Origin of the sequence: Algibacter amylolyticus, from assembly GCF_014202225.1 — a bacterium.
Classification (GTDB): Bacteria; Bacteroidota; Bacteroidia; order Flavobacteriales; family Flavobacteriaceae; genus Algibacter_B; species Algibacter_B amylolyticus.
This window is the reverse complement of sequence record NZ_JACHGE010000011.1, coordinates 69,336-110,088: the sequence shown is the minus strand read 5'-3', so window position 1 is coordinate 110,088 and position 40,753 is coordinate 69,336. Positions and strand designations below refer to the sequence as shown.

Below are 40,753 nucleotides of genomic sequence, written 5' to 3'. Positions count from 1 at the left end.
ATAAACTATTAAAACAATGTTTTGCTATCGCAAAATCTGGTAATCCTTATGATGAAACATATGTTTCTGTATTAACTAGATAGTTGATAAAATAGGTGGTAAAAAAAGCTCAAAGAATCACAATTTTGAATCTCTGAGCCTAAATTAATAATGTCTCAAATTAATGAAGAAAAGAGTTGTTTTTTACCTCAGTTCTTTGTTAGCCATAGTTATTTTATTTTCTTCTCTGAATTCCTTCCAAATGTCAAGTAGCACAATTATTAAAATTATCGCAGCAAAATTTATTATAAATTCAAAATCCGTAGAATCTGTATTAATTGACATATTGAAACTTGATTTAATTATTCCAAAATCGAAACTCAACATATTATTTTTAATTCCGACAAGAAACTCAATTCCTGAGCTGTAACTAAGTCCATTTCCACTAATATCGAATTGAATTATTTGTAATATTTGATTTATAACGGATAAAATAATTCCAGCTTTTTTTGTGCGTTCACATAATAGTCTTTTTCCAGCGTATATTGAGAAGATAAATAAGGCTAGACCAGAAAGGAAAATCAAAAGAATTGCTCCGCTTAATTCTCCTGTATTTAACATCAAATAAGCCATTAAACCGATTCCTGTAATACCTCCAATTAGTTGAATCCAACTTATTATTTTTAAAGTCAAATTTGTGCTTTTGATTCGTAATCTCATTTTTTTCTAATTATAGCTAACTCGTTATATACTAACTTTCACTACTCATATCCCGCAAATAAGTCAGGATATAATAGCTTTTTTGTCGCTATTATCCCGTAAATATAATTAATTTTTATGTAAGAAAAGTCTAAATATATTGTTATGCCAAGTCATTCGGATTAAAGCCACTAAACACAGTAAATATATATTAAATAAAACACATGTTTTAACTCTATATATTTGTTGTAATTGATGTTTTATAATTAAAAGAAATAGGATTCCTTAAAGTTGGTTAGCTATACGGAGCAGGTTGGCCGATAAGCTATATTACATAAGACGAATTATTTACAATTTGTCCTTAAATTCGGTATCTTTAAAACTATCAATATTTTCGAAATCTTCATGAGTATACGTTGATAGATTGGTGGACTGATAAAAAGGACAGTGCGCTGTAACACTAGCAAATAAAAAGGGAATGCAAATAAGAATAATTACTATTGCAAGTAAACCTTTTATTTCTGTAAAATAAAGCACGCTTAATAAAATTAATACAACCAAAAATCTTACGATTCTGTCGAAGTTGCTCATATTCCTTTTTAATTTTATCTTCATGAATAAATTTTGAATAAAATTAGAAAAAAAATACTACAATGGTTATTATTAATTTAAAAATTCGTTGTACGGTACTTCAGCAATTCCATAAAAAAACCAACCATAATTTAGGTGTCATTATGGTTGGTGTTTGTAAATTGTAAAAACTAAAATGACTCTTCTAAACCTTAGCCACTTTTTTGTCTGCTAGTTCTCTTGTCAGCCAGCCACTTTTGTTTGCAGTAGCAATAGCGTAGGGTGTAATCCAGAACAAGCCAAAGGTGTATAAAATGCTGTATGAATAAGCCCAAAACGCCTCGAACGATCTGTATCTATGCGCAAAGAACAATACCGGAAATGTAGCAAGTACTAAAATAGTTACTAGTGTAGAGCCTAAAAATAATAACGGGTGTACAAGTACAAAGTATAACATGAAAAATAAAAACGGAAAGCTCATTAAAATTTTAGAAAACTGACTAATAAATAATAAACGTGTTCCGAATTTAGAATCTGGTCTAAAATTAGTAAACACATATTTAGCCATTTCTAAATTTTCGCGCACATTACTGCGTCCCCATCTAATAAACATTTTATATAAACCTGCATATTCCTCTGGCACATTGGTGTAAGCAATAGCGTTTTTTTGAAACAGCACATGTTTACCTTGTTTTAATATCATGTTGGTCATGGCACGATCTTCACCAATATCCGATGGTGTACCCATAAACGTTTGGTTAATCCATTGTGGTAAACAGTTATGCACTGCTGTACTGCGGTAAGCTGCTAAAGCACCAGGTGTACAAAGCACCGAGTTTAAATTACTTTCGGCAGATCTTACAAACTCGAAACTTAATACAAAACTAACATCTAGCATTTTAGGTAGCGTTGCCTTTTTATTGTTTAAAACACGAATGTTTCCTGCTACGGCACCACACTGTTCGTTATGTATAAACGGACTTACTAAAAGTTTAATAGTGTCGGTATTTACAATAGAGTCGCTATCTACGGTAACATAAATATCGCCTGTTCCTACATTAAAACCACGGTAAAGGGCGTGTCGTTTTCCTTGGTTATGTGGTTGTTTGTATATTTCTAAACGGTCTCCTAATTTTTCTTTAGCATTTTGTATCCATGTCCAAGTATCGTCTTTACTACCATCGTCAATGGCAATAAGTTGTAGTTTTTCTTCTGGGTAATCACTTTTAGCTAAACTCATTAAAGTATCATAAACCTGTTTACCTTCGTTATAAGCTGGCACAATAACCGTACATGTTGGCAAGTCGGTATCTGGAACAGCTTCAATAGGTTTATATTTAAAAAAGTTATAAACCATGTATAAAAATAGTAACACTTTGTACGTCATAAAACTAAACGCTACAACTCCAAAAGCATAACCAATTGTGGTACTAAATTTATTGGCGTTAAATTGCTCGAAATCGTTATGGAATACCCAGAAAAAAGAAAGCCCTAAAGCCATGAATAAAAAAGTGCTTAGGGAAACAAAATTGTTTTCGGAGTTTTCGGGAGTTAATTGATAACGAAAAAAAGTTTTAGTAGAATGGATTGATTTTTTGATAATGAAATTAATTTTACGAAGGTAAACTTGTATGTCCATAAATCTCTAAGGGTTTTTGTTTGATTTTTTGTTATACCAGATTTACGTAGGAAAATTTGGTTTAGATGTCCTGTAAATGTTAATTAAAGCTTAACATTTTTATTAATAACAAGACCATAAATAGGTAATAGGCCTATGGCCTGAGGTTTATGTAAGTATTGGATAAGTATTAGGAATTAAATAGTTTTTTATTCCTTGATAATAATACCATTTTCAAGTTCTGTTTTATCGGGTGTTTCAAACCAAGTTTCCATAAAGTCGAAATTTTCTTGGGTTACCTCAAACTCAAAAGTGTTGCCTTTTTCAGTATTGCGTTGCATGACCCGTTTTTGGCGAATGGCTTTTGGTATATCTAAAAAGTGAAGTTTTATTTGGTAGCCATTGGCCTTTACAAAACGTCTAAATTTCTCTCGATGTTCAAATTTTGATAGGCCTAAATCTAGAATGGCATCTGTTTTAGCGTCTTCCAATTGCTCTACTACATTTAAAATCATTTTTTCGGCTCTTTCAATGCGTTCTAAAAACCATTCTAAACCATCCTCTGGCTTTTTATCTTCAAGAAATAGCGTTTTATTCCAGGCATCAATAGAAAATAAAATACCCTTTGTTTTTTCTTTTAATGCCTTGGCGTAGGTTGTTTTGCCAGCGCCTGTATTTCCTACTATTAAATGTATCATGTAGCCTATAATATAACATCTAAATTAATAAATATAAAGCAATTTCAAAATTTGGAAAAATATAAGGTATTGGTGTTACTTATTATTTAAATACAGGAAAAACCCTTATAAAAATGGGGTGTAATCCTTGTGTGTTATCAGGCTATTTCCTCTTTTAAGCCCTTGTTTTTAAAACTAAATTTGGTTTTATCAATTAAACACACTCATGAAAAATTACGATAAAGTAAAAGAAGTTTTTAAAACTATACAAGCGCAGGTTATAGATTCTCCTAACGTAACAGGTATAGAAATAGCATCTTTAAAAAAGGACGGTGTGTATACCAGCGATTTATGTATTAGGGTTTTAGTGAATTCTAAAAACGTAACTAATAAAGATTTAAACATCCCCGAATCTGTAGACGGTATAGCAATTAGCGTAACATATAAAACCATTTTCCCTCAATAATTAATTAAAAATGTAAAACTATGTAGAATTAAAACCCCATTAAAATGAAAGCATTAAATGACATTATTAAGGAAAAGCAATCTGCCGAAGCTGCTTTATTTAAATTAAAAGGCGTTACTGGAGTCGATGTAGGCTATAAGTACACAGATGGTAAACGTACCGATGAAATTACCATTAGGGTACATGTAAAACAAAAAAAGAAAACGGTTGCTTCAAAAGATAAAATTCCAACAACAATAAACGGTATTAAAACCGATGTTATTGAAATGGAAGTTTTCCCTCAGGTGTTCTCTCAAAAACTAGAAAACATTTCTTTACAAGCCGATACCACTACGTATGCCACGGTACAAGGCGGAATTAGCATCGGGCCAGAACGTGCTATTTCTGGATATATATTTACAGGAACTTTAGGGTGTATTGCTAAAGATAATGTTACAAACAACCCCGTGCTATTAAGTAATTATCATGTTATGTGTGTTGATAATACATGGAGTGTTGGCGATTTTATGTGCCAACCAAGTCGTGTAGATACAGGTTCGCCAGGAACCGATAGAGTAGGAGCCTTAGAACGTGCCGTTTTAAGCGGACATGTAGATGGTGCTATTTCCACATTAAGTGGCAGACCGCACGACTGTTCTATTGTAGATATAGGTGATGTGAAAGGAACGGCATCGGCTGTTTTAAATTCGGCAGTAAGAAAACGAGGTAGAACAACACTATTTACCGAAGGTTTTGTTGATGCTATAAATGCCACCGTAAATGTTAACTACGGAGACACCATTGGTGTTAAAACCTTAACCGATCAAATTGGTATAAGACCCGATGAAAATGTAAACCCCAAATTTAGTGCTAAAGGCGATTCGGGTTCTGTGGTTGTAGATGCCGATAATAAGGTAATAGGGTTGCTTTTTGCAGGTAATGATGCCGGCTACACTTACATTAATCCTATTTCGCATGTTTTAAGCGAGTTGAATATTTCTTTATGTATTAAATCTAAAAGTGTTTTAAAAGATTTTAAAGATATTAATAAGGAAACTAAAGAAATTAAACTTGAAAAGCTTGAAAAAACTGAAAAATTAGAAAAGCTAGAGAAAAAGGAAAACAAGGAAATTAAAAAGGAAAAGCTTGAAAAGATTGAAAAGGTAGAAAGTAAAGAGTTTAAAAAAGAAATTAAAAAAGAGTTCTATAAGGAATTGCCAGATAATAAAGGCATTATGCCAGATAAAGTAGATAAGCCTATTACAGATAAGCTAGATAAACCTTTTGATGGTGGTAATAAGCTAAGAGAGATTTCGGATAACTATAAACCAGGTTTAGGTAACTTTAATACTGGTGGAAATACAATTGAAGATCGCTTGTCGCAAATAGAACAAAGTTTATCTGCATTAACTGCTTTTATTGGTTCAGATTTACGGCCAGATTTATCATCGGGCGCTTTAACTAATGAACAGGATATTGCAGCGATGCAAGAAAAAATGAATAAGGATATTGCTGACAGTATGATGTAATACGGCAAATAATTTTTGAGTTAGTCACTTTTAATAAAACCTTAGAAACAAATATTAAAAGCAAAGTAGCTATTTGTTTTTAAGGTTTTTAATTAATTACCAATTATGAATGTAATATTAAGTCATCCACAAGATAGCGATGCCATTTGGCTTTATTTGGAGCTTAAAAAAAGCCATGTTGAGATAGAATTGGTGAGTCCGGAAGAGTTGCTAATGGCCGAAGAATGGACACAGCATATTAATAATGATGAAGACCAGTTTTATATTAAAACAAAAAAAGGGCTAGAAATAACCAATAGCAACCTCAATTTTCTATTTAATAGAACACAAATGGCTATTGCACCTATTTGGGATAAAGCCAACGAGGCCGAACGCCAGTACGTACAATCTGAAATGAATGCCTTAATGATGAGTTGGTTAGCCCAGGTTAGTAAAAAAGGACGTATTTATAACCCAGGAAAAGGCTATAGTTTAAGTGGTGTGTTTTGGTCTAAACAGCAATGGGCTAATGCTGCCTATAAAGCAGGATTTAATTCTGCATCTTCAGAGGCTATGGCACTAACAGAACCTGTGCTTGTAGTTGGTAAAAAGGTAATTACAAATTGCCGTAATAAAACCTTGATTGAACATTGTATAAAACTCTCTATGCTTGCCCAAACACCATTGTTAGAAATTTATATAAATAAACAGGATGAAACCCAATTTGTAAGTGCCAATACCTATCCAGAACTTAGTAAGTATGGCGCTAAATTAATTGCTATTTTAAAACACATTATTTATGAAAACTAAAATGGTATTATTATGTGGTATACCTAGTGAAAGCCCAATCTCAAAAGTTAAAGATGCTTTAATGGAAACAGATGCTCAGGTTGTTGTTTTTAATCAAAGACATTTTGAAAACACCGAAATTGATTGGAAGTTTGTTAATGGTGTGCCTAGAGGGAAATTGTATATGTCGAACTGTAGCTATGATTTATCGAGTTTTAAGAGTGTGTATTCTCGGTTTATGAGCGAAAATAACCTACCAGAAATGGAGGGCAAAGATGAAAAAACTAAGGCTAAATGTAAAATGCTACACGAATCTTTATTTGAATGGTTGGAAGTTGCAAATGCTAAGGTTGTTAATAGGCACAGCAACATGTATAGTAATAGTAGTAAACCGTACCAAGCACAAATAATTAAGCGCTACGGATTAAAAACGCCTCCAACTTTAATTACCAATAACCCAAAAGCTGTTTTGGATTTTAATGCTACTCATAAATCTATAATTTATAAATCAATTAGTGGCATACGTTCCATTGTAAAAGAGTTCGATCCTACTGATACCGAAAGGTTAAATAAAATAAAATATTGCCCGGTTCAATTTCAAGCACGCTTATCTGGTTTCGATGTTCGGGTGCATGTTATAGGAAAAGAGGTTATAGCCACTAAAATACTAACCACAGGTGTCGATTATCGTTATGCTAGAAAGGATGGTGGCGAAACCGAATTGGAGCCTTTCGAAATTTCAGACGCTATAAAAAAAGCATGTGTAAACGTTAGTGCTGCACTTAAATTAGATTTTAGCGGTATCGATTTAAGATTTACAGATAATGGCGATGTGTATTGTTTTGAGGTAAATCCAATGCCGGGGTATTCCTATTACGAAAGCAATACAGGGCAAAAAATATCTAAAGTTTTAGCTGAATATTTGGTGGCGTAATTAATGCTGTTTAAAGTAAATATAAGCTATTGGTTTGCAATTAAGTTGTCCACTATGGTTTGTATTCTACCGCGTTGAATAGGCTTAATTATATAATCTGAGATTTCACTTATTTTATTCGCTCTTTCAAGATCGGCGTTATCTACTGAAGATGAAACCATATAGATTGTAATCTTCTTTCCTAAATTAGGTTTAATCTTTATGTATTCTTCCATAAATTGGAAACCATCCATAATTGGCATATTAATATCTAATAAAATAATATCAGGGAGTTCATCTTCTTTATTAAGATTCTCAATCATGAAATTTAAAGCCTCTTCACCATCAGAGAAGGCCATGACACTATTGTCCAGATCAAGAGATTTTATTGTTTTTTTAATGGTGTATTGATAAATATCATCATCATCTACAATACAAAAATTTAAAGTTTTAGTCATTCTTATTCATTAAAATTAATATTGAATGTAGAGCCTTCATTAACTACACTTTCAACCGATATTGTTCCTCCCAAAGATTCTACCTGTACTTTTGTCATAAATAAACCTACACCTTTAGCTTCCGGATGCCTATGGAATACTTTATTTAAACCAAAAACTTTATGGCCATGTCTTTCTAAATTGATACCTAAGCCATTATCTTTAAACTTGAGTTTTTCAATGCCGTCTTCAACTACAGATTGAATAAAAATTTCTGGAGATCTATCTTTGGATTTATACTTTATAGCATTGCTTACTAAATTAAGAAAAATACTTTCTAAATATACTTTATTATATTTAATATTTGGTTTTTTTGAAAAATCACTAACTATTTTAGTGTCGGTTTTTAAAATTTGACCAGACAAAATCTCTTTTGTTTTGTTTAAAACATCGTTAAATGATAAAGACTCCATATGTTTGGAGCTTCCATCTTTAGTTTTTAAAGCTTCAATTAATGTGTTAAGTGTAAGTGTAAGATGGTTAATAACAATCTCGAACTTATCAAATAAAATAGTCCTTTCTTCTTCTGTTTCAGCAGATTTGTAAAAATCCAATAAAGAATTTAAATTGCTTACAGGAGCACGTAAATTATGTGAGGTAATGTGTGCAAAATCTGCTAATTGAACGTTTTGCGAAGTAAGCTTATTAGCTAGTAGCTCTAAACTTTTATTAGCTTCTAAAATTTTATTCTCTGCTTTTTTCTGAAATGTAATGTCTCTAATAGCGGCCGAAACAAGAAGACCTTCCTCGGTTTTAAGCGGACTTAAACTAATTTGAATAGGGATTTCTTTTCCTTTTTTATTAATACCGAAAAGTTCCTTGCCTTCACCCATTTTTCTGGTTTTTGGTCTTTCAAAAAAGGTTTTACGATGCTTGGTATGATGATTATATCTTTGTGGTATAAGTAATTCTACGGGTTTATTTATCAACTCTTCGGCTTGGTAACCAAATAATTTTTCGGCTTGTTTGTTAATTAACTGGATTTTTCCAAGTTCATTAACAATTACCATAGAATCTGGCGCAGATTCTAGCAGTCCTTTAAACTTAATTTCTGCCATTCTTTGCTCGGTTACATCTTGGCAGGTACCAATTATTTCAATAACATTGCCAGCTTTGTCTGTAACAAGTACGCCTAATAGCTGGATTGTTTTGGTTTTACCACTAGTTGTTTTTATGCGATGCAAAAGGTCGTAAAAAAACTTATCGTTTAAAGATTTTGCAACCGATATGTTAACGAGTTCCCTATCATCTGGATGTACAAAACTAAAATACGTATCGTAAGTTAATTTTTTCTTCGGGTTTACCTCAAATATATTATAAAGGTTACTAGACCATGTAACATCGTTGGTAATAAGGTTCCACTGCCAATTTCCCATCATGGTAATTTTTTCGGCAGAATTTAAAACCTGATTTTTTCTTAAAAGGTCGGCTTCAATGTTTTTTTGATTGGTAATGTTTTTTATGATTCTAATAAAACCAATGTTTTTTCCACTTTCGCTAATTAAAGGTGTTAGTGTAGAATGTGAAATGAATGTGGTGCCATCTTTTTTAACTATGGTGCATTCGCGAGCATCGTATCCATTATATTCAGCTAATAATTTATAAGGATCGAAATCTGAATCCTTGATGTTGTATTTTAAAGCAATGTCTTTTTTGAAATTTTTAACTTCTTTCTCAACTAGAAAAGAATTGACTGTTTTTAATCCAATCATTTCTGATGCAGTATATCCTAGTAAGATTTCGGCACCTTCATTAAATTGGTATATTATCCCTTCCTTATTTGTAGCTATAACAGCTATAATTTCAGAATTTAAATTAGCTTTCATTAATCTAGTTTGGTTAAGTTTTTTGGGTTGCTAAATGCTAGTTGTAACTGTAAATAAGGTGGAACTTATTAAGTTTTAGATTCGCTATTTGCTAAAGATAATTAAAATAATGTTGTAATAAAAGGCTACAAAGGTTAATCCTCTTCTGGGAAAGCAACGTGCTGATATGCTCCTAAATCTGGAGACCCCGTTCTGTTTGTGTTTAAAATATCTACAGGAACTTGGGCAGAAAAAGCGGCTAAACCTTCTCCATTGGCTGCAGAATCTTCTCCAATCATTAATTGGTTTAAGTCTGTATCCTTAAAGTCTGGCTCTTTATTAAAAATGTTTCCTTCGTATTTTAAAGTGTCATCAAAATTGTAATTATCCCCTGTATAATTGTTATTCGTATCATTAAAACGAATTAAACAATTGGTGAATTTAAAATTGAACACTACATTATCATCTTCAATTTCATCTAAAAGAATTTCCGGATTATCATTTCCGTAGATAATACAGTTATTAAAATTAGCTTCGGTTAAATCTGCAATGGTTGCATTATTGTCTTCATCTAAAACAAAATTGTTTAATAAAACAGCAGGGAATTGTCTAAAACCATTGTTCCAGTAATTTACTAAAGTAGAGTGGGTGAAGTTGTATTTTCCGCCTAAAGTTCCAGCAAAAGAAGATAAACCAGAATTATTTATAACTAGGTTTTCGGCAGAAATTGACGTGTTTCTTCCTAAAATTCCAAAGCTACTAGAGTTGTAAATTTGAGAGTTTGTTATAGTTAGTTTATCTTTTGTTTCGTTAGGGTTACCATCAGATAGAATACCTATGGTTGAGTTTTTAATAGTAGCATAATTAATAGTATTGTTAATACTACCATCTAATAACCAAATAGTGCCCCATTGTCCTGTTGTTTCGGAAAAATTAGGTTCTAAGCGATCGCCTTCAAAAATCACTTCGTTTTCCAAAAGGTCTTGATCGTTACTAAAAGTGCCATTTACATTTATAGAGGCTTCGTTAGGTACGATGATACCCGAATTATCATGAAAGTGAACGCGTGCTCCAGCATTTATTGTTAAGGTTTCGTTTGGAGGAACCGTTGCAAAACCATAAATAACATAGGGTTTTTCATTTGTAAATGTAAGCTCATCGGATAATAATTCGCGACCTTGTAAATCGGTTACTATCAATTCGCCTGCTATATTTAAAGTAAGCGTATCAATTACTTTCGTGGTGTTATCGCGGTCTGGAAAGATAAAAACAGCGTCTTGAACTAAGGTTACCAATTCTACGGTTTGCTGGTTGTTACCAGTATCAAATTCAATAGCATCGGTATATAAAAATTGATTGGCAGTAGCAGCTTGATTTTCAATATCAACCGTGGTTTCTATAAAAATAAACAAACTGTCTTTGGCTAAAACTTCTACATTTTCAAATACTTTTCCTTCGGAACCTGATGTTCCATTATTTTCGCCTAACATCCCGTCTATACTTAATCTGTATAAGGAATTAAAGCCCTCTTTTAAGCTTATATTAGGAATAACAATATCGTTATCACTCTTATTGTATACTTTTAAATTATAGGTGCTAGAGCCAATATTTGTAAAAATAGTGTCTAAGTAAACGGTGTCCTTAGAAAATTGTAAACTTCCTGTGCTTGGAGCGAATTCAAAGTCTTTACGACAAGAGCTCCAAAGCATTAAAAATACTAGAGTAAGTGAAAAATATAAAAAACGTGTCATTTAAAAATGCTAAGATTTGAGCCCTAAAAATATAACTTTTGAAATTATGATTTAGTATAATAGTACCTAATTAATCAAATAATTCCACAATTTCTTTTGGGATTCTAGATGGGCGTTCTGTTTTAGCATTTATAAAACACCATTTGGTTTCAGATTTGGCAAGTAGTTTATTGGTGCTCGCATTATGCATTTCTACAACGCGAGTATAAGTAACACCTTCTGCCTTTGCTATATATGTTTTTAAGTTTATGGTGTCATTTAAAAACGCAGCGCTTTTATATTCTATAAAATGAGATAATAGAAACCAGCTATATTTAGTTTGGAGTTCTTCTGAGGCTTTCGATTGCCAATGGGCTTTTGCAATATCTTGAACCCATTGCACATAATTCACGTTATTAACGTGGTTTAAATCGTCAATATGATCTTTTGTAACTATTAAGCTTGTTTCGTATGTTTTCATTTAAATAGAAATACTTTGCTAAAAGTGCAAAAATAGGAGTTTCTATTTAGGTTATCTAATAGAAACTCCTACTTTATGTGTATCGCCTATAATAGTTCTTTTAACATTTTTACAGCAGATTCGGCAGTAATATCTCTTTGAGGCGATCCAAACATTTCATAACCGACCATGAATTTTTTAACCGATGCACTTCTTAAAAGCGGCGGATAAAAGCTCATGTGCCAATGCCAATGGCTATTTTTATTACTATCTGTTGGCGCTTGATGAATACCTGAAGAATAAGGAAATGATGTGTTAAATAATTTATCGTAAGCTTTTGTTATTACAGCAATAGCCTCGGCGTATTGTAGTGTTTCAGCATTAGTCATTTCCAAGATGTTGGTCATGTGCCTTTTTGGAGCAATCATAGCTTCAAAAGGCCATACCGCCCAAAACGGAATGATAACTACAAAACCGTCATTTTCAAAAATAATACGCTCTTGGTTTTCTAATTCTTGTGTTAAATAATCGCCCAATAAACTACTGTTGTTTTTGTTATAGTAATTTAATTGTTGTGTGTTTTTTTTGTCTACTTCATTAGGAAGTGTGGACTGGCTCCAGATTTGACCATGCGGATGCGGATTACTACAACCCATTACTGCACCTTTGTTTTCAAAGATTTGAACGTAATTAATTTTAGGGTTGGCAGCCAATTCTTTAAATTCTCTTTGCCACGCGAAAACCACATGTTGAATCTCGTTAGCCGACATGTCTGCTAAACTTTTAGAGTGGTCTGGACTAAAACAAATTACTTTACAAATACCAGTTTCGCTTTCTGCAACAAGTAAGCCATCGTTTACCGAAAACGTAGGAGAGTCGTTCTGTAAAGCTGCAAAATCGTTTGTAAAAACAAACACATCTTTATAATTAGGGTTTACTTCTCCATTAATTCTTGTGTTTCCTGCGCATAAGTAACAGGACTCATCGTGTGTTGGTCGTTTTTCATTATTAACCGCTTCATTTTGACCTTGCCATGGTCGTTTGGCTCTATGTGGAGACACTAAAACCCATTCGCCAGTTAAAATATTAAAGCGTTTATGCGAGTAATCTTGTAAATCTGTATTTTTCATTATTTGAAATATAAAATCGTTGGTTTTTTTATTTTATTAAGTGTGTGCCATCAGAAAGTTCAATGAAATACACAGAGCAATCTTTATCAAATTGTTTTTTGTATGCCTTAGAAGCCGTTTCTGCAAATGCTTCAGCTTCATTTTTTGCAACTAAATTTATGGTGCAACCACCAAAGCCGCCACCCATCATTCTGGCGCCTAAAACGTGCTTGTTCTGTTTAGCTTGCGCCACTAAAAAATCTAACTCATCACAACTTACTTTGTATTGGCTTGAAAGCCCTTCATGCGATTGATAAATTAAAGCACCTAAGGTTTCTAAATCATTATTTTTAATAGCTTTTGCAGCCTTAATAGTTCTTTTGTTTTCTTGAATAACGTAAAGCGCTTTCTGGTAGTTTTCTAGAGAAACTTTGTCTTTAACTGTTTCTAAATCGGCTTCTGTAGCGTCTCTTAAAGCTTTAATATTTAATAATTCGGAAATAGCCTCGCAAGCCGATCGTCGGTCGTTATAGGCACTATCAGATAAACTATGTTTTACATTTGTGTTGATAAGCATTAATTGATGATCTTTAAAATCGATCTTGTAAGGCTTCGATTTTATAGTTCTACAATCAAGATGTAATGCATAGTCTTTTTTACCAAACATACTAGCGTATTGATCCATAATTCCACATTTAACACCTACGTAATTGTGTTCTGCTTTTTGCGAAATTAAAATCATATCCTCTTTAGATAGACCAAGTTGGAACAACTCATTTAATCCAAAAACAACACTGTTTTCTAGTGCCGCAGACGATGACATACCTGCGCCACCAGGAATATTACCTTTAAATACAATATTAAAATTGCCTATGGTTTTATTTCTATTTTGTATTTCGGCAACAACACCAAAAACATAATTTTCCCAACTCCCTTCTTTTGATGGTTTAAGTGTGTCTAGGTTAAATTCGATAGTGCTATCTAAGTCCAAAGCTATAGCGGTAGATTGTCCTGTGTCGCTTTTTTCAATTGCTGCGGCAATCCCTTTATTAACAGCTGCAGGAAATACAAAGCCATCATTGTAATCGGTATGTTCGCCAATAATATTAATTCGTCCAGGAGAGAATATAAGTAACGGGGCTGTTTTAAATTCCTTTAAAAATGCGGTTTTAACCTCTTTAATTAGTGTATTGGTCATAATTTAGTTGTTTTCAAGATTTAATGTCCACGTAATGGAATAGGTGTCGTTTGGTTTTAAAATATCTAGCCCAATGTTATTATTAAAACTGTTTGAAACACCGGTTGTAGGCTCTATGGCTATAGTGTTTAATTTTGGAGGCGTGTAGGCTTGTAAAAAGTTGTTTTTTGCCGAAGAATGTATAGATAATTTATACTTTGGTGTATAAAACTGAATACTGTTAGAGTCTAAAACCCAACAATCATCTAATTTCTTGTTTTCAATTTTAAGAGATTTGAAATTTTCAAGTTTTTCTGTTCCTGTAGTAATATTGCGCTCGCCAATGACTAATTTTTCAGAAGAATCAAATTCTAAAATACTTTCCGATAGATTATCGCTAACAAAATAAGGATGCCAACCTAGGTTAAACGGAAAAGCTTTAGAGTCTGTGTTTTCCACTGAAAAATCAAGCTCTAAATTAGTTTCGGTAAATGTATATGTTAATTGAATTTTAAAGGTGTACGGAAAGCCAATGGATTCGTTTTCTTCTATATACTGTAATGTCACACTTGCAGAATCGTCCTTTGTAAAAGATTCAACTACATTAAAAGTTTTGTTGTAAACCAAACCATGTAAAGCATTGTTTTCTTCCTTTTGGTTTATTTCAAACTGGTATGATTTGTCATTGTAAGTGTATTGTCCATCTTTTATTCTATTGGCAAATGGAAATAGAATAGAAGAGGCGTAGGTATCTTTATAAGGCAAAGGCTCTAAACTTTTAATTATGGCTTGTCCGTTTAAGGTGAGCACCTGTAGACTAGCTCCTTCATTTAGGTTGATAAGCCCATAAACTTTATTGTTTAAAGATTTTATTTCAATTGTATTTGAGGTCTTGTTTTTAATAATTGAAAACATAATTAGTCCTTATTTTTAGTTAGATTGAGCTTCTAATAATTAGATTATTAGTGTTCTCTATTTTAGTTTGTTCTTTATTTAAAATCATTTTTGCTAGACGTTTACCCATGTAGTTAAAATCTGTTGAAATGGTGGTTATGCCGCCTTCTACAATTTCCTTAAGCAAGGTGTCGTTATAAGATATTATGCCAATATCTTCTGCTATTAATAAACCTTCGCTTTTCATTTGTTTTATGATTTTTAGTAAGATTTTATCTTCGGGAATAATGTATAATTCCCCCTTAGTTAAAGTCCTGTCTTTTAGTGTTGCGATACAGTCAAAAGGCATTTGGTTTGTTGTGCAAAAATTAATAAACCCTTCTCTCATGGGTAATGGTTGTTTATCTTCAGAAAACACTAAAATTAATTTTTTGTATTTTTTTATAAGATGAATAGCCTTGGTAAGATTATTAAAAATGGTCTTTTCGAAATTTTGATAAATAGCAGGATAATCTATTAAATCTTCTTGTATTTGGTCTAATATATATACCTTTTCTTTTGGTAAATTCTTAATAGCAGAATTTGTATTTTTTAAATTTGCAGGCATGATTACGTAGTAATTGTAATCTCCAGAATTGTTTAAAATCAGCTTATCAAAGGTGTTTTTGTTAAAATGATGAAAAAATATATCAACCTGAATATTATCTCCTAAATGTTCTAAAAATGAATTGTATAGGTCTTCTTTAAAAGAATTTAATTCGTCAAATAATAGGAATATTTTCTGATTAATATTTATGTTTTCACTGTTAATATAATAGCCTTTGCCAACTATAGATTTTATAATGCCTCTACTTTTTAGTTCGTTAAAGGCAGTCATTACAGTATCTCTAGATAGGTTGTTCTCATCCTTAATTTTATTAATAGATGGTATCTGGTCACCTTTTTTAAGAGTGCCAGTAAGTATAGCGTCTTCAATAGAATTGATGATCTGCTTATACTTAGGGGTTCCTATTTTTCTTTTAATTTTAATCATAATAGGATACAAATATAAATGTTTTTTAATTAAAAACCTACTAGACCGTACTAGTTTGGTTTTTTTTTGTTCTGAACTATGATAGTTTAAATATTAATCTATATATTTGAAACATTATTAAAAAGAAAACTAAACTAAACCACAAACATAATGTTAGGAATACTCTCATTTGCCGGCTTTACCATATTGGTTGCTGTTATTGCTTATTACGCCACAAAAGGCACAAACGAAAAATCTTCAGATGGTTATTTTCTAGGAGGAAGAAGTCTTACGGCTGGAGTTATTGCAGGCTCTTTATTATTAACAAACTTATCTACCGAGCAAATTGTAGGTTTAAATGGTTCAGCCTATGCTGATGGTATTTTGGTTATGGCTTGGGAAACTTTAGCAGCTATAGCTATGGTTATAACTGCCGTGTATTTGTTACCGAAATATTTAAAAGGAGGGATCTCTACAATACCAACATATTTAGAAGATCGATTTGATACCACTACAAAAGCTATGACTTCAGGGTTGTTTTTATCGGGTTATGCTATTGTGTTGTTACCAATTGTGCTGTATTCGGGGTCTTTAGGTATTAGCGGAATGTTTAATCTTCCTGAATTACTTGGGATAACCGAATGGCAGTCTGTTTGGTTATGTGTATGGAGCATAGGAATTATAGGTTCTATCTATGCTATTTTTGGAGGACTTAAGGCTGTTGTTGTATCCGATTCTATAAATGCCATAGGGCTTTTAATAGGTGGGCTTTTAATTCCTGTATTTGGGTTAATGGCTATCGCGGACGATGGAAGTCTTACAGGAGGTTTAGCTAAATTAGCCAGCGAACATCCAGAAAAGTTAAATGCTATTGGTGGCGAAGACTCTTCAATACCTTTTGCTACTATTTTTACAGGTATGATGCTTGTTCAGCTTTTTTACTGGGGTACAAATCAACAAATTATACAACGAGCTTTGGGGGCTAAGAATTTAGCTGAAGGTCAAAAGGGATTAACGCTTGCTGCTTTTATTAAAATATTAGGACCAATTATTGTGGTTTTACCAGGTATAATTGCATATCACAAATGGGGTGGAGAGGTACTTGCTAATAACGATATTGCTTATCCTAGATTGGTGGCCGAAGTATTGCCAGCGCCTTTAGTTGGTTTCTTTGCTGCGGTTATGTTTGGTGCTATTTTAAGTTCATTTAATTCAGCTTTAAATAGTTGTGTAACATTATTTGGTATAGATATTTATAAACAATATATAAATAAAGAAGCAGAAGAAATTAGAGTGGTTTCTGTGGGTAAAAAATTCGGTATTGTTCTGGCTATATTCTCCATGTTTGTAGCTCCGTTTTTATATTATGCATCCGATGGTTTATTTGGTTACTTACAAACCGTAAATGGTGCGTATAGTATTCCTATTTTAACGGTGATTGTTGTTGGTTTCTTAACTAAGCGAGTTCCTGCTATTGCTGCTAAAGCGGGTATTGTATTCTCTTTTACTTTTTATGTTACATATATTATTTTGTCCAAGGGATTAGAAATGGATTTACCACATTTCTTGCATGTGCAATTTATATGCTTTGTGCTAACGGTAGTGTTAATGTTAGTAATTGGTAAAGTGAAACCTAGAGAAACAAACTTTGTTCAAGAATATACACGAGACGTAGATGTTACCCCTTGGAAATTTGTTAAACCTGTAGGTCTTGCAATTTGCATTGTGGTAATTAGTACTTACGTGATTTTTAGCTAAAAAAATATAAGATTTTAATATAAAAATCGTCATTAACTATGTTTTTGACGATTTTTTTTTGCTCTATTTTAAGTTAAAGCAACGACGTAAAATAGCTGTTATTAAGCACATAGCTTTTATTTTTTTTTAAATGTCATTTTATACTAAAAATTATAAACATTTCTTTTGGTTAGATATATAGTTAATTTTATATTTGCACACCGGAAAACGAAAATGTTTTCTTTGAGGGCTCTTAGCTCAGCTGGATAGAGCACCTCCCTTCTAAGGAGGCGGTCACAGGTTCGAATCCTGTAGGGCTCACAAAAAGCTTCACTATATTTAGTGAGGCTTTTTTGTTTTGCATACTTTAGATTGCTTTTTGTAACTGTATTGGATATGAGTGATAATTTTAAAAATGAATTTTTCGGAATAGGAATTCAGAATGGGAAAACTCCCGAAAACCTAGGTGTATTATGGCGTACTGCTCAAAACTTAGGAGCAAGTTTTATATTTACTATTGGTAATCGCTATGCAAAACAAGCTAGCGATACTCATGATGCTGTAAAAGCAATGCCTTATTTCCATTATGATACTTTCGATGATTTTTTTAACAGCCTTCCTAAAGGTGCTAGATTGGTGGGAGTGGAGCTAACGGATACTGCTGAGGCACTAGAAACCTTTCATCATCCAAGACGATGCGTGTATTTGTTAGGAGCTGAAGATCATGGTTTGTCTAAACAAGCTATCGAGAAATCTCATTTTTTAGTAAAATTTAAATCGGAATTAAGCTTAAATGTTGCTGTAGCTGGTAGTATCGTGCTTTATGATAGAGGTATAGATAAACCTCGCTCTTAGTTTAATAAGCAGCCTTTTAATTTATAACCTCTTTAGTGCTGTCTGCTCTAAAACATTGTTCTTTACCTAGGTAATTAGGGTCGCCGTGTTTTTCGGACCAAAAGCCATCTAAAACATCCTTAGATAGACATTTATAAACAACCACGCCTTTAAAAACGTTGTGGTCCATTTTGTAGTTAAAATTAATAACAAGAATGTTGTCTTTAAAAAAACCTGTTCCAAATTGTTCTTGGTTTTTGTTTATTAGCCATTTTGCTTTAATTCTGTTGTTTTCATCAAGCGTTAAGCTTAGAGAACCTTTATAGGTATTGGGTTCGTCATCTTGATTCCTACCTACTACGGTATAGTGTCCAACTAAGTCTTTAAGCATCATAGGTTAGTCTTTTTAGTGATTAAAACAATTTTGTTGGCATTCATATCTGTAGTAAAAAACAAATAGTCGTTGCCGCCATCGTTAATTTTGAATTTGCTTCGAATTTGTTGTACCGTTTCCGGGAAATTTCTCGTGGTGATGTTCGCCTTTTTTATACCTAGTCGTTTGAGTGCTTTTTTATTATATGGTATATAAGCTTCAATAGTGAAGATGCGTCCAGGGAAATCTATTAAAGCAGAACTCGTATATAAATGTGAATGCTTTTGAAGCTTGTTAATCTCTAATTGTTTTGATATTTGATTAAAGGCACCAGATTTTAAAATGGAAGCATTAGGCTCGTATAAATAATCGAGTGGTAGGCTGTACTCTGATTCGGTGAGTTTTTCTTCGTGTAAAGGAAACGAAAAGTGCTCTTCTTTATCTTTTTTTATGTTTACTGTTTTGATGCTAATTTCCGAGTCATATCCGTTTTCTAGTACCCAAAGCAATTCTTTAACTTCATTATTAACCGCAACGACATGAATCCTTTTTACGTGTTTTAGTTCGCCAATTCCAACTGATATATCCAATAAAGGAGATGTTTTAATCATGATGTTATTAGAATGTTTAAGCAACATGTCTAAATGTTCAGGAACATTGGGTAGGCAATCTTTTAAAAAAAAGACCTTTCCTTTGCTATTATGACGTCTAGAAGGATCGATATAAATCCAATCAAATTGCTTGTTCCAAGTTTCTAAATAAGCAATACCATCTTCGTTTATGGTTTTAATATTGCTAATATTTAATTGATGGTAATTATGGTTAACTATGTCCGATAGGCTTTCGTTAATCTCACAATGTATAACTGATTTAAAACGCTTAGAAAAGTAAAAACAATCTACTCCAAAACCTCCTGTTAAATCGATTATAGAGTCGCCATTTATTAATTCCGATTTGTACTCCGCTGTGGTTTCAGACGAGGTTTGCTCGATGTTTAACTTGTTAGGGTAGTATATTTTATTAGTGGAATACCAAGTAAAAAGCTTAGATTTACATCTGTTTTTGGCTTCAATTTGCTCTATGATTTGTTTCGTGTTAACATCCGGAAACGCGGTTCCTTTTAGGACTAAATCACCTATTGCGATATTCGCATTGTTTTCTATAAAATTTTGAATATCAGTATTTAATATGTTTTTATTCAAAGTAAAGATTAAAGGTTTTTAGTCAATTTTTTAACTATTTTATTATCTGATAAAAAGGCCTTTAAAATCACTTTTATAGCGGTATAAGCAGGTACTGCTAATATTAAACCAATAACCCCAAATAAAATACCGGTAATTAAAATCACCAAAAATATTTCTAGCGGATGCGACTTCACACTTTTTGAAAATATAATAGGTTGACTCCCAAAATTATCTACTAATTGACCAATAGCAAATACCACAAGCACCCAAAGTGTTTTAGGTAAAATAACATCGCTAAAGGATTCTCCTAAATTACTTGTCATGGTTAAAGTGATCATTAAAAAACCACCGACTAATGGGCCAACATAGGGTATTAAATTTAAAAGCGCACATAAAAAAGCAATAACAACTGCGTTTTCAACACCAATAATTAACAGCCCAATCATGTAAATAATGAAGAGAATTAGTATTTGAAAAATTAGGCCAACAAAATATCTAGACAGTAAGTCTTTAATTTTTGTAGTTGATGTTTTCCATCGTGACTCTTTGTTTTCTGGAATAAAAGTTAAAATGCCATTTTCAAATAATCTGCTGTCCTTTAAAAAGAAAAACGATATAAATAAAACCGAAAATAAACCGATACTAAAATTTCCTAACCCGCTAATTACCGAGTTTAAAAAATCTGGTAATATGGATAAATCTATTTTAGACATTAAATCAGATTCCTTAATGGACTTCTCTACATCAATTTGACGAAGATCAAAATACGATATCACTTCCTTGTATAAATTCTCAATGTTAGATTGTAGCTCCTCTATGTTTAATAGCGATAAATTATGACCCTGTTCGAGGACTAAAGGAATAAATAAGCCTACCAATCCTACAAATAGTCCAAGTAAAACCACAATGGTAATTATTACGGCTATTATGTTTTTAAATTTTAATTTGTTTTCTAAAAATAATACAATAGGTCGGCCAATTAGTGAAATTACCGCAGATATAGCTATATAGCCTATAACAGATTGTATCTTATACAGAAAGAACAATACTAGGGCGATACCTAAAACGACGCCTATGGCCTTTAAAATACCTTTAGAAATGGTGTTTGAATTCATTTAGTAAATATAATATTATTTTAAATTCTGTGTAGGGCTAATTTTAAAATCGCTATTGCAGTTGTTTGGTTATTTCATAAAGCGCAATGTTAGTGGCTTGAACCACATTCATGCTACTGTTTTGCCCAAACATGTTTATGTGAACAATAGTATCGCAAAGCTTAAGTATGGGGTCGGATACGCCAAAATTTTCATCGCCTATTACTAGAGCTATTGGTGCTTTGTTTGAAAATTTAGTGCTATGTATGGCTGTGCTAGTTTCTGTAATTTCTAAAGCTAGTATTTGGTGGCCTTTCGATTTGAATGACTCTACAACCGTTAAAGCAGAATCGGTAATTTCATATTGCACTACTTTTTCAGTAGCTCTAGAAGTTTTTGCCATTTTTCTTCCCAATTGAATATTTTCACCACAAAGAATTAGTTTCTCAATACCAAAAGCATCGGCAATTCTAAACAAACTACCAATATTAGGTGCGTTAGTAACGTTATCGCAAATTAATGTAATAGGGAAGGTTCTTGCTGTAAAATTGGTGTTATAGTGGTTGAGTTGCATAATTAAGTTAGCGGTTATAGGTATTAAGGCGTAAGTAAACTTAATCCCTTATAAGAAGTTTGTTAAATACGCTTGCTTTTTTTTCTTCACTCATCCAAATCGCAATAGAAAGAGATCCGCTTAAAGTTGTAATAAATCCTAAATCCCAAAACAAAATAGTAAATACGACAGCTAACAATAACCCACCAGTTATTATTTTATAATTTGGGGCTGCGTGTAATCTATTTATATGTCTTTTTGTGTGATTACCACAATGTTTGCATCGTTCGTTAATTTCTATTCCAATCTCCGTTTTTAAATCAAAACGATTGTTTGATTTTACTTTAATGTAATTTAGTTTTTTACAAGAAGGGGAACTGCAATAGTAACTTAATTTCATAACTCTTTAATTTTCAAAAGCATATTTAATAATGTTGCCACCCATTTTAAGTGCTTTTTCTCTTACTTCGGCGGGGTCGTTATGCACTTCTGGGTCTTCCCAACCATCACCCAAATCACTTTCATAGGTGAATAATAATATCAAACGGTCTTCATTAAAAATACCAAAAGCTTGCGGACGTTTGCCATCGTGTTCGTGTATTTTTGGCAAGCCATTGGGAAATTTAAAAGCATAATTAAAAATAGGATGGTTATTTGGTAATTCTACCAAATCTTTATCCGGAAATACTTTTTTAAGTTCTTTGGTTATGTAAGGCTGCATGCCGTAGTTATCGTCTATATGTAAAAAACCACCAGACATTAAATAATTACGTAGGTTTTCGGCATCTGTGTCGCTAAAAAACACATTTCCGTGGCCTGTCATATGTAATAACGGATATTGAAAAATATCGGTGCTTCCGGTTTCAACGGTTTCGGGTTTCGGGTTTATTTTAGTTCTTAAATTGGTGTTGCAGTAGTTAATAAGATTTGGTAAAGCTGTAGGGTTTCCGTACCAATCGCCACCACCTTTGTATTTTAAAATAGCTAAATCTTGACTAAAAACGAAAAGAGAAAAAAGGCTTGAGAAAATAGATAAATATAATTTCATAGAAAATTATTCGTTTGTAAACGCTACCGAATGACAGGCTACAATAGCAGCTGTTTCTGTTCGCAATCTAGTTTCACCCAAAGTTACAGGAATAAAATTGTTTTCTAGTGCTTTGGCTATTTCTTTAACAGAAAAATCACCTTCTGGTCCAATTAAAATAGTAGTGTTAGAACCAGGTTTTAATTGTTGTTTTAATGATTTTTTATCGGTTTCCTCGCAATGTGCAATAAACCTTTCGGTTTTAAAATCTTGCTCGATAAAATCTTGAAACGAAATGGCTTCGTGTAATTTTGGTAAATAACAACTTAACGATTGTTTCATGGCCGATTGTAAGATGCGCTCAAAACGTTCTTGTTTTATTATTTTACGTTCGCTATGGTCGCAAATTATAGGTGTAATGCTGTCTATACCTATTTCCGTGGCCTTTTCTAAAAACCACTCGTAACGATCGTTCATTTTAGTTGGCGCTACAGCCAAATGTAAGCTGTAATTGCGTTTAGGTTGTAGTACCTTCGAAACAATATTAGCTGTACATTTATTAATATTTGGCACCGAAATTTCTGCAGTAAATAGCCAACCATTACCATTTGTTATGTATAGCGTGTCGCCCATGGTTTTACGCAAAACTTTTACAATGTGTTTGCTTTCATCTCTATTAAAAGTGAAAAGCGCGGTATCTTCTGTTATGTATGGGTTATAAAAAAGCTGCATTATAATTTAGATTCAACTATTTTTAAAACGTCAATTTCTAAAATTTCTTTTGGTTCGTGCGTTTTTAAAATAACATAGTACCAATTTTCCGTAGGCACATCCACTTTAAAGATATCGTTTAACTCATGAGTTTCGCCAAATACGTTAGTTTCAAAAGCGGGGTGAGTTTCTTCCTTTAAAAACCATCCTAAATCGCCACCTTTTTTAGCGTTAGCATCCATAGAGTATTGTTTTGCTAAAAAATCGAAAGGCGCACCATTGTGATATTTAGCTATAATTTTGTCGCGTAGGGTGTTTATTTCTTCTAATTTATATTTAGAGCCATCTAAGTAGATGTAAGATAATCTCTCATATTTTTTTTTCGTTTTATTTACGACTTTATAATACGTTTTTTCGAACTCGCCGTCGTTAACTTTTTTGCCTCCAATACTAAGTTTAAAGAGTTCTTTAGCTAAAATTGTTTTATGTTTCTCTTCGTTAAAGGTAATTAATTTGTTTTTTTTAGATTTCTTCTCTTTTAAGTAGGTTTCCGCCTGTTCCGTTGTTTCTAGAATTTCTAAATCTTTTTCAACCGAAGTTTGAGCGTTTACAAAGGCTGTGCTAATTAAGAGTAAAAGGAGTAATTTTTTAAACATAATAGTAGGTTTTAATTTCGGTTTCAAATTTATAAGTAAAAATGGAGCATTTAAAAAAAAATCAATAAGTTTTCAAGAAGATATTGTTTATAACTTAATTTTTTGCCTTAAACATTTTATGGAGCTAATTATAGAATTAGAAATTAGAATAAGTTGAACCAATGTAGCAATACTTCCAATAATGATTATAAAATGATCAATGGAAGTTTCATTATCAAATAAAGGAAAGTTTTTCTTTTCGCCTAATAGAAACATGGGACTTAAAAAATAAACTATAAGACAGCCTAGGGTTAATAGTGTATGGCTTATCGTTAAATATTCAAAAAGTGTGATTTTGAATATTGAATGTATATAGTAGATTAAGCCAATACATGCTAAAATATATCCAATAAAAATATTAAATTCAATATTGGAAATAACAAAATAATTTTCTTGGAAATTGAACACTAATTTTTGACTATGAATTTTAGTGAATAAGGTGTAACCTGTTAGTGTGGTTAGTGCCGATGCAAACCAAAAATAAATAAATGGTTTTGTATATAATTGATGCATATTTAAATCTTCAATCTAGCCGAGGCCACAACATTCTGCTCTGCAAAATCACCATCTAAAAACTTTAAATAGCCCACAATAGCAATCATTGCGGCATTATCGGTTGTAAATTCAAACTTAGGAATGTAAGTAGTCCATCCAAATTTTTGTTCGCCATCTTTTAAAGCTTTACGAATGCCTGAATTTGCCGAAACCCCGCCACCAATAGCAATATGGTTAATTCCTGTTTGCTTTGTAGCGAGTTTTAATTTGTCCATTAAAATGCCAATAATGGTATATTGAATAGAGGCACAAATATCATTTAAGTTTTCTTCAATAAAATTAGGGTTGGCCTTTACCTCGCGCTGTATAAAATAAAGCACAGCAGTTTTAAATCCAGAGAAACTAAAGTTTAAACCGTCCACTTTTGGTTTCGTGAATTTAAAGGCTTTCGGGTTTCCTAAAGCGGCACGTTTATCAATTTCTGGTCCGGCAGGATAGCCTAAGCCTAAAATTTTTCCACTTTTATCAAAAGCTTCACCAACAGCATCATCAATGGTTTCTCCAATAACAGTCATATCAAAATAGTGATCTACTTTAACTATTTGTGTATGGCCACCAGAAATAGTCATTGCTAAAAACGGAAAAGGTGGCTTTTTATAACCATCTTCATCAATATAATGTGCTAAAATATGCCCTTGCATGTGGTTTACATCAATTAGCGGGATGTTTAAGCCATAAGCCAAAGATTTAGCAAACGATGTGCCTACCAATAAACTCCCCATTAATCCTGGACCTTTGGTGAAGGCAATAGCATGTAATTCATCTTTAGTAATACTTGCTTTTTCTAATGCTTGATGCACTACAGGAACTATGTTTTGTTGGTGTGCTCTAGAAGCTAATTCTGGTACAACACCACCATATTCTTCATGTATTTTTTGGCTGGCAATAACATTGCTTAAAATACGTCCGTTATAAATTATAGAAGCCGCTGTATCATCGCAAGACGACTCAATTCCTAGAATGTAAATATTTTGTGAAGACATTAATAAATATTAGGCACAATAATTGTTAATTTTGAAAACGAATAAGCATCTTTGTGGTTACATGCGTTCGTATATGCAAAAATAGTTTATTCTTAATAAAGTTATAACTTTAAGGACATCAAAAAATTTCTAAAAATACTTTTAAAATTAGCAGGTATTTTGCTAATGTTATTCATCATATTGGTGTTGGTGCTGTCTATTCCTTATATTCAGACAAGGCTAGGTAAGTATGCTACCAAACGTTTAAACGACGATTTCAAAACAAACATTAATATTGATAAAGTTAGTTTGCAGTTTAATGGAGATATAGAAATTAAAGATATTTACATTGAAGACTACAAAAAAGACACGCTAATAAGTATTACAGAATTAAACACATCTATTTTAAGTTTCAGGAATTTATACCAAGGCAATCTTGTTTTTGGCGATATTGATATTGAAAACTTGCTCTTTAATATTAAAACCTATAAAGATGAGCAGCAAACCAACCTCGATGTTTTTGTCGATAGGTTTGAAAGCGATAACCCAAGAACTGGAAAAAGCAACTTTTTGCTATCCTCAAGTGATGTTTCTATTTACAACAGTGTTTTTATGCTGTCCGATGAGAACAAAGAAACCACCAAAGTGCTTCATTTTGAAGATTTAAATATTAACGCCACTAACTTTTTAATTAATGGAAGCGATGTTAGCGCACGTATAAACACTTTAGCTTTTAAGGATAGTAGAGGTGTAGAGGTTAAAAATATGATGACGGATTTCGCATATACCTTAACCGATATGACCTTTGCAAACCTGCAGATAAAAACACCAAGCTCGGTATTAAATGGTAATTTAAAGTTTTTGTATGCGCGAGAGGATTTACAATATTTTGTCGATAAAGTTAAGGTTGAAGCTAGTTTTAAAGACTCTAAGATTTTGTTGGATGAGCTTAACACGTTTTATAACGAGTTTGGCGTCAACCAATCGGCCACATTTAGTACCGATGTTACAGGAACTTTAAACGATTTATATACTAGCAATTTAAGGTTAAATACAAACTCTAAAACGAGAGTTTATGGCGATATTAATTTTAAAAACCTATTTAATAAAGAGGATCATAATTTTTATATGAATGGTAGTTTTAGTAACCTATCATCTACCTATAAAGACTTAAAAGCACTATTGCCAAATGTTTTGGGCGAAGCTATACCATCTTCTTTCGATCGTTTGGGGTATTTTACCGTTAGAGGGAATTCTCAAATTACATCATCAAAAGTATTAGCAGATATTGAAATTGATACCGAATTAGGTTTTGTAGATTCTAACTTAGAAATCACGAAAATTAACGATATTGATAATGCCGATTACAAAGGCCAGATTATTTTCGAGCAATTCGATTTTGGGGTGTTTTTAGACGATCCAAACTTCGGGAAAGGTTCTTTAGATTTTGATGTTAACGGAAAAGGGTTTACTGCCGAAAAGGTGGACACCCAAGTTAAAGGAGAGGTTTTCGAGCTCATTTATAACCGGTACAATTACAATAATATTAAAGTTGCAGGAAATTTACAGAATAAAATTTTCGACGGAAATTTAAACGTTAGCGATAAAAACTTAAAATTAAACTTTACAGGATTAGTAGATTTTTCTGAAACCGTAAAAAAATACGATTTCGAGGCTATTGTAGATCATGCCAATTTAAACGCGCTTAATTTTGTTAAAAAAGATAGCATCTCTATTTTTAGAAGCCGTGTTAAAATGAACATGAATAGTAGTAGTTTTGATGATGCTGTTGGTAAAATAGCCTTCACCAAAACGAGATACGAAAACGAAAACGACACCTATTTTTTCGATAAGTTTGATATTTCATCAAGGTTTGAAGACGATACGCGATACGTAGAGTTTATCTCTCCAGATATTATTGAAGGCGAATTAAAAGGTCATTTCTTTTTAAAGGACCTAAAAAAGCTATTCGAAAATTCTATTGGTCATATTTACACCAACTACATTCCGCATGAGGTAGATACCAATCAAAGTATCGATTTTAACTTCAAAATTTACAATAAAATTGTCGAAGTTATTTATCCAGAATTAGAGCTTGCCAAAAACACGTTTATTAGAGGGCGTGTAGAAAGCGAGGAGGAAAATTTTAAGCTCACTTTTAAATCGCCTAAAATTAAATACTTAAAAAACTTTGCTAACAATATCGAGTTGCAAGTCGATAATAGCAACCCCTTATTTAATACTTATGTAGAGATTGATAGTTTAAGTACTAATTACTACAACATATCTAAATTTAACCTAATTAATGTAACGGTAAGCGATACGCTATTTATGCGATCGGAGTTTTCTGGAGGAAACCGAAATAAAGACAACTTCAACCTAAGTTTTTACCATACTATAAATGAAGCTAACGAGTCGGTAATTGGTTTTAAACAGTCCGATATAACTATAAAGGATTACAAGTGGTTTATAAACGAAGATCAGGATAAATTTCATAAAATAACATTCGATAAAAAACTATCTAAGTTCGATATCGATAAGTTTAGGGTTAACCATAATAACGAAGAAATTAAGTTTTCTGGTTTTGTTCGCGATTCTACGCAAAAGGATATAAAACTAAATTTTACCAATGTAGATTTAGCTAAAATAACGCCCGATATAGATAGTTTATCCTTGGCAGGAAATGTTAATGGTAAGTTAGATATTTTACAGCAAAACGGTAGCTATCTTCCAAATTCCACTATTGTAATAGACGATTTAAAGGTTAACGATTTCTTATTAGGATCTTTTGATGCTACTATAAAAGGTAATGAGTCGCTTACCAATTACACTGTAGATGCTACTATTAAAAACGATATAACACGCTCGTTTGCAGCAAAAGGAGATATTTCGGTTTCTGGTAAACAATCGGCTATTAATGTAAAGGTTGATTTTAATGCCTTTAATCTATCACCTTTAAATCCTTTGCTAGATGGCGTGTTGTCTAATATTAGAGGAGAAGCCAATGGTAGTGTTAATGTTATTGGCGATTTAAAGAAACCCGATTTTAACGGCGATTTAATTGTTAAAAACGGTGGCTTAGGTGTGCCTTATTTAAATGTGGATTACGATTTTAATACCAATGCATCCATAACCCTAAAAAATCAAAGCTTTATATTTAATAAAATTAATTTAACCGATACCAAACATAACTCCAAAGGGTATTTAGAGGGTTCTATTAGCCATGTTAATTTTGGTAAATGGGATTTAGGTTTAGATATTACAACTCCTAGATTACTTATTCTAGACACCAAAGAAACCGAAGAATCTTTATATTATGGTACCGGTTTTATTGGCGGTCGTGCGAGTATTTATGGACCTACCGAGCAATTGGTAATTAGTGTAGTAGGCGAAACCAAAAAAGGAACCGTATTTAAAATCCCGTTAAACGATTCAGAGTCATTTGGAGATAACTCATACATTCATTTTATAACTAAAGATGAAAAAGAAGCTCGTAAAATGGGTGAAGAATTAGTGTATGAAGAAATAAAAGGACTAGAACTGGATTTCGAATTAGATGTTACCCAAGATGCCGAAGTAGAAATTATTATCGACAAAGAAACGGGTCATTCCTTAAAAGGACGTGGAGTTGGAGGTATTCTGGTAGAAATAAACACCAACGGAAAGTTTGATATGTGGGGCGATTTTGCCGTATTCGAAGGGGTTTACAATTTTGCTTACGGTGGCATTATTCAAAAGCAATTTATAGTACAACCTGGTGGTACCATTGCCTGGAATGGCGATCCGCTTAAGAACACCACTATCGATATGTTGGCTATTTATAAAACCCAAGCAAATCCATCGCCATTACTAGATAATCCTATTAATAGAAGTATTCCTGTAGAATTAAACATTGCTATTACTGGCGATATCGAGCAACCTGTACCAGAATTTAGTTTTGAGTTTCCTAATGTAACATCAACCATAAAATCTGAGCTTAATTACCGATTAGAATCTAAAGATGAGCGCGATACACAAGCCTTGTTTTTAGTATCTACAGGCTCGTTTTCAAGCGGTTTAAACGCCTTAAATGCTTCTGGAACTATTGCCGAACGATTAAACGGTATTTTGAACAGCATCTTTTCATCGGAAGACGGAAAGGTTAACGTAGGTTTAAATTACGAAGCCGGACAAAACAGACCAGATTATCAAACTGATGATAGGTTTGGTGTTACGCTACAAACTCAAATTAGCGACCGTGTGCTAATAAATGGTAAGGTTGGGGTTCCTGTTGGTGGAGCAACCAGTACTGTGGTAGCGGGCGATGTGGAAATCGATTTCCTTTTAAATGAAGAAGGCACCCTTACCGCCAATGTATTTAATAGAGAAAATAGCATCCAGAATTTTGGTGAAGATATAGGGTACACGCAAGGTGTCGGATTATCGTATAATGTCGATTTCGATACCTTTAAGGAATTGCTTCAAAAGCTCTTTAAAAAATCTAAAACGGACGATAATCCTAGTTTAGAAATTCAAGAGGAAAAAACCGAAGAAAATGCCTTACCAGATTATATTTCTATTCAGCCATCGGCCAAAAAAGAGTAGTTTTTAAGGTCGGTTTCGTAAATCTTTAGTTTTTTTTATCAACTAAAACGTTATAGTTTTTAAACTGTTGTTAATTTACTGTAATTGCTATAGATATGTGCATTTTGTTTAGTAATTTTACTTTATTAAAATTGATAATTAATGCCAAAAACAATAAAAAAAATAGCAGTTTTAACCTCTGGAGGAGATTCACCAGGGATGAACGCAGCCATACGTTCGGTAGTTAGAACTTGTGCTTACCATAATATAGAATGTGTTGGAGTTTACCGCGGTTACGAAGGATTAATTGAAGGTGATTTCAAACAAATGGATGCCAGAAGTGTAAAAGGTATCATTAATAAAGGAGGAACTATTCTTAAATCGGCTAGATCCAATGGATTTAGAACGGAAGAAGGACGAAAAAAAGCCTTTCAAAACTTAGTTGATGCAGAAGTTGATGCATTGGTTGTAGTAGGTGGCGATGGTTCGTTTACAGGTGCTCTTATATTTAATCAAGAGTTTGGTTTCCCAGTAATGGGTATTCCAGGAACTATTGATAATGATATTTTCGGAACCTCACATACCTTAGGATTCGACACAGCACTAAATACAGTAGTAGAAGCTATCGATAAAATTAGAGATACAGCCAGTTCGCATAACCGTTTATTCTTTATAGAAGTAATGGGTCGCGATGTTGGTCATATTGCACTAAATGCAGGTATTGCTGGTGGAGCCGAAGAAATTCTTATTCCTGAAGAAGATTTAGGATTAGAAAGATTGGTAGACTCTTTAAATAGAAGTAGAAAATCTGGTAAATCATCAAGCATCGTTATTGTTGCTGAAGGTGATAAAATCGGAAAGAATATTTTCGAATTAAAGGATTATGTTGATGAAAACATGGAAGGATACGATGTTAGAGTATCCGTTCTTGGTCACATGCAACGTGGTGGAGCACCATCTTGTTTCGATAGGGTTCTTGCTAGTAGAATGGGTGTAAAAGCTGTAGAGTCGTTATTAAACGGACAAACCAATTATATGGTTGGTTTACTAAACGGTAAAATGGAGCTTACACCATTAGATAATGCCATTAAAGGAAAAACTAAAATAAACTTAGAATTATTGCGTGTCTCAGATATCATGAGCACTTAACATTTATAAACACGATTATGTCAAAATTAAAAATTGGAATTAACGGATTTGGTAGAATAGGTAGAATTGCTTTTAGAGTAGCAGCTTCTAGATCAAATGATATTGAAGTAGTAGGAATTAATGATTTATTAGATGTAGATCATTTAGCTTACTTATTAAAATTCGATTCTGTTCACGGACAGTTTGATGGAACTATCGAAACTAAAGATGGTAACTTAGTAGTAAACGGAAATACAATTAGAGTTACTGCAGAGCGTAACCCAGAAGATTTAAAATGGGATGCTATTGGAGCAGACGTTGTTTTAGATTGTACTGGTATCTTCACAACTTTAGAAGGTGCACAAAAGCACATTACTGCTGGAGCTAAAAAAGTGGCTATTTCTGCACCATCTGCAGATGCACCAATGTTTGTTATGGGTGTAAACCACAAGCAAATTACTGCTGCTGATACTATCGTATCTAACGCATCTTGTACTACTAACTGTTTAGCGCCATTAGCTAAAGTAATTAACGATAAATTCGGAATTGCTGAAGGTTTAATGACAACTGTTCACGCTGCAACTGCTACACAATCAACTGTTGATGGTGTTTCAAGAAAAGATTACCGTTTAGGTCGTGCATCTTTAAACAACATCGTACCTGCTTCAACTGGAGCTGCTAAAGCTGTTGGTAAAGTAATTCCTGAATTAAACGGAAAATTAACTGGTATGGCTTTCAGAATCCCTACTGTTGATGTATCTGTAGTAGATTTAACGTGTCGTTTAGAGCGTCCTGCTCCATGGGCAGAAGTTAAAGCGGCTTTAAAAGAAGCTTCAGAAGGTGAATTAGCTGGTGTTTTAGGTTATACTGAAGAAGGTGTTGTATCTCAAGATTTCGTATCAGAGCCAAAAACAAGTACTTTCGATGCTAACGCAAGTATGGCATTAAATGATGGTTTTGTAAAATTAGTATCTTGGTATGATAACGAGTTTGGTTATTCAACTAAATTAATTGATTTAGCTCAACATATCGGGTCTTTAAAATAATTTATTTATATATTTCCACAGTATTACTCAATAGGGTAATGCTGTGGATTTTTTTATGTAATAAATTCAAGATTGTAACCCAGTTACAAACAAGGCTTTGTTTTTATTTCTAATAGCAAAGCGGTCTATTTTCTTTTTAAAAAATTTAAACTTATGATTCTAATTATTGATAGTGGTTCTACAAAATCAGATTGGTTAGCTGTAGATAGTGATGGTAATAAATTAATGGATAAAATCCGTACCAAAGGATTAAACCCAGCAATTTTAAACGAAAAAAAGCTTAAGAAAAGAATCTTAAAGAGTAAAGACTTAAAAGCGAATAAAGACAATGTAACACACGTCTTTTTCTATGGTGCTGGTTGCGGTACAGAAAATGCTAAAGAATTGTTAAGCACAGTGTTAAAAGATGTATTTCCTAATGCACATGTTGAAGTTAATGAAGATACTTTAGCAGCAGTGTATTCTACTATTAATACGCCAACCGAGGCTGCAGTGGTTTGTATTTTAGGTACAGGTTCTAACTGTAGTTATTACGATGGCGAAACCCTACACCAACGTGTTATATCGCTTGGTTATACTTTAATGGACGATGCTTCTGGTAATTACTACGGTAAGCAGTTAATTAGAGATTATTACTTTAATCACATGCCAGAAAATGTAAGGATAGCTTTTGGAGCTAAATTTAACATGGAGGCCGATTTTATAAAATACAACCTATACAAACAACCTAGTCCTAATGCATACCTAGCAAACTTTGCAGAGTTTATGTTTTTACAGAAAGATTCGGAGTACACCATAAACCTTATAAAAGAAGGTATTCGTGTATTTGCTAAAAACATGATTATGCAGTACAAGGACGAACTTAAAACCGTACCTGTGCATTTTGCAGGATCTATCGCGTTTTTTGCTCAAAAAGAAATTAAAGAAGTTGCAGAAGAAATGGGCTTTACCGTAGGCAATTTTATTCGTAGACCAATAGATGGTTTAGTTCCTTTTCATACTCAAAACTTATAGGTTAAAAAACGGGTGCCTCAACATAAAGCATTTTACATATCCAATACAGCGCGCAAGCCAGAGCTTATAAAAGCCATAACAACAGGCCAGTGGTTTAGTGATTTAAACCATTTAAAAGGCGCAATATTTTCGGAGTTTATTATAAATGCGTTTATAGAGCAAGAACTGCGTCATGGACAGTACGATGTTAAAACGGCAACCAAAAATAGCCTTAACAATTCATCCGAAGGCGAGCGTAAACGCGCTTTACTTAATCATATTCTAGAATCTAAACCCGATTATATTGTTTTAGATAATGTTTTCGATTGTTTAGATGTAGCAGCACAATCTAGAATTAAAAATACACTTACCAATTTAAGTGAAGAGGTTATTATTATCCAGCTTTCTACCAGAAAGCGCGATATTTTAGAGTTTATAGACACGGTTTATGTTATTGAAAATGGCGAGCCTAAACTATATGTGCCCACTACCCAAGAAACCCATAAAAACTTCACGCACCAATTACCACAACCTTACCAAACCCAAAAGGAAACCTTTAACCCGTTAATACAACTTAATAAGGTATCGGTTAGTTATGGCGAACGCCCTATACTAAACAACATCACTTGGCAAATTAACCACGGCGAGTTTTGGCAACTTATTGGACCCAATGGCTCAGGGAAGAGCACCATACTGTCGTTAATATCTGGGGATAACCCAAAAGGCTATATGGTAGATATGCGCTTGTTTGGCATAAAAAAGGGGAGTGGCGAAACCGTTTGGGATATTAAAAAAAATATAGGTTTTTATACCTCCGAGATGCTACGCGGTTTTAAACGCAGAGACACCATAGAAAGCATGATAGTTTCTGGCTTTTTAGACTCTGTAGGGCTTTACAAGCACCCAACCGATACGCAAATTAATATTGCACACCAATGGTTAAGCCTGTTAAACATGTTGCATATAAAAGATAAAAGCTTCCAGTTTTTATCCAATGGCCATAAGCGCTTAGTGTTAATAGCTAGAGCCATGGTTAAACACCCATCTTTACTTATTTTAGACGAACCTACTAACGGTTTAGACGATGCCGATGCCAAACTATTCTCAGAGTTGGTAAACAAAATAGCCCAAGAAAGCGAAACGGCTATTATTTACGTATCGCACAGAAAAGAAGAATTTATTACTCCAGATTTTGTTTTTGAACTTACACCGCACCCCACGGGTTCTGTAGGTCGTCAATTATTCGCCTAGTGGTATTTATCTTAGATGTAATACGTAATGGATTACATGATTTGTTTTTATATTTACGAGGGTAATAGTAACAAAAATTTGCTGTATCCTGATATATTAACAGGATAACGTTAGTAAAAGTTGCTATATAGCGAGTTGGCATTCATTACCACTCATACTCAAAAACATATACCAAATTAAATGATTGAGAAAATTAAAGGAGTATCAAATTTTGGAATATTCAAGAATATTGAGAATAATCCAACATATAATATTTTTAATAAACTAAATCTATTTTATGGATTAAATGGTAGTGGTAAATCCACGATATCACATTTATTTTCTTTAATTGAATCAAATGAATCGATATCTAGATTCCCAGATTCAAAATGGAGTTTTGAAAAAGGCGGAAAAACTTATTCCGAATCAGACAAATTTGAAAGTGATTTTAATATTAAAGTTTTCAATGCTGATTTTATAGAACGTAACATTAATTGGAACGATACAATTAAAGGAATTCTTGTCGTTTCAGATGGTAAAAAAAAAGAAATATTAAAATTAAAGGATAAGAAAAAAGAAAAATTAAAAATTAGTGAGTCTATAGCTCAAAATGAATTAATACTTAACGGAGAAAAGAAAGGAAATAAAGGTTTAATAAGAAACAACAGTAATTTCCTATCAGAATCTGCCAAAAACATTAAACAAAAGTTTCAATTAATTGAGGTTGAAGATAAACACTTGTCCAATTATAATAAAACGAAAATTGAAAATTCTTTAAATAAAAATATAGATAATATCAAAAAAACTTCATTGACTATTCAAGAAATTGAAAAATTAGCTCAAACTATAAAGCCACAAGACAAAGATAAAATTGAAATACCTGACTTTTCAGTTTTGTCTCAAATAAATTCTGGCTACGAAAAAATAATTTTACTATTAAATTCAAAAATAACATCAGAAGTAATTGATAGTTTAAAGAATGATTTTAAAAAATCTGATTGGGTTAAATTAGGTCTTGAACTACATAAAGACGATGACAATTGTGCTTTTTGTGGAAATAATATTACTAAACAACGTCTTTCCACTTTAAACAATCATTTTAGTGATTCTTTCAAAAATTTACAGGAGCAACTATCGAAAGCAATTGCTTGGATAGATGAAGTAAAAATAACAGAATTACCATCTCACAAAACACTCTATAAGGAATATCAAGCTGAATACGAGAAAATTAAAAAAAATATTGATTTTGAGAATGAAAAACTAATAAAAGCACTTGGTAAATGGAAAGAAATACTTAAAACCAAGACTGCAAATCCATTTGAAATTCCTAAAATTTTAATTTTAAATTTTGATGTGACGAATTTAACTCAGTTTTATACAGAGGCAACAGAAATAATTAAAAACCATAATAAAAAATATTTAAGTGCTTCGACAATTATACAAGAAGCTAAAAACAACCTTGAAATTGAATACATTAAGGATGAAATTAAAAGATATGATTATTATAAGCAAAAAAACCTTGAACTAATAACAATTCAAAAAAACAAGGAACTTCAATTAGAACTTGAAAAAGTAAAATTGGAAATCAAACAATTGAATTCATTAATTTCTACTGAAGCTCTTGGTGCTACAAAGTTTAATAATGATTTATGGAAATTCTTGGGAAGAAAAGATATCGCTCTAGATCCACAAGAAAAAGGTGGTTATAAAATACAAAGAAATGGAAACCCTAACACTAAAGGGAATCAATTAAGTGAAGGAGAAAAAACAGCAATAGCTTTTGTTTATTTTATAAATAAAATATTAGAACAAGACAATAAAATAAAAGATACAACCATAATAGTTGACGACCCAATTTCAAGTTTTGATTCGAATAACTTGTTTAGTTCTTATTCGTACCTAAAGTTAAATTGTAATGAAGCAAAACAACTATTTATATTAACACATAATTTCAACTATTATAGACTTGTAAGAGATTGGTTCGAAACCAAAAATAAAAAGCAAAATCAAAAACACGGAAAAGATCCTTCCAAACCAAAAACCGTATGTAATATTTACTCAATAGAATCGAACTTTGATAGTAATCAAATGCGGTTTTCTTATATTAAAGATGCAGACCAAACGCTCTTAGAGTATACATCAGAATATCATTACTTGTTTAAAAAACTAATAACCTATTCTAATGATACTGCTTTAGATTTAGAAAAAGCCTATTTATCTGCAAATGCTTCTAGAAAAATACTTGAAACTTTTCTAAGATTCAAACACCCTAAAAGGTTACGTGATTTTAGACAATTATTACAAAAAGGAATTCAAAACACATCATTTAAAGACAAAGAAGAATACATCTATCGTTTTATTAACAAATATTCTCACGCACAAGACTTTGACAATGATTCCTCTGACAATAAAATGGACGAAGGTTCAAATGTTATAAAAGATATTTTGAATCTAATTAAAGAAATTGACAAAACTCATTATAAAGAAATGATTGAAGTTTGTGAGAATAAAGAATAACGAAATGCCCCCGCTAGCGCGAGCGTCCCGCTCGTGACGTCAAGAGTAAGTAAAGTATCTATTTTAAGATTAGAGTAAAGATGTTGAAGCAAGTTGGTTTAAGTTAGTGTAACGGCACAAGCAAGATGCTTGCGCTAGCACTGAAATAAACAATTGCATATTGCATACGGGAAAATGAACCTTGAGGAAGACAATATTGAGAAACGAAAACATGCACCTTTGAGTAATTCAGAAGCTGCAAGTTTCTTTTTTATACCTATAGGGTTTGCTAAAATTAGCAAATGGGAAAACACAGATTTTAATGTCTCGGAAATGGCACGATTTAAAAAATTTGGGTTTGAGCGTAAAATAAAACAGGCTTCGGAAATGAGGCTGTACGGGATGATCTTTTATATATCCATTACAATACTATTAACCTATTTTTTAGGGTAAAAAGTTACTTGTAATTTCCGATGCTGTTGCCAAACTATTCTTAAAATTGGCAAACCAAAAAAACTAATAAAACGACACGGCTATTATTTTCGTTTCGCACACAAAAGAAGAATTTAGCACACCAAATTTTGTTTTTGAAATTACACCGCAATCAATGGGCCCTGTAGGGCGTAAATTATTCGACTAGTGGTCTTTATCTTAGGTGTAATACGTAATGGATTACATTTATTGTTTATATATTTACAAGGCTAATAGGCTGTATTCTAGCTAGTTTATGGGTAAGTGGTAACAAAAGTTACTATATAAGACGTTGTGCCACATTTGAGTATCAACCAAAACCTTTTGAATAAAAATTGTGATACCGAAAAAGGATTTAAATATTTGCCCAAATAAAAATAAAAACGAACGTTAAAGCATTAAATTATATGGATTTTCTTTAAAGCAACAATTGAAGAAAAACGTCACACTAGAATGTGGTACCGCAATTAAGGCGAATGAGACTACCTAACAATACACTCGGTATCTATGCTAAAACGAAATCAATTATATAATAGAGATCGTTTATTAAATACTATAATTTAAAATAAATAAAGTATGAGAAATTTAAAACGCATTTGGTTTGTAATATGTATTCAATTTTGTTTTGTGCTAGAAATGGCATCTCAAGTAACTTTAAATACACCCGAACCTAATAATGTTTCAAAATGGTCAATTTATGAGGTTAGCTTTAATAGTGATGAAACTAATTATTCAAATCCATTTTGGGATGTGGAGATTATTGGAACATTTACTAGTCCAGATAATGAAATTTTAAAAGTTGGCGGTTTTTATTACGATGAAGACACATGGAAACTTAGATTTTCTCCAACCAAGGAAGGGATTTGGAATTATTCCATAGCGTTTAAAACACCTACCAATACTTTTGAGTTTACAGATAATTTTGAATGTTTACCTGCTAATAGCAATCATGGTTTTATTCAAGTAAGTGAGGAAAACTCATATAATTTTAAGTATAGTGATGGCACAAACGTATTAATAAATGGTATAAATGGGCATACGCCTCCTGTTACAGCAGCCTTTCTTGGCATACCCAATACACCATCGCCAGCCGACGAAAATATGACAAAACTAATGTGGCAATATTTAGCCCAAAAAAATATAAATACGTACCGATTACAAATGTTTCACCAAGAGTGGGCGCCTCCTGTTATGGAATGGAATACATTTGAAGGACATGCCAACTTATTGCAAAACTCTGGTAGTCTTGATAAATATGATACTGAAAATGCGAAACTAATAGACAAATGGTTTCAAGATGCTTCCGATAATGGAATAAATATTTATCCTTGCTTATTTACTATTCATGATGATGGTAATGTTTACACCTTTAATCAATCCCCTTGGAGTGTCGAAAACGGAGGTTATTATACAAGCCCTACAAACATGTATTCTACAACAACCGATGAAGGCCATGACTATGTAAAAAAATATGTAAAATATATTGTAAACAGGTATGGCGCTTTTCAAAATATACTGGCCTGGGAATATAATAACGAATGGGGAAAGTATACCTCAAAAGATTGGATTAACTCTATAGATGAAGTTATAACAAATAACGACCCGTACAACAGAGCGCATGCGGCTTCATACTGGGCATTCGACTATGCTTTTGATTCAGAATTACATGATTTACCTTCAAATGAAATAGTTGATTTCCATGTTTATCCTTGGCATGGTTATGATAGTGAATTTACAATTGATTTTATGATGAATGAAGATGTTTCTTATTTCTACGATAGCTATGAAAAACCGATTTTAATTGGTGAATATGGTAGTGGAGACTTTGATAATAATATACCCGAATCTGAACATTATTTTGATAGAATTGGTTATTGGACAGCCTTTGTTTCTGGAGGGAATGCCTTATACTGGTTAAGAGGCGATAATTCTACTACAGGAATTGAATATAATATAGAAACTTTAGAATGGATTAATAGCTTCGGACTTATTACATCGAATATTGTAAATGTAAAAAACTTTACACCTAAAAACGCTGTAATAAGCAATATAGATACTTCAAATATACGAGCTTACTGTTTTGGTGCTGAAAATGAGTATTTGATGTATCTGCATCATTACTCAAACCATGATAACAACGTAATTAATAAAAGCATACAACTTTCAGTTCCTGATAGTACTTGGGACATAAGTTGGTATGACCCAAACTCTGGTAGTCTAATTTCTAATGAAAATATTGAGAGTACAAACGGTGTTTTAAATTTGAGTATTCCAAACTTTCAGGTAGATATTGCTATGTATTTGAGTAATGCATCTAACTTAGGAATAGAAAAAATTAACGATATAAGTAAATACCAAGTTAACCTTAATCCTAACCCTTTTTCAACTGAAATGTCAATTAATTTTAATTTAATAAAAAGCGAACATGTTGAAATAGCAATTTATAGTTTAAATGGAAGAAAAATTAATACAATAATTGATGAAACCTTAGTTGCTGGACAACATACAATTAAAATACTTTCTGATAAAAACATTAATATTACAACGGGTATGTATCTCCTAAATTTTAATATTGAAAGCACTAATTTTAGTAAAAAAATAATATTTAAAAAATAATATAATGTATCAAAAAGTTCTGCTACCACGAGCGTCCTGCTCGTGGCAGTAAGAGTAAATGAAGTATCGAATATAACATTAGAGTATAGATATTGAAGCTAATTGGTTTTAGATAGTATAACGGCATAAGGAGGATGCTTGTGTTAGCCAAAAAACTAATTCATAAAAGCTACCCTAAACCGCAGGACGAATGTCTACAGCCACTTTCATTTTATTGGCTCCCGAACTATATATAACACCTTTTAAAGGTGGCACATCGTAATAATCGCGGCCATAAGCCACAACAATATGTTGGTCTTTTGGTATTTGGTTGTTTGTAGGATCGAAATCTACCCAGCCAAACGACGGGATATAAATTGAAAACCAAGCATGAGAAGCATCGGTACCAACTAATTTTTCTTTTCCTGGAGGAGGTAAAGTTTCAATATAACCGCTTACATAACGCGCTGGCAATCCTACCGAACGAATACAAGCAATGGCTATTTGTGCAAAATCCTGACAAACCCCTTTTTTGTTTACCATAACCTCGTGTATTGGCGTGGCTACGTTTGTAACATTAGGGTTAAACTCAAAATCTTTAAAAATGCGTTCCATGAGCTCGTA

General features: G+C 32.5%; 36 protein-coding genes and 1 tRNA gene (1 of these 37 running past the window's edge). 15 read left to right on the top strand and 22 right to left on the bottom strand.

The genetic code is table 11. The features are described from left to right. Window positions 1-183: 183 nt before the first annotated feature. The 4 genes from HNQ90_RS17015 to HNQ90_RS17000 all read right to left on the bottom strand — a co-directional run bounded on the left by HNQ90_RS17015 (window position 184) and on the right by HNQ90_RS17000 (window position 3,564). Window positions 184-699 carry a hypothetical protein gene (locus HNQ90_RS17015; RefSeq protein ID WP_144118129.1) on the bottom strand — a complete coding sequence of 172 codons (516 nt, stop codon included), beginning with the start codon at window positions 697-699 and terminating at the stop codon, window positions 184-186. Between the two features lie 327 nt (window positions 700-1,026). Beyond that, a complete protein-coding gene (locus tag HNQ90_RS17010; protein ID WP_172625933.1) occupies window positions 1,027-1,269 on the bottom strand; it encodes a YgaP-like transmembrane domain in 243 nt (80 codons plus the stop codon). A gap of 184 nt (window positions 1,270-1,453) precedes the next feature. After that, window positions 1,454-2,887, bottom strand: a complete 1,434-nt coding sequence (locus HNQ90_RS17005) for a glycosyltransferase family 2 protein (RefSeq protein ID WP_144118127.1) — start codon at window positions 2,885-2,887, stop codon at window positions 1,454-1,456. A gap of 188 nt (window positions 2,888-3,075) precedes the next feature. Continuing rightward, on the bottom strand, window positions 3,076-3,564 hold the full coding sequence (locus HNQ90_RS17000; RefSeq protein WP_144118126.1) for a P-loop nucleotide/nucleoside kinase family protein: 489 nt from the start codon (window positions 3,562-3,564) through the stop codon (window positions 3,076-3,078). Between the two features lie 205 nt (window positions 3,565-3,769). On the opposite strand from HNQ90_RS17000, the gene HNQ90_RS16995 reads away from it, so the two are divergent. The 4 genes from HNQ90_RS16995 to HNQ90_RS16980 all read left to right on the top strand — a co-directional run bounded on the left by HNQ90_RS16995 (window position 3,770) and on the right by HNQ90_RS16980 (window position 7,219). Continuing rightward, a complete protein-coding gene (locus tag HNQ90_RS16995; RefSeq protein WP_144118125.1) occupies window positions 3,770-4,009 on the top strand; it encodes a hypothetical protein in 240 nt (79 codons plus the stop codon). A gap of 44 nt (window positions 4,010-4,053) precedes the next feature. Next, window positions 4,054-5,517, top strand: coding sequence for a chymotrypsin family serine protease (locus HNQ90_RS16990; protein WP_144118124.1), 1,464 nt, complete (start codon window positions 4,054-4,056; stop codon window positions 5,515-5,517). A gap of 105 nt (window positions 5,518-5,622) precedes the next feature. Then, window positions 5,623-6,306 (top strand): hypothetical protein, encoded by a 684-nt coding sequence (locus HNQ90_RS16985; protein ID WP_144118123.1) that lies wholly within the window; start codon window positions 5,623-5,625, stop codon window positions 6,304-6,306. Beyond that, window positions 6,296-7,219: an ATP-grasp domain-containing protein gene (locus tag HNQ90_RS16980; RefSeq protein WP_144118122.1), complete on the top strand. Its 924-nt coding sequence runs from the start codon at window positions 6,296-6,298 to the stop codon at window positions 7,217-7,219. Before HNQ90_RS16985 ends, HNQ90_RS16980 begins: the two co-directional genes overlap by 11 nt. 26 nt (window positions 7,220-7,245) lie before the next feature. Here HNQ90_RS16980 and HNQ90_RS16975 read toward each other — a convergent pair whose 3' ends face one another. The 8 genes from HNQ90_RS16975 to HNQ90_RS16940 all read right to left on the bottom strand — a co-directional run bounded on the left by HNQ90_RS16975 (window position 7,246) and on the right by HNQ90_RS16940 (window position 15,903). Further along, complete coding sequence (locus tag HNQ90_RS16975) at window positions 7,246-7,656, bottom strand: response regulator (protein ID WP_144118121.1); 411 nt, start codon at window positions 7,654-7,656, stop codon at window positions 7,246-7,248. Between the two features lie 2 nt (window positions 7,657-7,658). Then, window positions 7,659-9,521: a PAS domain-containing sensor histidine kinase gene (locus HNQ90_RS16970; RefSeq protein WP_144118120.1), complete on the bottom strand. Its 1,863-nt coding sequence runs from the start codon at window positions 9,519-9,521 to the stop codon at window positions 7,659-7,661. 134 nt (window positions 9,522-9,655) lie between these two features. Continuing rightward, a complete protein-coding gene (locus HNQ90_RS16965; protein WP_144118119.1) occupies window positions 9,656-11,251 on the bottom strand; it encodes a hypothetical protein in 1,596 nt (531 codons plus the stop codon). 70 nt (window positions 11,252-11,321) lie between these two features. Continuing rightward, window positions 11,322-11,711: an acyl-CoA thioesterase gene (locus HNQ90_RS16960; protein ID WP_144118118.1), complete on the bottom strand. Its 390-nt coding sequence runs from the start codon at window positions 11,709-11,711 to the stop codon at window positions 11,322-11,324. An 86-nt stretch (window positions 11,712-11,797) separates the two neighbouring features. Then, window positions 11,798-12,820 (bottom strand): UDP-glucose--hexose-1-phosphate uridylyltransferase, encoded by a 1,023-nt coding sequence (locus HNQ90_RS16955; protein WP_144118117.1) that lies wholly within the window; start codon window positions 12,818-12,820, stop codon window positions 11,798-11,800. Window positions 12,821-12,848: 28 nt separating this feature from the next. Continuing rightward, window positions 12,849-13,997 carry a galactokinase gene (galK, locus tag HNQ90_RS16950; RefSeq protein WP_144118116.1) on the bottom strand — a complete coding sequence of 383 codons (1,149 nt, stop codon included), beginning with the start codon at window positions 13,995-13,997 and terminating at the stop codon, window positions 12,849-12,851. A 3-nt stretch (window positions 13,998-14,000) separates the two neighbouring features. Beyond that, the gene (locus HNQ90_RS16945) at window positions 14,001-14,891 is read right to left on the bottom strand and encodes an aldose 1-epimerase (RefSeq protein ID WP_144118115.1); all 891 of its coding nucleotides are present in this window, start codon (window positions 14,889-14,891) and stop codon (window positions 14,001-14,003) included. 19 nt (window positions 14,892-14,910) lie between these two features. Further along, the gene (locus HNQ90_RS16940) at window positions 14,911-15,903 is read right to left on the bottom strand and encodes a GntR family transcriptional regulator (protein WP_144118114.1); all 993 of its coding nucleotides are present in this window, start codon (window positions 15,901-15,903) and stop codon (window positions 14,911-14,913) included. Window positions 15,904-16,053: 150 nt separating this feature from the next. On the opposite strand from HNQ90_RS16940, the gene HNQ90_RS16935 reads away from it, so the two are divergent. From HNQ90_RS16935 to HNQ90_RS16925, 3 genes are all read left to right on the top strand, one after another. Continuing rightward, on the top strand, window positions 16,054-17,640 hold the full coding sequence (locus tag HNQ90_RS16935; protein ID WP_144118113.1) for a solute:sodium symporter family transporter: 1,587 nt from the start codon (window positions 16,054-16,056) through the stop codon (window positions 17,638-17,640). 226 nt (window positions 17,641-17,866) lie between these two features. After that, a tRNA-Arg gene (locus HNQ90_RS16930) sits at window positions 17,867-17,940 on the top strand. 75 nt (window positions 17,941-18,015) lie between these two features. Next, entirely contained in the window at window positions 18,016-18,474 is a 459-nt protein-coding gene (locus tag HNQ90_RS16925) for an RNA methyltransferase (RefSeq protein ID WP_144118112.1), read from the top strand. A 16-nt stretch (window positions 18,475-18,490) separates the two neighbouring features. Here the strand turns inward: HNQ90_RS16925 and HNQ90_RS16920 are convergent, their stop codons facing one another. The 9 genes from HNQ90_RS16920 to tsaD all read right to left on the bottom strand — a co-directional run bounded on the left by HNQ90_RS16920 (window position 18,491) and on the right by tsaD (window position 25,628). Next, the gene (locus tag HNQ90_RS16920) at window positions 18,491-18,847 is read right to left on the bottom strand and encodes a hypothetical protein (RefSeq protein ID WP_144118111.1); all 357 of its coding nucleotides are present in this window, start codon (window positions 18,845-18,847) and stop codon (window positions 18,491-18,493) included. Next, window positions 18,844-20,028, bottom strand: a complete 1,185-nt coding sequence (locus HNQ90_RS16915) for a THUMP-like domain-containing protein (protein WP_144118110.1) — start codon at window positions 20,026-20,028, stop codon at window positions 18,844-18,846. The genes HNQ90_RS16920 and HNQ90_RS16915 overlap by 4 nt, the downstream gene beginning before the upstream one ends. Window positions 20,029-20,036: 8 nt before the next feature. After that, entirely contained in the window at window positions 20,037-21,125 is a 1,089-nt protein-coding gene (locus tag HNQ90_RS16910) for an AI-2E family transporter (RefSeq protein ID WP_144118109.1), read from the bottom strand. A gap of 52 nt (window positions 21,126-21,177) precedes the next feature. Next, entirely contained in the window at window positions 21,178-21,678 is a 501-nt protein-coding gene (locus HNQ90_RS16905) for a TrmH family RNA methyltransferase (RefSeq protein ID WP_144118108.1), read from the bottom strand. A 40-nt stretch (window positions 21,679-21,718) separates the two neighbouring features. Further along, complete coding sequence (locus HNQ90_RS16900) at window positions 21,719-22,057, bottom strand: hypothetical protein (protein ID WP_144118107.1); 339 nt, start codon at window positions 22,055-22,057, stop codon at window positions 21,719-21,721. A 6-nt stretch (window positions 22,058-22,063) separates the two neighbouring features. Then, a complete protein-coding gene (locus tag HNQ90_RS16895) occupies window positions 22,064-22,705 on the bottom strand; it encodes a DUF4159 domain-containing protein (protein WP_144118106.1) in 642 nt (213 codons plus the stop codon). A gap of 6 nt (window positions 22,706-22,711) precedes the next feature. Continuing rightward, window positions 22,712-23,416 (bottom strand): 16S rRNA (uracil(1498)-N(3))-methyltransferase, encoded by a 705-nt coding sequence (locus tag HNQ90_RS16890; RefSeq protein ID WP_144118105.1) that lies wholly within the window; start codon window positions 23,414-23,416, stop codon window positions 22,712-22,714. Further along, a complete protein-coding gene (locus tag HNQ90_RS16885; RefSeq protein ID WP_144118104.1) occupies window positions 23,416-24,051 on the bottom strand; it encodes a peptidylprolyl isomerase in 636 nt (211 codons plus the stop codon). The genes HNQ90_RS16890 and HNQ90_RS16885 overlap by 1 nt, the downstream gene beginning before the upstream one ends. A gap of 554 nt (window positions 24,052-24,605) precedes the next feature. Further along, the gene (tsaD, locus tag HNQ90_RS16880; RefSeq protein ID WP_144118103.1) at window positions 24,606-25,628 is read right to left on the bottom strand and encodes a tRNA (adenosine(37)-N6)-threonylcarbamoyltransferase complex transferase subunit TsaD; all 1,023 of its coding nucleotides are present in this window, start codon (window positions 25,626-25,628) and stop codon (window positions 24,606-24,608) included. Window positions 25,629-25,793: 165 nt separating this feature from the next. On the opposite strand from tsaD, the gene HNQ90_RS16875 reads away from it, so the two are divergent. From HNQ90_RS16875 to HNQ90_RS16840, 8 genes are all read left to right on the top strand, one after another. Continuing rightward, complete coding sequence (locus HNQ90_RS16875; protein ID WP_144118102.1) at window positions 25,794-30,191, top strand: translocation/assembly module TamB domain-containing protein; 4,398 nt, start codon at window positions 25,794-25,796, stop codon at window positions 30,189-30,191. 141 nt (window positions 30,192-30,332) lie between these two features. Next, window positions 30,333-31,319, top strand: coding sequence for a 6-phosphofructokinase (pfkA, locus tag HNQ90_RS16870; RefSeq protein ID WP_144118101.1), 987 nt, complete (start codon window positions 30,333-30,335; stop codon window positions 31,317-31,319). Window positions 31,320-31,336: 17 nt separating this feature from the next. Next, the gene (gene gap / locus HNQ90_RS16865; protein ID WP_144118100.1) at window positions 31,337-32,344 is read left to right on the top strand and encodes a type I glyceraldehyde-3-phosphate dehydrogenase; all 1,008 of its coding nucleotides are present in this window, start codon (window positions 31,337-31,339) and stop codon (window positions 32,342-32,344) included. Window positions 32,345-32,497: 153 nt separating this feature from the next. Beyond that, window positions 32,498-33,358: an N-acetylglucosamine kinase gene (locus tag HNQ90_RS16860; protein ID WP_144118099.1), complete on the top strand. Its 861-nt coding sequence runs from the start codon at window positions 32,498-32,500 to the stop codon at window positions 33,356-33,358. A gap of 12 nt (window positions 33,359-33,370) precedes the next feature. Beyond that, window positions 33,371-34,588: an ATP-binding cassette domain-containing protein gene (locus tag HNQ90_RS16855; RefSeq protein WP_144118098.1), complete on the top strand. Its 1,218-nt coding sequence runs from the start codon at window positions 33,371-33,373 to the stop codon at window positions 34,586-34,588. 180 nt (window positions 34,589-34,768) lie between these two features. Further along, a complete protein-coding gene (locus tag HNQ90_RS16850; protein ID WP_144118097.1) occupies window positions 34,769-37,084 on the top strand; it encodes an AAA family ATPase in 2,316 nt (771 codons plus the stop codon). A 174-nt stretch (window positions 37,085-37,258) separates the two neighbouring features. Next, window positions 37,259-37,516, top strand: coding sequence for a hypothetical protein (locus tag HNQ90_RS16845; protein WP_144118130.1), 258 nt, complete (start codon window positions 37,259-37,261; stop codon window positions 37,514-37,516). 594 nt (window positions 37,517-38,110) lie between these two features. Beyond that, on the top strand, window positions 38,111-40,150 hold the full coding sequence (locus HNQ90_RS16840; protein ID WP_144118096.1) for a DUF5060 domain-containing protein: 2,040 nt from the start codon (window positions 38,111-38,113) through the stop codon (window positions 40,148-40,150). A 174-nt stretch (window positions 40,151-40,324) separates the two neighbouring features. Here the strand turns inward: HNQ90_RS16840 and HNQ90_RS16835 are convergent, their stop codons facing one another. Continuing rightward, a protein-coding gene (locus HNQ90_RS16835) for a transglutaminase family protein (protein WP_144118095.1) crosses the window boundary here: on the bottom strand, window positions 40,325-40,753 show its end. The gene runs 462 nt beyond the window's last position; the window shows 429 of its 891 coding nt (coding positions 463-891); the start codon falls outside the window, past its right edge; its stop codon occupies window positions 40,325-40,327.

Excerpts from the sequence above, each read along its gene's own strand:
- HNQ90_RS17015 (WP_144118129.1), bottom strand. The coding sequence starts at position 699 with ATGAGATTACGAATCAAAAGCACAAATTTGACTTTAAAAATAATAAGT.
- HNQ90_RS17010 (WP_172625933.1), bottom strand. The coding sequence starts at position 1,269 with ATGAGCAACTTCGACAGAATCGTAAGATTTTTGGTTGTATTAATTTTA.
- HNQ90_RS17005 (WP_144118127.1), bottom strand. The coding sequence starts at position 2,887 with ATGGACATACAAGTTTACCTTCGTAAAATTAATTTCATTATCAAAAAA.
- HNQ90_RS17000 (WP_144118126.1), bottom strand. The coding sequence starts at position 3,564 with ATGATACATTTAATAGTAGGAAATACAGGCGCTGGCAAAACAACCTAC.
- HNQ90_RS16995 (WP_144118125.1), top strand. The coding sequence starts at position 3,770 with ATGAAAAATTACGATAAAGTAAAAGAAGTTTTTAAAACTATACAAGCG.
- HNQ90_RS16990 (WP_144118124.1), top strand. The coding sequence starts at position 4,054 with ATGAAAGCATTAAATGACATTATTAAGGAAAAGCAATCTGCCGAAGCT.
- HNQ90_RS16985 (WP_144118123.1), top strand. The coding sequence starts at position 5,623 with ATGAATGTAATATTAAGTCATCCACAAGATAGCGATGCCATTTGGCTT.
- HNQ90_RS16980 (WP_144118122.1), top strand. The coding sequence starts at position 6,296 with ATGAAAACTAAAATGGTATTATTATGTGGTATACCTAGTGAAAGCCCA.
- HNQ90_RS16975 (WP_144118121.1), bottom strand. The coding sequence starts at position 7,656 with ATGACTAAAACTTTAAATTTTTGTATTGTAGATGATGATGATATTTAT.
- HNQ90_RS16970 (WP_144118120.1), bottom strand. The coding sequence starts at position 9,521 with ATGAAAGCTAATTTAAATTCTGAAATTATAGCTGTTATAGCTACAAAT.
- HNQ90_RS16965 (WP_144118119.1), bottom strand. The coding sequence starts at position 11,251 with ATGACACGTTTTTTATATTTTTCACTTACTCTAGTATTTTTAATGCTT.
- HNQ90_RS16960 (WP_144118118.1), bottom strand. The coding sequence starts at position 11,711 with ATGAAAACATACGAAACAAGCTTAATAGTTACAAAAGATCATATTGAC.
- HNQ90_RS16955 (WP_144118117.1), bottom strand. The coding sequence starts at position 12,820 with ATGAAAAATACAGATTTACAAGATTACTCGCATAAACGCTTTAATATT.
- galK (WP_144118116.1), bottom strand. The coding sequence starts at position 13,997 with ATGACCAATACACTAATTAAAGAGGTTAAAACCGCATTTTTAAAGGAA.
- HNQ90_RS16945 (WP_144118115.1), bottom strand. The coding sequence starts at position 14,891 with ATGTTTTCAATTATTAAAAACAAGACCTCAAATACAATTGAAATAAAA.
- HNQ90_RS16940 (WP_144118114.1), bottom strand. The coding sequence starts at position 15,903 with ATGATTAAAATTAAAAGAAAAATAGGAACCCCTAAGTATAAGCAGATC.
- HNQ90_RS16935 (WP_144118113.1), top strand. The coding sequence starts at position 16,054 with ATGTTAGGAATACTCTCATTTGCCGGCTTTACCATATTGGTTGCTGTT.
- HNQ90_RS16925 (WP_144118112.1), top strand. The coding sequence starts at position 18,016 with ATGAGTGATAATTTTAAAAATGAATTTTTCGGAATAGGAATTCAGAAT.
- HNQ90_RS16920 (WP_144118111.1), bottom strand. The coding sequence starts at position 18,847 with ATGATGCTTAAAGACTTAGTTGGACACTATACCGTAGTAGGTAGGAAT.
- HNQ90_RS16910 (WP_144118109.1), bottom strand. The coding sequence starts at position 21,125 with ATGAATTCAAACACCATTTCTAAAGGTATTTTAAAGGCCATAGGCGTC.
- HNQ90_RS16905 (WP_144118108.1), bottom strand. The coding sequence starts at position 21,678 with ATGCAACTCAACCACTATAACACCAATTTTACAGCAAGAACCTTCCCT.
- HNQ90_RS16900 (WP_144118107.1), bottom strand. The coding sequence starts at position 22,057 with ATGAAATTAAGTTACTATTGCAGTTCCCCTTCTTGTAAAAAACTAAAT.
- HNQ90_RS16895 (WP_144118106.1), bottom strand. The coding sequence starts at position 22,705 with ATGAAATTATATTTATCTATTTTCTCAAGCCTTTTTTCTCTTTTCGTT.
- HNQ90_RS16890 (WP_144118105.1), bottom strand. The coding sequence starts at position 23,416 with ATGCAGCTTTTTTATAACCCATACATAACAGAAGATACCGCGCTTTTC.
- HNQ90_RS16885 (WP_144118104.1), bottom strand. The coding sequence starts at position 24,051 with ATGTTTAAAAAATTACTCCTTTTACTCTTAATTAGCACAGCCTTTGTA.
- tsaD (WP_144118103.1), bottom strand. The coding sequence starts at position 25,628 with ATGTCTTCACAAAATATTTACATTCTAGGAATTGAGTCGTCTTGCGAT.
- HNQ90_RS16875 (WP_144118102.1), top strand. The coding sequence starts at position 25,794 with ATGTTATTCATCATATTGGTGTTGGTGCTGTCTATTCCTTATATTCAG.
- pfkA (WP_144118101.1), top strand. The coding sequence starts at position 30,333 with ATGCCAAAAACAATAAAAAAAATAGCAGTTTTAACCTCTGGAGGAGAT.
- gap (WP_144118100.1), top strand. The coding sequence starts at position 31,337 with ATGTCAAAATTAAAAATTGGAATTAACGGATTTGGTAGAATAGGTAGA.
- HNQ90_RS16860 (WP_144118099.1), top strand. The coding sequence starts at position 32,498 with ATGATTCTAATTATTGATAGTGGTTCTACAAAATCAGATTGGTTAGCT.
- HNQ90_RS16850 (WP_144118097.1), top strand. The coding sequence starts at position 34,769 with ATGATTGAGAAAATTAAAGGAGTATCAAATTTTGGAATATTCAAGAAT.
- HNQ90_RS16845 (WP_144118130.1), top strand. The coding sequence starts at position 37,259 with ATGAACCTTGAGGAAGACAATATTGAGAAACGAAAACATGCACCTTTG.
- HNQ90_RS16840 (WP_144118096.1), top strand. The coding sequence starts at position 38,111 with ATGAGAAATTTAAAACGCATTTGGTTTGTAATATGTATTCAATTTTGT.